Annotated in this window: 59 protein-coding genes, 3 tRNA genes and 1 pseudogene (2 of these 63 only partly in view); 26 read left to right on the forward strand and 37 right to left on the reverse strand. The window is 69.7% G+C overall.

The window, feature by feature from the left end; all coding sequences use genetic code 11:
- Positions 1-282, reverse strand: partial view of a methionine--tRNA ligase gene (gene metG / locus ACYQZ5_RS11955; RefSeq protein WP_379731451.1) — the start only. The gene continues 1,797 nt to the left of window position 1, outside the view; only the first 282 of its 2,079 coding nucleotides appear in the window; its start codon is at positions 280-282; the stop codon falls past the left edge of the window.
- A gap of 110 nt (positions 283-392) precedes the next feature.
- Positions 393-671, reverse strand: coding sequence for a hypothetical protein (locus ACYQZ5_RS11960; protein WP_379818914.1), 279 nt, complete (start codon positions 669-671; stop codon positions 393-395).
- 87 nt (positions 672-758) lie between these two features.
- On the opposite strand from ACYQZ5_RS11960, the gene ACYQZ5_RS11965 reads away from it, so the two are divergent.
- A complete protein-coding gene (locus tag ACYQZ5_RS11965; RefSeq protein WP_379731784.1) occupies positions 759-1,373 on the forward strand; it encodes a TetR/AcrR family transcriptional regulator in 615 nt (204 codons plus the stop codon).
- A gap of 27 nt (positions 1,374-1,400) precedes the next feature.
- On the opposite strand, the gene ACYQZ5_RS11970 is transcribed toward ACYQZ5_RS11965, so the two are convergent.
- The 4 genes from ACYQZ5_RS11970 to ACYQZ5_RS11985 all read right to left on the reverse strand — a co-directional run bounded on the left by ACYQZ5_RS11970 (position 1,401) and on the right by ACYQZ5_RS11985 (position 4,735).
- Positions 1,401-2,357, reverse strand: coding sequence for a VOC family protein (locus ACYQZ5_RS11970; RefSeq protein WP_379731785.1), 957 nt, complete (start codon positions 2,355-2,357; stop codon positions 1,401-1,403).
- A 93-nt stretch (positions 2,358-2,450) separates the two neighbouring features.
- Positions 2,451-3,437, reverse strand: a complete 987-nt coding sequence (locus ACYQZ5_RS11975) for a TatD family hydrolase (RefSeq protein WP_379731786.1) — start codon at positions 3,435-3,437, stop codon at positions 2,451-2,453.
- On the reverse strand, positions 3,437-4,321 hold the full coding sequence (locus tag ACYQZ5_RS11980) for a fumarylacetoacetate hydrolase family protein (protein WP_379731787.1): 885 nt from the start codon (positions 4,319-4,321) through the stop codon (positions 3,437-3,439). The genes ACYQZ5_RS11975 and ACYQZ5_RS11980 overlap by 1 nt, the downstream gene beginning before the upstream one ends.
- 6 nt (positions 4,322-4,327) lie before the next feature.
- Positions 4,328-4,735: a DoxX family protein gene (locus ACYQZ5_RS11985; RefSeq protein ID WP_379731788.1), complete on the reverse strand. Its 408-nt coding sequence runs from the start codon at positions 4,733-4,735 to the stop codon at positions 4,328-4,330.
- Between the two features lie 202 nt (positions 4,736-4,937).
- Between ACYQZ5_RS11985 and ACYQZ5_RS11990 the strand changes: the two genes are divergently transcribed.
- Both ACYQZ5_RS11990 and ACYQZ5_RS11995 read left to right on the forward strand, forming a co-directional pair.
- Complete coding sequence (locus ACYQZ5_RS11990; RefSeq protein WP_459846293.1) at positions 4,938-6,332, forward strand: amidase; 1,395 nt, start codon at positions 4,938-4,940, stop codon at positions 6,330-6,332.
- A 41-nt stretch (positions 6,333-6,373) separates the two neighbouring features.
- Entirely contained in the window at positions 6,374-7,225 is an 852-nt protein-coding gene (locus ACYQZ5_RS11995) for an alpha/beta fold hydrolase (RefSeq protein ID WP_459846295.1), read from the forward strand.
- Here the strand turns inward: ACYQZ5_RS11995 and ACYQZ5_RS12000 are convergent.
- Positions 7,198-7,683 (reverse strand): DUF456 domain-containing protein, encoded by a 486-nt coding sequence (locus ACYQZ5_RS12000; protein WP_379818936.1) that lies wholly within the window; start codon positions 7,681-7,683, stop codon positions 7,198-7,200. The genes ACYQZ5_RS11995 and ACYQZ5_RS12000 overlap by 28 nt on opposite strands.
- A gap of 81 nt (positions 7,684-7,764) precedes the next feature.
- Here ACYQZ5_RS12000 and ACYQZ5_RS12005 point away from each other — a divergent pair, with 81 nt between their 5' ends.
- Positions 7,765-8,136 (forward strand): 4Fe-4S dicluster domain-containing protein, encoded by a 372-nt coding sequence (locus ACYQZ5_RS12005; RefSeq protein ID WP_379732613.1) that lies wholly within the window; start codon positions 7,765-7,767, stop codon positions 8,134-8,136.
- Here ACYQZ5_RS12005 and tmcA read toward each other — a convergent pair.
- On the reverse strand, positions 8,133-10,436 hold the full coding sequence (tmcA, locus tag ACYQZ5_RS12010) for a tRNA(Met) cytidine acetyltransferase TmcA (protein WP_459846298.1): 2,304 nt from the start codon (positions 10,434-10,436) through the stop codon (positions 8,133-8,135). The genes ACYQZ5_RS12005 and tmcA overlap by 4 nt on opposite strands.
- Positions 10,437-10,637: 201 nt before the next feature.
- Between tmcA and rpl7ae the strand changes: the two genes are divergently transcribed.
- The 5 genes from rpl7ae (at position 10,638) to ACYQZ5_RS12035 (ending at position 12,440) form a co-directional block, all read left to right on the forward strand.
- Positions 10,638-11,000, forward strand: a complete 363-nt coding sequence (gene rpl7ae / locus ACYQZ5_RS12015) for a 50S ribosomal protein L7Ae (protein ID WP_053947091.1) — start codon at positions 10,638-10,640, stop codon at positions 10,998-11,000.
- Between the two features lie 3 nt (positions 11,001-11,003).
- Positions 11,004-11,231, forward strand: coding sequence for a 30S ribosomal protein S28e (locus ACYQZ5_RS12020; RefSeq protein WP_053947090.1), 228 nt, complete (start codon positions 11,004-11,006; stop codon positions 11,229-11,231).
- Positions 11,231-11,608 carry a 50S ribosomal protein L24e gene (locus tag ACYQZ5_RS12025; RefSeq protein WP_379732485.1) on the forward strand — a complete coding sequence of 126 codons (378 nt, stop codon included), beginning with the start codon at positions 11,231-11,233 and terminating at the stop codon, positions 11,606-11,608. The genes ACYQZ5_RS12020 and ACYQZ5_RS12025 overlap by 1 nt, the downstream gene beginning before the upstream one ends.
- Positions 11,605-12,069: a nucleoside-diphosphate kinase gene (gene ndk / locus ACYQZ5_RS12030; protein ID WP_379732486.1), complete on the forward strand. Its 465-nt coding sequence runs from the start codon at positions 11,605-11,607 to the stop codon at positions 12,067-12,069. Before ACYQZ5_RS12025 ends, ndk begins: the two co-directional genes overlap by 4 nt.
- A gap of 89 nt (positions 12,070-12,158) precedes the next feature.
- Complete coding sequence (locus tag ACYQZ5_RS12035) at positions 12,159-12,440, forward strand: DUF6199 family natural product biosynthesis protein (protein WP_379732487.1); 282 nt, start codon at positions 12,159-12,161, stop codon at positions 12,438-12,440.
- Here ACYQZ5_RS12035 and ACYQZ5_RS12040 read toward each other — a convergent pair whose 3' ends face one another.
- The 12 genes and pseudogenes from ACYQZ5_RS12040 to ACYQZ5_RS12095 form a co-directional block, all read right to left on the reverse strand.
- Positions 12,441-12,968: a hypothetical protein gene (locus ACYQZ5_RS12040; RefSeq protein ID WP_379818624.1), complete on the reverse strand. Its 528-nt coding sequence runs from the start codon at positions 12,966-12,968 to the stop codon at positions 12,441-12,443.
- Complete coding sequence (locus ACYQZ5_RS12045; RefSeq protein WP_379731898.1) at positions 12,958-14,670, reverse strand: sodium/proline symporter; 1,713 nt, start codon at positions 14,668-14,670, stop codon at positions 12,958-12,960. Before ACYQZ5_RS12045 ends, ACYQZ5_RS12040 begins: the two co-directional genes overlap by 11 nt.
- Before the next feature lie 10 nt (positions 14,671-14,680).
- A complete protein-coding gene (locus tag ACYQZ5_RS12050) occupies positions 14,681-14,821 on the reverse strand; it encodes a hypothetical protein (RefSeq protein WP_379818626.1) in 141 nt (46 codons plus the stop codon).
- A 77-nt stretch (positions 14,822-14,898) separates the two neighbouring features.
- The gene (locus ACYQZ5_RS12055; RefSeq protein WP_379731895.1) at positions 14,899-15,978 is read right to left on the reverse strand and encodes a methionine synthase; all 1,080 of its coding nucleotides are present in this window, start codon (positions 15,976-15,978) and stop codon (positions 14,899-14,901) included.
- Entirely contained in the window at positions 15,978-16,994 is a 1,017-nt protein-coding gene (locus ACYQZ5_RS12060) for a 5-methyltetrahydropteroyltriglutamate--homocysteine methyltransferase (protein WP_379731893.1), read from the reverse strand. Before ACYQZ5_RS12060 ends, ACYQZ5_RS12055 begins: the two co-directional genes overlap by 1 nt.
- Before the next feature lie 135 nt (positions 16,995-17,129).
- Positions 17,130-18,074, reverse strand: a pseudogene (locus ACYQZ5_RS12065) (ABC transporter ATP-binding protein); the annotation flags it as partial.
- A complete protein-coding gene (locus ACYQZ5_RS12070) occupies positions 18,071-19,177 on the reverse strand; it encodes an ABC transporter ATP-binding protein (RefSeq protein WP_459846303.1) in 1,107 nt (368 codons plus the stop codon). The pseudogene ACYQZ5_RS12065 and the gene ACYQZ5_RS12070, both read right to left, overlap by 4 nt.
- 6 nt (positions 19,178-19,183) lie before the next feature.
- Entirely contained in the window at positions 19,184-20,104 is a 921-nt protein-coding gene (locus ACYQZ5_RS12075) for an ABC transporter permease (RefSeq protein ID WP_459846307.1), read from the reverse strand.
- Positions 20,101-21,057, reverse strand: a complete 957-nt coding sequence (locus ACYQZ5_RS12080; protein WP_379732671.1) for an ABC transporter permease — start codon at positions 21,055-21,057, stop codon at positions 20,101-20,103. Before ACYQZ5_RS12080 ends, ACYQZ5_RS12075 begins: the two co-directional genes overlap by 4 nt.
- Before the next feature lie 12 nt (positions 21,058-21,069).
- On the reverse strand, positions 21,070-22,695 hold the full coding sequence (locus tag ACYQZ5_RS12085; protein WP_459846310.1) for an ABC transporter substrate-binding protein: 1,626 nt from the start codon (positions 22,693-22,695) through the stop codon (positions 21,070-21,072).
- Between the two features lie 57 nt (positions 22,696-22,752).
- The gene (locus ACYQZ5_RS12090; RefSeq protein ID WP_379818638.1) at positions 22,753-23,508 is read right to left on the reverse strand and encodes a universal stress protein; all 756 of its coding nucleotides are present in this window, start codon (positions 23,506-23,508) and stop codon (positions 22,753-22,755) included.
- The gene (locus tag ACYQZ5_RS12095) at positions 23,509-24,936 is read right to left on the reverse strand and encodes an APC family permease (RefSeq protein ID WP_459846313.1); all 1,428 of its coding nucleotides are present in this window, start codon (positions 24,934-24,936) and stop codon (positions 23,509-23,511) included.
- Between the two features lie 101 nt (positions 24,937-25,037).
- Here ACYQZ5_RS12095 and ACYQZ5_RS12100 point away from each other — a divergent pair, with 101 nt between their 5' ends.
- Positions 25,038-25,379 (forward strand): 2Fe-2S iron-sulfur cluster-binding protein, encoded by a 342-nt coding sequence (locus ACYQZ5_RS12100; protein WP_379732947.1) that lies wholly within the window; start codon positions 25,038-25,040, stop codon positions 25,377-25,379.
- A gap of 60 nt (positions 25,380-25,439) precedes the next feature.
- Here the strand turns inward: ACYQZ5_RS12100 and ACYQZ5_RS12105 are convergent.
- Positions 25,440-25,514, reverse strand: a tRNA-Val gene (locus ACYQZ5_RS12105).
- Positions 25,515-25,689: 175 nt separating this feature from the next.
- Here ACYQZ5_RS12105 and trpD point away from each other — a divergent pair.
- Genes trpD through trpG form a run of 4 tightly spaced genes read left to right on the forward strand, consistent with a single transcriptional unit; the run spans position 25,690 to position 29,628 of the window.
- Positions 25,690-26,700, forward strand: coding sequence for an anthranilate phosphoribosyltransferase (gene trpD / locus ACYQZ5_RS12110; protein ID WP_459846315.1), 1,011 nt, complete (start codon positions 25,690-25,692; stop codon positions 26,698-26,700).
- Positions 26,700-27,368, forward strand: coding sequence for a phosphoribosylanthranilate isomerase (locus ACYQZ5_RS12115; RefSeq protein WP_379818643.1), 669 nt, complete (start codon positions 26,700-26,702; stop codon positions 27,366-27,368). Before trpD ends, ACYQZ5_RS12115 begins: the two co-directional genes overlap by 1 nt.
- Positions 27,368-28,993 carry an anthranilate synthase component I gene (gene trpE, locus ACYQZ5_RS12120; protein WP_379818645.1) on the forward strand — a complete coding sequence of 542 codons (1,626 nt, stop codon included), beginning with the start codon at positions 27,368-27,370 and terminating at the stop codon, positions 28,991-28,993. The genes ACYQZ5_RS12115 and trpE overlap by 1 nt, the downstream gene beginning before the upstream one ends.
- Positions 28,990-29,628 carry an anthranilate synthase component II gene (gene trpG / locus ACYQZ5_RS12125; protein ID WP_379731599.1) on the forward strand — a complete coding sequence of 213 codons (639 nt, stop codon included), beginning with the start codon at positions 28,990-28,992 and terminating at the stop codon, positions 29,626-29,628. The genes trpE and trpG overlap by 4 nt, the downstream gene beginning before the upstream one ends.
- 7 nt (positions 29,629-29,635) lie before the next feature.
- Here trpG and ACYQZ5_RS12130 read toward each other — a convergent pair whose 3' ends face one another.
- The 6 genes from ACYQZ5_RS12130 to ACYQZ5_RS12155 all read right to left on the reverse strand — a co-directional run bounded on the left by ACYQZ5_RS12130 (position 29,636) and on the right by ACYQZ5_RS12155 (position 33,874).
- Positions 29,636-29,839 (reverse strand): DUF8029 family protein, encoded by a 204-nt coding sequence (locus ACYQZ5_RS12130; protein ID WP_379731598.1) that lies wholly within the window; start codon positions 29,837-29,839, stop codon positions 29,636-29,638.
- 151 nt (positions 29,840-29,990) lie between these two features.
- The gene (hisS, locus tag ACYQZ5_RS12135; RefSeq protein ID WP_379731597.1) at positions 29,991-31,301 is read right to left on the reverse strand and encodes a histidine--tRNA ligase; all 1,311 of its coding nucleotides are present in this window, start codon (positions 31,299-31,301) and stop codon (positions 29,991-29,993) included.
- A gap of 37 nt (positions 31,302-31,338) precedes the next feature.
- Positions 31,339-31,929 (reverse strand): DUF7411 family protein, encoded by a 591-nt coding sequence (locus ACYQZ5_RS12140; RefSeq protein ID WP_379731596.1) that lies wholly within the window; start codon positions 31,927-31,929, stop codon positions 31,339-31,341.
- Entirely contained in the window at positions 31,929-32,282 is a 354-nt protein-coding gene (locus ACYQZ5_RS12145; RefSeq protein ID WP_379731595.1) for a DNA-binding protein, read from the reverse strand. Before ACYQZ5_RS12145 ends, ACYQZ5_RS12140 begins: the two co-directional genes overlap by 1 nt.
- 43 nt (positions 32,283-32,325) lie before the next feature.
- Positions 32,326-32,781 carry a 30S ribosomal protein S19e gene (locus ACYQZ5_RS12150; RefSeq protein ID WP_379731594.1) on the reverse strand — a complete coding sequence of 152 codons (456 nt, stop codon included), beginning with the start codon at positions 32,779-32,781 and terminating at the stop codon, positions 32,326-32,328.
- A gap of 58 nt (positions 32,782-32,839) precedes the next feature.
- Positions 32,840-33,874 (reverse strand): lysylphosphatidylglycerol synthase transmembrane domain-containing protein, encoded by a 1,035-nt coding sequence (locus ACYQZ5_RS12155; RefSeq protein WP_379818647.1) that lies wholly within the window; start codon positions 33,872-33,874, stop codon positions 32,840-32,842.
- An 83-nt stretch (positions 33,875-33,957) separates the two neighbouring features.
- On the opposite strand from ACYQZ5_RS12155, the gene thiL reads away from it, so the two are divergent.
- A complete protein-coding gene (thiL, locus tag ACYQZ5_RS12160; RefSeq protein ID WP_459846320.1) occupies positions 33,958-34,839 on the forward strand; it encodes a thiamine-phosphate kinase in 882 nt (293 codons plus the stop codon).
- Positions 34,840-34,863: 24 nt separating this feature from the next.
- On the opposite strand, the gene ACYQZ5_RS12165 is transcribed toward thiL, so the two are convergent.
- From ACYQZ5_RS12165 to ACYQZ5_RS12175, 3 genes are all read right to left on the reverse strand, one after another.
- The gene (locus tag ACYQZ5_RS12165; RefSeq protein ID WP_379732124.1) at positions 34,864-36,009 is read right to left on the reverse strand and encodes a site-2 protease family protein; all 1,146 of its coding nucleotides are present in this window, start codon (positions 36,007-36,009) and stop codon (positions 34,864-34,866) included.
- Positions 36,010-36,137: 128 nt separating this feature from the next.
- Complete coding sequence (locus tag ACYQZ5_RS12170) at positions 36,138-36,401, reverse strand: DUF7123 family protein (protein WP_379732123.1); 264 nt, start codon at positions 36,399-36,401, stop codon at positions 36,138-36,140.
- Between the two features lie 256 nt (positions 36,402-36,657).
- Entirely contained in the window at positions 36,658-37,437 is a 780-nt protein-coding gene (locus tag ACYQZ5_RS12175) for a molybdopterin synthase (protein WP_379732122.1), read from the reverse strand.
- Between the two features lie 90 nt (positions 37,438-37,527).
- Between ACYQZ5_RS12175 and pyrH the strand changes: the two genes are divergently transcribed.
- The 3 genes from pyrH to ACYQZ5_RS12190 all read left to right on the forward strand — a co-directional run bounded on the left by pyrH (position 37,528) and on the right by ACYQZ5_RS12190 (position 41,896).
- A complete protein-coding gene (gene pyrH, locus ACYQZ5_RS12180; protein WP_459846323.1) occupies positions 37,528-38,250 on the forward strand; it encodes a UMP kinase in 723 nt (240 codons plus the stop codon).
- Positions 38,243-39,943 (forward strand): lysine--tRNA ligase, encoded by a 1,701-nt coding sequence (lysS, locus tag ACYQZ5_RS12185; protein WP_379818652.1) that lies wholly within the window; start codon positions 38,243-38,245, stop codon positions 39,941-39,943. Before pyrH ends, lysS begins: the two co-directional genes overlap by 8 nt.
- A gap of 84 nt (positions 39,944-40,027) precedes the next feature.
- Positions 40,028-41,896, forward strand: a complete 1,869-nt coding sequence (locus ACYQZ5_RS12190) for a site-2 protease family protein (RefSeq protein WP_459846325.1) — start codon at positions 40,028-40,030, stop codon at positions 41,894-41,896.
- 3 nt (positions 41,897-41,899) lie between these two features.
- Here ACYQZ5_RS12190 and ACYQZ5_RS12195 read toward each other — a convergent pair whose 3' ends face one another.
- Positions 41,900-42,424, reverse strand: coding sequence for a PadR family transcriptional regulator (locus ACYQZ5_RS12195; protein WP_379732127.1), 525 nt, complete (start codon positions 42,422-42,424; stop codon positions 41,900-41,902).
- Positions 42,425-42,581: 157 nt separating this feature from the next.
- On the opposite strand from ACYQZ5_RS12195, the gene ACYQZ5_RS12200 reads away from it, so the two are divergent.
- The 3 genes from ACYQZ5_RS12200 (at position 42,582) to ACYQZ5_RS12210 (ending at position 46,069) form a co-directional block, all read left to right on the forward strand.
- Positions 42,582-44,087: a heme-binding protein gene (locus ACYQZ5_RS12200; RefSeq protein WP_379732126.1), complete on the forward strand. Its 1,506-nt coding sequence runs from the start codon at positions 42,582-42,584 to the stop codon at positions 44,085-44,087.
- Between the two features lie 558 nt (positions 44,088-44,645).
- Positions 44,646-45,554 carry an acyltransferase gene (locus ACYQZ5_RS12205; RefSeq protein ID WP_379731962.1) on the forward strand — a complete coding sequence of 303 codons (909 nt, stop codon included), beginning with the start codon at positions 44,646-44,648 and terminating at the stop codon, positions 45,552-45,554.
- Complete coding sequence (locus ACYQZ5_RS12210) at positions 45,551-46,069, forward strand: NUDIX domain-containing protein (RefSeq protein WP_379731963.1); 519 nt, start codon at positions 45,551-45,553, stop codon at positions 46,067-46,069. Before ACYQZ5_RS12205 ends, ACYQZ5_RS12210 begins: the two co-directional genes overlap by 4 nt.
- 165 nt (positions 46,070-46,234) lie before the next feature.
- Here ACYQZ5_RS12210 and ACYQZ5_RS12215 read toward each other — a convergent pair.
- Positions 46,235-46,305 (reverse strand) — tRNA-Gly (locus ACYQZ5_RS12215).
- Between the two features lie 130 nt (positions 46,306-46,435).
- Between ACYQZ5_RS12215 and ACYQZ5_RS12220 the strand changes: the two genes are divergently transcribed.
- Positions 46,436-47,269: an NAD+ synthase gene (locus ACYQZ5_RS12220; RefSeq protein WP_379731964.1), complete on the forward strand. Its 834-nt coding sequence runs from the start codon at positions 46,436-46,438 to the stop codon at positions 47,267-47,269.
- Between the two features lie 79 nt (positions 47,270-47,348).
- Here ACYQZ5_RS12220 and ACYQZ5_RS12225 read toward each other — a convergent pair whose 3' ends face one another.
- Complete coding sequence (locus tag ACYQZ5_RS12225) at positions 47,349-48,071, reverse strand: thioredoxin-like domain-containing protein (protein WP_379731965.1); 723 nt, start codon at positions 48,069-48,071, stop codon at positions 47,349-47,351.
- A 145-nt stretch (positions 48,072-48,216) separates the two neighbouring features.
- On the opposite strand from ACYQZ5_RS12225, the gene ACYQZ5_RS12230 reads away from it, so the two are divergent.
- From ACYQZ5_RS12230 to ACYQZ5_RS12240, 3 genes are all read left to right on the forward strand, one after another.
- Positions 48,217-48,882, forward strand: coding sequence for a DUF7114 family protein (locus tag ACYQZ5_RS12230; RefSeq protein ID WP_459846329.1), 666 nt, complete (start codon positions 48,217-48,219; stop codon positions 48,880-48,882).
- Between the two features lie 53 nt (positions 48,883-48,935).
- Positions 48,936-49,007: transfer RNA gene (locus tag ACYQZ5_RS12235), tRNA-Thr, on the forward strand.
- Positions 49,008-49,198: 191 nt separating this feature from the next.
- Positions 49,199-49,798: a hypothetical protein gene (locus ACYQZ5_RS12240; protein WP_379732678.1), complete on the forward strand. Its 600-nt coding sequence runs from the start codon at positions 49,199-49,201 to the stop codon at positions 49,796-49,798.
- Here the strand turns inward: ACYQZ5_RS12240 and ACYQZ5_RS12245 are convergent.
- A complete protein-coding gene (locus ACYQZ5_RS12245) occupies positions 49,795-50,163 on the reverse strand; it encodes a cupin domain-containing protein (RefSeq protein WP_379732677.1) in 369 nt (122 codons plus the stop codon). The genes ACYQZ5_RS12240 and ACYQZ5_RS12245 overlap by 4 nt on opposite strands.
- Before the next feature lie 42 nt (positions 50,164-50,205).
- Positions 50,206-50,817: a metal-dependent hydrolase gene (locus ACYQZ5_RS12250; protein ID WP_459846332.1), complete on the reverse strand. Its 612-nt coding sequence runs from the start codon at positions 50,815-50,817 to the stop codon at positions 50,206-50,208.
- A gap of 216 nt (positions 50,818-51,033) precedes the next feature.
- On the opposite strand from ACYQZ5_RS12250, the gene ACYQZ5_RS12255 reads away from it, so the two are divergent.
- Positions 51,034-51,672, forward strand: a complete 639-nt coding sequence (locus ACYQZ5_RS12255; RefSeq protein ID WP_459846616.1) for a DUF7384 family protein — start codon at positions 51,034-51,036, stop codon at positions 51,670-51,672.
- A 6-nt stretch (positions 51,673-51,678) separates the two neighbouring features.
- On the opposite strand, the gene ACYQZ5_RS12260 is transcribed toward ACYQZ5_RS12255, so the two are convergent.
- Together ACYQZ5_RS12260 and ACYQZ5_RS12265 are read right to left on the reverse strand one after the other, a co-directional pair.
- Complete coding sequence (locus tag ACYQZ5_RS12260) at positions 51,679-52,149, reverse strand: GNAT family N-acetyltransferase (RefSeq protein ID WP_379733002.1); 471 nt, start codon at positions 52,147-52,149, stop codon at positions 51,679-51,681.
- Positions 52,150-52,258: 109 nt separating this feature from the next.
- Positions 52,259-52,459, reverse strand: the final stretch of a protein-coding gene (locus tag ACYQZ5_RS12265; RefSeq protein WP_379818483.1) for a non-canonical purine NTP pyrophosphatase. 426 nt of this gene lie beyond the right edge of the window; the window shows 201 of its 627 coding nt (coding positions 427-627); its start codon lies beyond the right edge, outside the window; it ends in the stop codon at positions 52,259-52,261.

Here is a 52,459-nt window from a genome sequence, read left to right on the forward strand (position 1 = left end):
GACGTTGAACCGCGGGAACGTCTCCTGGTACTTCTCGTGGACCGGCATCGCCAGCTCCTCGGGGGTGATACCCTCCTTGGCGGCGTTGACGGCGATGGGGGTGCCGTGCATGTCCGAGCCGCAGACGTACGCCGACTGCTGGCCGAGCTTCTCGATCGAGCGATGCAGCGCGTCCGCCGCGGTGTACCCCCGGAGGTGACCGATGTGGAGGTCGCCGTTGGCGTACGGCAATCCACACGTCACCACCGCGGGACGGTCGGTCGGGAACTCCTCGTGACTCATCTGGGTGGAAGTTGTCGATGCGGGCCTAAAGCCCGCCGGTTTCGGTGATCGACCGGTGGCCGAACGCGCCGCGGAAAGCTCTCGGGGGCGTGTCGACCGCCCGGCGCCGATCAGGCGTTCCGGAGGTACGAGTCCTCGGGCAGTTCCGCGTCGTGTTCCCTGACGATCTCGGCGGCGCGCTCGTCGACGACCGCGGGGGCGGGGCGCTCCGCCGTCTCGCGGACGTGGCCCGCAACGAAGCGGGTCAGGTCCGCCACGGCGTCGCCGCCGGCGGCCGCGTCGACGGTCGACAGCGCCACGCGGAGCGACTCGCGGAACGCCGCGTCCTCGCCGCCGATCTCCGTGGCGACCGCCTCGTCGACCTCCCGAACCGCGGTATCGACGTCCATGGGGAGCCGTTGTGTCTGACGGTAGATAAGACGAGTGGCGGCGTCGAACGAGAAAAGCGCTATATAGCCGACCGGGGTATAGCGGATATGAGCGAGCTGGAGCAGCGCGGGGTCCCCGAGGAGACCCGGACCGAGATCATGGAGGCGACGTTCCGGGCCGTCAGCGAGCACGGCTACGCCGGCCTCCGGATGCGCGACATCGGGGAGGAGATGGAGAAGACCCGGCAGATCATCCACTACCACTACGACGGGAAGTACGACCTGCTGGCGAACTTCCTCGAGTACATCATCGAGCAGTACGAGGGCAGCGTCGAGGTCGAACGGGACGTGCCGCCCTGTGAGGAGCTGGACATCCGCATCCGGCAGTGTCTGTTCGGGCCGGGGTTCGAGGAGTTCGACCACTGGGAGCGGATGAAGGTGTACCACGAGCTGTTCACCCACGCACAGAACGACGAGCGCCACCGGGAGATCTTCGACGAACACCACCGGCGCCTCCGGGACAGCATCACGCAGGTGGTCGCCGAGGGGATCGAGCGGGGCGACTTCCGCGACACCGACCCCGAGCGGACGGCCCAGCTCATCACCGACGTGATCCACGCCGCCCGGGAGCGGAAGCTCTCGCTGGGTCACGACGACGCGCCGGAGGAGGCGGTTCAGGCCATCGACGAGTTCGTCGTCGACTCGCTGATCGTCGACGAGTAGCGGCCGAAAAGCTGCGGTCGCGGCGGATTAGTTCTTCTCGAGGGGCGGCAGCATCTCCTTGATGCGCTCGACGTCGACGTCGAGCCAGTCGGGCACTTTCAGCTCCTCGCCGTACTCATCGACGTCCTGATCGATCCCGAAGCCGGGACCGTCGGTCGCGAACTCGAACACCGATCCGCCGGGCTCGGTGATGTAGCGGGAGTGGAAGTAGTCCCGATCCTTCGTGGACGTGGTGTAGTAGCCGTTCGCGCGGAGTTCGTCGCTGATCTGGTCCTGCTCCCAGCCGTTGGCGACGCGAAACGCGATGTGGAGGAACGTGCCGATCCCCAGCGCGCCGTTGGGCGCGTTCGGCCGGATGAGCACGTCGACTTTCCGGGCACACGGCGCGTCGCCGGGCGCCTCGTACCGGACGCGGTCACCGGCCTGCGGGTGGGTGGCCTCGCCGACGCGGTCCCAGCCCAGCGTCTCGAGCACGTCCATCGTGCCCGCGGGGTCCTTGGAGTGGACCGTCGCGTTGTACATCCCGCGGATGCCGTGCTCCTCGGGCACGTCGCTGCCGTCGGTGTACGCCTCGATATCGGACTCGCCGGTCACGAGTTCGAAGGGGACGCCGTCCGGCCCCTCGAACGCGATCGCCGTCTCGTCGAAGCGCTCCTCGACGGTGTACTCGACGTCGTGATCGTCGAAGCGGTCGGTCCAGAACTCGACCGACCCCTCGGGGATCGTCAGCCCGACCGAACTGGTCTGGCCCTTGCCGACGAGACCCTCCTCCATCGGCATGTTGGTCATCGGGAAGAACGTGATGATGGTGCCCGGTGTCCCCACCTCGTCGCCGTAGTAGAGGTGATAGATCTTCTCGGGTACGTCGAAGCGGACCGTCTCCTTGACGAACCGCATCCCGAGCACGTTGGTGAAGAAGTCGTAGTTGTCCTGCGGGTCGTCACAGAACGCCGTCACGTGGTGAAGCCCTGGAACGTCTGGCATGGTTCACCAACTGGTAAAACCGAGACCATAATAATCGTTTGCATACCATACGTTCACACGGGTCGACGATAGCAAGAGGTGCCCGTAGCCCCTTCAGGGGAGGACCGACCGCGGGTTCTCGTACACCACCTGCCGGATCGCGTCGACGCCGACACCGTGGCGGTACAGCTCGGCGATGGTCCGCTTGAACGCGAACACGTCGCTGCGCAGCACGCCGGCGCTGTCGGTTTCGACGAGGATGCGCTCCGGCCCGTACTCGGCGACGATCTCGGCCACGTCGGTCGGCGAGACGCCCAGTAGCCACGGGTAGCTGACGGTGAAGCTCAGGTAGCAGTCCGTGTTCTCGAGCACGTACGGCGCGATCTTCGGGTCCATGTGCGAGAGCACGACCTGCTCGTGGTCGAGCCCGGCCTCGTCGGCGAGTTCGGCGTCGATGTCGACGGCCTCCCGCTTGGGGTACTCCGAGGTGAGCACCGGCTCCTGCTGGCGCGCGAGGTCGAGTTCGTAGCCGGGGAGGTTCCCGCTCTCGCGCTCGGGGAAGTCGACGTCCTCCAAGTCGGCGGGCGTGTGGACGACCGCCGGGAGGTCGTGGTCGGCGGCGACTTCGAACTGCCGGCGGGTGACTTCCTTCTGCTCCTCCAGCGACCAGCCGGCGACGTGCTGGGCCTCGGTGATCCCGATCTCGCCGATCGCGGCCACCTCGTCCAGCGCCGCGTACTCGGGGAGCACCTCCAGCAGCTCCTCGTAGTTCTCGACCCGCGCGCCGGTGTGGATGCCGACGCCGACCTTCGCGTCGAGCAGGTGGGACTCTCGGATCTGCGGCAGGCGGTTGAGCGCGTCGTCCCAGAGGTAGCGCACGTCCTCCGGCTGGACGGGCTTGTAGGGGGTCCAGTAGTAGGCGGCGGCCATCGTCACCATCCCCGCACAGCCGCTCAGCGCGTAGCGCTCGCGGTCGTTCCAGGAGAGCGTGTGGGCGTGGTTGTGGACGTCGATCCACGGGATGCTGTGGAGCTCCGCGGGGATCGACTCGAGGCCGTCGCCGCCCTCCAGATCGGTCGGGCGCTGTGTCGGGTACGACATCAGTCGGTGTACCGACAGTGGTTCGTGAGCTCGCCGACGCCCTCGACGCCGACGGTCATCTCGTCGCCGTCCTCGAGCAGCACCTTCGGCTCGCGGAAGTAGCCGACGCCGTCGGGCGTGCCCGTGAAGATCACGTCGCCCGGCTCCAGCGTAAAGGAGCGGCTACAGAACGCGATCAGCTCCCGGATCGGGAAGATCAGGTGCTCCGTGTTGGAGTCCTGCAGGCGCTCGCCGTTGACCTCCGTCCAGATGTCGAGGTCGGTCACGTCGTCGATCTCGTCGGCGGTGACGAAGTGAGGCCCCATCGGCGCGAACGTGTCGAGGCTCTTCCCGCGAACCCACTGCTCGTCGGAGAGCTGGAGGTCGCGGGCGGAGACGTCGTTGCCGACGGTGTAGCCCGCGACGTACTCCAGCGCCTCGTCCTCGCTGACGTTCCGGGCCTCCTCGCCGATGACCGCCACGAGTTCGCCCTCGTAGTCGACGGCCTCGGTCAGCTCCGGGTCCCACTCGACCGCGTCGTCCGGGCCGACGATGCAGGTGCCGAACTTCGAGAACACCAGCGGCACGTCGGGGATGTCCTCGCCGCCCTCGTCGGCGTGTTTCGAGTAGTTCAGTCCGATCGCGACGATCTTCCCCGGGTCGGTGACCGGCGACCGCGTCTCGAGCGACTCGGGCGCGTAGATCGCCCGGTCGGCGTCGACGGCCGACTCGACCGCAAGCTCCGCTTTCTCCCGCCAGTTCTCGACCGTCAACAGCGCCGTGAGCGTCGACGGGAGTTCGATGCCGGTGGCCGCGCCCGCTTCCGGGAGCGAGACGACGCCCTCGTCGACGACCGCCCCGACCCACTGCTCGCCGTCCGCCGTCGTGAATTGTCCGAGTTCCATCGTGAGCTAGAACAGTCCGAGGTTGGCTCCGTACGCCCAGACCTCGCTACCGGTCGAGAGGAGGACGAGCGTCCCCCCCAGCAGCCCGACGTTCTTCAGGAAGTGGTTCAGTTCGTTCTCCTTCTCCTCCTCGCCGGCGTTCCAGAAGTCGTGGAACAGCGGCGTCGCGACGATCAGGAACGTCGCGAGCGCCCCCGCCGCAATCACGGGGTAGACCCCGAGCATGATCCCGAGCGCGCCGAGGACGAGGATCACGCCCGACGCGATGACCGCGGCGCCCGGCAACGGCGTCCCCTTGTACTCGGCGTACCCCTTCCGGCTCTCGAAGTCGGCGAAGTGGTTGTAGCCGTTGTACAGGAAGAGGACGCCCAGCACGAGGCGGCCGGCGAGCAGGAACTCCGCTTCGAGCGCCATCAGCGGAGCCCCGCGACCGCGTCCCTGTTCTCGATACATCGGTCCGGGTGGGTTGTCGTGTGCATCGCTTACACCTTTTACAGAGTGGTAAATAGTTGTTTCCGTATCTCAGGTGATAGGACCGCTCGCGGCCCGTGACGGCGGACGCGGGCGTCGTGTGACGGCCAAACAGCCCTTATGCGTCGGAGGGGAACGATCGACCATGGAGAACGCGGACCCGTCACGGGTCGAGGCCTGGGTCGACGACTACCTCGACCGGGTTGGGTCGCTCCCGGCCGACAGCGTCGCCGGCGCGTTCGATCCGCCGTACCCACAGGAGCGGGCGGACCCCCACGACGCCTTCGCGGAGACGTTCATCGCCGACGCGCCGCTGTCGGGGTCGCTGGTCGACCTCGACCTCGCGGTGAAGGAGAACATCGCCGTCGGCGGCGTGACGACGACCTGCGGCACCGACTGCTTCGAGTGGACGCCCGATATCGACGCGATCGCGGTCGAACGGCTCCGGGCGGCGGGCGGCTCGATCGTCGGCACCACGGACATGGACCCGTTCGCGTTCGGCACGACCGGTGAGCTAAGCGCGCGCGGCCGGACGCTGAACCCCGCCGTCGAGGGGCACGTCCCCGGCGGCTCCTCGTCGGGCAGCGCCGCGGCGGTCGCCAGCGGCGAGGTGGACGCCGCCTTGGGCACCGACACCGCCGGCAGCGTCCGCATCCCCGCCTCGTTCTGTGGCGTCGTCGGCTACAAGCCCACCTACGGGATGGTTCCGACCGAGGGCGTCGTGCCGCTCTCGCCGTCGAACGACCACGTCGGCGTGCTCGCCGGCGACGTCACCACCGCCGCACGCGTGCTGGAGGCCGTCGCCGGCCGCGAAGCGACGCGCCCCGACTCGCTGACAGCGCCCGACCGGCTCGCCTTCGTCGACGATCTCGATCGGACCCCGCCGGAACTCCGGCTGGGCGTCCCCGCGGAGTTCATGGCGGCCGCCACCGACGAGGTCGAGGCCGAGGTCGAGTCGGCCGTGACGACGTGTGCGATCGAACTCGACGCCGAGGTCAGATCGGTGACGTTCCCCGAGGCCGGGGCGGCCGTCGACGCCAACGACGCCGCGACGGTGATGGAGTTCGGGGCGCTGCTGGAGCGGGGCGGGCTGCTCGGGGCGGGCCAGCGGGCGGACCTGCGGGCGGCGCTCCGGCGGGCGAACGAACGCCGCGACTCGCTGCCCGGCCGGGTGCGCGACCTGATCGAGACCGGCCGGGCGCTGCTCGAGCGCGCCTCCGACGCGTACGGCCGGACGTGGGACGCCCGGCGGCTGGCGATCCGGCGCCAGCAGGCGCTGTTCGCCGAGGTGGACGTGCTCGCGACGCCGACGACGGCGATCCCGGCACCCGAGTTCGGCGCCGTGCCGGGCAGGGGCGGCGTGTCGGTGCTCGATACCGTCGAGAACACCGCGCCGTTCAACGCCACCGGCGCGCCCGCGGTGTCGGTCCCCTGCGGCGAGGTCGAGGGCCGGCCCGTGGGGCTGCAGTTGGTCGGCCCGCCGGGAGCGGACGGGTTCCTGCTCCGGGCCGCGGCGTCGATCGAGTGCGTGCTCCACTGAGAAGTCGGCGGATTTTTTCGCCGCTGGGCCGACGCCGGGGCATGGATCTACCGTCGGACTGGGAGACCGGCACCGTCGCGGCCAACGGCGTCGACCTCCGCTACTACCGGACTGGCGAGGGACCGCCGATCGTCTACGCCCACGGCTTCTACGGTAACGGCCGGAGCCGTCGCCGCCTGATCGACGACCTCGCAACCACCCACACGGTCGTCAGCTACGACGCCAGAGGACACGGGCGGTCGGCGGCGCCCGAGACCGGCTACACCGTCGACGACCGTGCGGCCGACCTCCTCGGGCTGCTCGACGCGCTCTCGCTGTCGGAGCCGGTGGTGATGGGCCACTCGATGGGCGGGGCGACGGTGGCCGCCGCCGCGGCCGAGGCGCCGGATCGGATCGCCGGCGCCGTCCTCGTCGATCCGGCGGGGTTCACCGGCGAGCCGGCGCCGATGGGACCCGACGAGCGCGCGGCGTTCGTCCGCGAGCAGGTCGCCGAGTGGGAGGAACGCGGGGTCGACGCGATCGCCGAGGAGAACGCCGAAGAACTGCCCGAGGAGTACCTCGACGCCGCGCCCGGCCAGCCCCGCCGGGAGGCCGAGGCGGCCGTCGAGTGCAGCCCCGTAATCGCCGAGATCGCCCGCGAAGGCTACCCCGAGGAGGCGTACGTCACCGAACTGTTCCCCGAGATCGACGCGCCGACGCTGGTGCTGCGGGCCGACGCTGAACCGGAACGCCGCCGGACGGATCTGGACGCCGCCGAGGCGCTCCCGAACGGGCGGCTCGTCCACGTCCCCGACGCCAGTCACGCGGTGTTCCAGAGCCAGTACGACGCCGCGATGCGGGAGCTTCGGGCGTTCCTGCGCGGCTGTCAGAGCCAGAGCACGAACACGACGTAGCCCGCGAGCATCGACGCGGCGAGCAGGAACACCGCGACGCCGGAGGCCAGCATCCCGACCGTCGCCCAGAGCGCGTTCTCCCACGCCTGCTCGAACTCGCGGTCGGCGCGGCGGATCTCCAGCGCGAACACCGTGCCGAACAGCCCCAGCAGCACGCCGAGCGGGCCGAAGACGAAAAAGAGCACCAGCCCCGCGGCCGCGGCGAGCAGCGTCGTCGTCGTGCGCGCACCCTTGGCCCTGCCCGTGATCGCGCCGCCGAACAGGTCGACCACGATCGTGAGGATCCCGACGACGGTGAAGCTCAGGAGCAGCCAGATCCCCATCCGGCTGGGACCGAAGACGTACTCGACGTACACGCCAGCGAGCGCGAGCAGTCCCGAGGGGACGCCCGGCACGACGCTCGCGACGACGGCGCCGACGAGCAGCGCCAGCGCGACCGCGGTCACGGCGTCGATCATGTTCGGGCGAACGCGGCCGGCGCACAAGAATCCCGGCGGGCGCACCAGCGGATACTTACGTCGAGAGGGGGAACTCCGGCTATGCCCATCGACCCCAACTTCGACAGCAACCGCGAGCGCGTCGAGGGCGAGGAGGCGGCGGCCGCAAGCGGCGAGGACCAAGATGAGGCCGCCGTCGCGGTCTGGGGACCCGTCGACCCGCCGGAGCAACTCGGCATCCACGGCACCCACGTCGCCGTCGACTACGACCTCTGTATCGCCGACGGCACCTGTCTGGAGGACTGCCCGGTCGACGTGTTCACCTGGGTCGACACGCCCGACCACCCCGAGAGCGAGCGCAAGGTCGAGCCGACGTTCGAGGACCAGTGCATCGACTGCATGCTCTGTGTCGACGTCTGCCCGGTCGACGCGATCGACGTGGACGCCAGCCGCGCTGGCGGCGGCGGGCTTTAGTCCCAGTACGCGCGGTGCTCCTTCGCCGTCTCGGTCCCGTACGTCTCCACCAGCGGCTCGCAGGCGTCGCCGAACGCGCGCATCGTCATCCGGGTCGACACCCTGTCGAGATCCACGGCCACGTCGTCCCACTCGCGGTTCTGCAGCACTTTCTCGACGAGTAGTCGCTCTTCATCCGAATCCAACCCCGCCGCGCCGAGGATTAGCTCCCGCAGCGCCAGTTCCGTGAACGCCGCCGGCGCGGCGTGGTAGCTCCCCATCCCGTTGGCGGCGTCGACGACGACACGCCAGTCGCGCTCTGAGAGGGCCGGTTCTTCCGGCAGCGCGCTGTCGTCGACCGCCCGCAGCGCCCCGCGGATCACGTCCGGGTCGACATCCGAGAGCGGTCCAGCGAGCACGCCCGGCGCGCGCTCGCGGAACCACTCGGCGTGCCGGGCAGCGAGGTCGGCCCCGGAATCGGTGAGCGGTCGCACCATCAACGCGGAGTGCTCGCCGCTGGCGTCGTTCTTCGTCGTCGAGAGGTGGACCGTCCGGTAGCCGTTCTCCCGCCAGAAGTCGAGGAGTTCGGGCGTGGCGCCGTAGCCGACGCCCAAGTAATCGACGCGCTCCCCCCGCAGGTCAGCATCGCGGCCCCCGTCCTCGCGGAACTCCGCCTCGATCGCCGAGAGCAGCCGCGAGCCGAGGCCGCCGGACCGAACCGCGTGGTGGGTCGCGATCCGCATCACGCGGTAACCGACCGCAACGCCGCCCTCGCGGTCGCGGAGCTGGCTGGTGAACACGTCCGGCAGCATGTTTCCGCGGATTCGGTCGCCGCGGTAGACGCGCTCCCGCGTCTCCTCGCGCAGACCGCCCTCGCGGGCGAGGAGGGCGACGCTGACGACCCGGCCCTCGTGCAGCAGCGCGCGACAGGTGAGGTTCGGCGCGTCGAGCAGGCGTGCGAGGTCGTCGGGTTCGGTCCGGTAGTGAGCGAGCACGAGCAGGCCGAACGCCTCCCGGAGCAAGTGCTCGTCCGCGAGCAGCCGTTCGGGGGAGAGCGTCTCGTACTCGACTGATTCGGGCGTCGCGTCGGCGACCAACTGGTCGACCGGGGGCCGGGCGTCGAGCAGCAGCGCGCGGAACGCCCACGACTCCACGGGATCGCCGGCGGCGTAGCGGATCGGCTCGTCGAGGCGGGCGTCGGTCACGTCGCGGTCCGAGTCCGCGAGGCTCCCGCGGAAGCGCACGTCGAAGCTCCGACCCGCCCCCTCGTAGCCGTGGACGGTGGTGCAGAAGGCGGCCGGCGGACCGTCGAGGAAGCGTTCGAGCAGCGAGACTGGGAGCGCGGCCGCCTCGTCGACGATCACGGCGTCCGGGTCGTCCGGGAGGTCGGCAGCCACGGGGGGGCGGGCGAAGCGGACGCGGCCGCCGGAGTCGGCGTCGATGCAGTCCGCCGCGGAATCAGCGAGTGCGTCGGCAGCAGCGAGCCGTTCCCGAGCGCGGGCGAATATCTCGTCGGCGCCGCGGCGCTCGGGCGCGGTCACGAGCACGTCCGCCCCCTCGCGGGCGAGCGCGCCCGCAGCGAGCCCGGCGGCGCTCGACTTGCCGCGGCCGCGGTCGGCCTCGACGACGACCGCGGGGTCGGAGTCAGTCGCTCGCAGCGCTTCGAGTTCGTGGACCGCCTCGGCCTGATCGACCGTTCGGCAGGCGCGGTAGACGTCGTCGTCGAACGCCGCCTCCGCGGGCGGTTCGGGCGTCTCACGGGGGCGGGCAGGGTACGGGTCCGTCAGCCCGTCGTCGCGGATTTCGACGGCGTCGCCCTCCGGGCCGTCGTAGCTCTCGTCCACCTCACAGACTGCGGCGCCGGGGTGCGCTCGGAGCGTCGCCACGAGCCGGCGGCGGAACTGCCCGGCCACGTCGTCGATCTCGAACGGCGGGACGGCGAGCGTCTCGTCGAACGCGTCGTGGCGCTCGGCCCAGTCGTCGAGGTCGGGCGCGAGCAGGACGTACAGCCCGCCGCCGTCGACCGCGCCGACGGTGCGACCGATCGCGTTGGGCGAACACTCGTCGTGGCCGTCGAGGACGATCGCCCGCTGCGTGCGGCCGAGGAGTTCGCGGGACTGGCGCGGGCCGACGTGCTCGAACGGCCACTCCTCGGCGGCCGAGACGGCGGCGCAGTCCGGGATCGGCAGATCGGCGGCTTCGATCGCGTCGACGGCGGCGCGGCGGGTCGCGTCGGGGGGACCGGAGAGCACCAGCAGCCGGCGTTCGTTGGCGCGGTCGGCCTCCGACCGGAGGTCGGCGGCGAGCGAAGCGAGGGTCACGGTCGGCGTTCGCCCGCCGGCGGTTTGCCCGTTTCGGCCCGTGTTGGGCGCTGTCACGGTGCCGGCAGTTTGAACACGCTTTTACGTGGGCCTGTCGAATCGTGGATCGAAGCCTGTCAGGGGTTGATGATACTCCCCACCGTCAGGGACGCAGTTCCGGTGGGGCAGTCGAGCCCGCAGGCAGGACGAGGTACTACAACAATGCCAGTTTACGTCGACTACGAGACCCCCGCCGACCTCGCCGACCGCGCGCTCGACGCGCTCGAGGTCGCCCGGGACACCGGCACCGTGAAGAAGGGAACCAACGAGACGACCAAGGCCGTCGAGCGCGGGAACGCGGATCTCGTGTTCGTCGCCGAGGACGTCGAGCCCGAGGAGATCGTCATGCACCTGCCCGAACTCGCCGAGGAGAAGGGCATCGCGGTCGTCTTCGTCGAGACTCAGGACGACCTGGGTCACGCCGCCGGCCTCGAGGTCGGCAGCGCCGCCGCCGGCATCGTCGACGCCGGCGACGCCGAGGACGACGTCGAGGACATCTCCGAGAAGGTCGAGGAACTCCGGTAACCCATGAGCGCAGAAGAGGAGAACGGCACGGAATCGACGCCGGCCGAGGTGATCGAGATCGTCGGCAAGACCGGGATGCACGGCGAGGCGATGCAGGTCAAGTGCCGCATCCAGGACGGCTCGAACCAAGGTCGCATCATCACGCGGAACGTGCTGGGTCCCGTGCGGGAGGGCGACATCCTCCAGCTGCGGGAGACCCAGCGTGACGCCGACTCCATCGGAGGTGCCTGATGCCCCAGAACCGAACCTGTGACTACTGTGGCGACGACGTCGAGCCCGGCACGGGCACGATGTTCGTCCACACGAACGGCAGCGTCGTCCACTACTGCTCGGCGAAGTGCGAGAAGAACGCCGACCTCGGGCGCGAGCCCCGAGATCTGGAGTGGACCGAGGAGGGCGGCGACCACGGCACCGAGGAGACGGTCGAGGAGACCGAACCCGAGGAAGCCGTCGAAGAGGAAGAGGCTGAAGCGGAAGAAGAAGCGGAGTCCGAGGAGGAGGCTGCGGAGGCCGAATCCGAGGAGTCCGAGGAAGCCGACGCGGACGCCGAGGAGGAGGCTGAGGAGGCCGAGTCCGAGGCTGACGACGACGAGGAGGACGAGGAATGAGCGAGCGCGAGCGAACGTTCGTCATGGTCAAGCCCGACGGCGTCAAGCGCGGGCTGATCGGCGAGATCGTCTCCCGGTTCGAGCAGCGCGGCCTGAAGCTGGTCGCCGGGAAGTTCATCGAGATCCCGCGTGACCTCGCCGAGGAACACTACGGCGAGCACCGCGAGAAGGACTTCTTCGAGGGCCTCGTCGAGTTCATCACCTCCGGACCCGTCTTCGCGATGGTCTGGGAGGGGCAGGACGCCACCCGGCAGGTCCGATCGATGGTCGGCGAGACCGACCCCGCCGAGTCGCCCGCGGGCACGATCCGCGGCGACCTCGGACTGGACCTCGGGCGCAACGTCGTCCACGCCTCGGACCACGAGGACCCCGGCTCGAACGAGCGCGAGATCGATCTGTTCTTCGACGAGGAGGAGCTGATCGACTACGAGCGCCCCGACGAAGCCTGGCTCTACGAGTAACGCTTCGTCTTCTCCCGCTTTCTTCCCGGCCGCGAGCGGCGGCGCCGGAACCACAAACGCCTCGTGTCCGGGGACCGAACGGTCCGTGTATGCTCCTGAGAGCCATCACGTTCGTCTCCGGCGTCGCCGGGGCCGCCCTCCCCGAGAAGTCGATCGAGATCGGCGCGCGCTCGATGCTGGTCGGCTACGAGAACCCCGAGGACCTCGAACCCGAGGACTGGTACGTTGACGCCGTCCGATACGCGTCGGTGCTGCTGGCCGTCGCCGCACTGATCGCGCCGTTCCTGCCCACGCCGAGCGAGGGCAGCGACGACGAGGACGCCGCCGCCGAAGCCGGCCCCGTCGTCGACGTGATCGAGTCGAGCGACTGATCAGCCGTCGAACGGCCGCTCGTCGCCCCGCACGCTGTCGATTATCACGTCACCAGCGGGGCGCTCGGCCAGCCAGAACAGCTTGTAGGCGTCGACGACGCGCGCGAACTCGATATCCGGCGCGTCGGCGAGGATCGACCCCCGCAGCGTCCACTGGAACGCCGCCTCCCGCGCTTTCTCGTCGGCCTGCTCGGGCGAAAGCTCGCCGGGCAGCACCAGCACGTCCTCGATCCGCCGTTCCTCGGCCTCGGGCACCGTGTCCGCCCGGACGGCGAGCCGCCGGGAGCGGTCGACGCTGATCACCCGGCGGTCCCGCCGCGGCGAGAGCAGTGGCCGGTCGACCTCGATCTCGGCCTCGTACACGCGGAACGGGTACGCGACTGCGCCGACCCGACCCGTGGACTCGACCGACTCCCGGGGTATCCCGGGTTCGATGACCGGGAGTTCGACCGACTCGTGGCGGTCGCCGACCAGCGGGTGGTCCGCGGGCGGGAGCGACTCGTCGTCCGGCACCGCGTCAGTCGTCATCCTCCCAGTAGCCCGAGGCGACGACGTGGGCGCGGACGTTGTCGCCCTCGGTCAGCACCTTCGGCGAGGTGTCCGTCGCCTCGCCGGCGGTGTCGAGCGTGGTCCCGCCGTCGGCCACGTACTCCGAGGAGCCCGCGGTGTCCTCGCCGGCGACGATCGCCGAGAGCGGCTTGTCGAACGCGGCGAAGTGCTCGTCGACGTTTTCGGGCGGCTCGGTCGCGAGCGACACGACGATCAGCGTGGTCGTCGAGAGGATGAACGCCGGGAACAGCCCGTACACCGTCACCAGCCCGTACCAGAACGCGGCGGACTCCGGCGGCATCATCCCGACCCAGCCGAGCACCGTCGAGAGCTGAGTCCAGAGCACCATCGTCGCCGTGCCGACGATCATGCTGGCGACCGACCCCGTCGCAGTGACGCGTTTCCACCACAGCGTCGCGATCACCGTGGGGCCGATGGCGGCCCCCAGCCCGCCCCACGCGTAGTCGAGGACGAGCGTGTAGATCGGCGTGTTCTGTGCGACGAACGCGAACGCCACGCTGGCGGCGCCGAGTCCGAAGGTGACGTAGCGGGAGTAGCGGACCAACTCCTGCTGGCTGGCGTCGCGGTCGAGGAAGCCGTGGTAGACGTCCTCGACGACCGCGCTGGTCGCGACGAGCAGTTGGGAGTCGGCGCTGGACATCATCGCCGCCAGCGCGGCCGCGAGCACGATCCCCGCGATCACGCCGGGCAGCAGGTCGAGCGTGAGCCGCGGCATCGCGTTGTCGGGATCCGCGAGCGCGCCGTCGCCGAACATCGCGATCGCGTACAGCCCGACGAGCGCCGCGCCGACGTACGCGACGAACATGAACAGTTGGGCGACCATCGCGGCCAGCCGGATGTTCCGCACCCGGTCGATCCCCATGAACCGCACCATGATGTGGGGGTTGCCGGGGACGCCCAGCCCGATCGCGGCGTAGCTGATGACGCCGAAGACGGCGGCCCAGCCGGCCATTCCGGCGGTGATGCTGGTCGCTGCCGGGCCAGCAGCGGCCGCGACGGCCTCGAACGGCAGCCCCATCTCGGTGAAGGCGAGCACCGGGAGGACGATGAACGCCGCGAGGATGATCGCGCCCTGGAAGTAGTCCGACCACGCGACCGCGAAGTAGCCGCCGAGGAACGTGTAGCCGATGACGATCACGCCGCCGGCGACGATGCCGATCCACGGCTCGATCCCGGTGAGCACCTGCAGCAGCGTGCCGGCGGCAACGATCTGGGCGCCGACGTAGCCGCCCTCGAACAGCATCAAAACGAGCGCGGAGACGGCTTTCACCGCCCCGGTGTCGTCGCCCAGCCGCGTCTCGAAGAACGTCGGCAGCGTCACCGAGCGGACGAGTTCGGTGTACTTCCGGAGCCGTTTGGCGATGCCGGCCCACGCGAACAGGTCGGCGGGGATCATCCCCAGCCCGTTGAGAAAGGCCATGATCCCCGTGCCGTAGGCGTCGGCGGGGACGCCCAGCGTGAGCCAGCCGCTCATCTCGGAGGCGCGCTCGGAGAACCCCGTCACGACCGGGCCGATCTCCCGGCCGCCGATGACGTAGTCGCCGACGGAGTCCATGAAGCGGGAGGCCCACAGCCCGATACCGACGAGGATCAGGAGGTAGAACGCGAACGTGCCGAGCACCCAGACCCCCGCGCCGCCGGCGATCCCGCCGCTCTGGATCGGGACGCCGCTAAGCATGGTCCTCCTGGTAGCGCTCGCGGATCGCGCGCTCGCGGCGCCCCTCCCAGACGTAGTACACGATCAACATCAGGAAGAAGACCGCGTACGGTCCGACGACGCCCAGCCAGTCGAGTGTGCTCATCGCTGCCATGCCCGTCCTTCGCCGATCAACGATATATGTGTTTGGCTCCGATCGCGTGACGGCAGCGCGTTGACGTGTCGGTCGGGTCAGTCGTCGGCGGGGGCGGCGTCGCGGGCCGGCACGTCGATCTCGCCGGCGTCGAGGGCGGCCTCGACGTTCCGGGCCGCGGTCACGAGGTTCGCGGTCTTCTCGTAGGCCGCCTCGCGGGGGAGCAGCTTCAGCCCGCAGTCCGGCGATATCGTGAGCTTCTCCGGCGGGACGACTTTCAGGCCCTGCCGGATGTTTTCCTCGATCTGCTCGACGCTCTCGACCTCGGCGGTGTGAGCGTCGACGACGCCCAGCGCGAGGTCGGGCGCGAACTCGCCGTCCGCGAACGTCTCGATCTGCTCGTAGTCGCCGTTACAGAGTTCGAGGTCGACCTCGTCGATCGGGAACTCGTTGAGTTCGGGGTAGATGCGGGAGTAGTCGCCGTAGCAGACGTGCAGCCCCACGCGCACCTCGTCGGGCACGCCGTCGACGATGCGTTCGAGGCAGCCGCCGACGATGGCGTGGTCGTCGGGCGTCGTCGCCAGCGCGGGTTCGTCGATCTGGATGTAGCGGGCGCCCGCGTCCACGAGTTTCTCGATCTCCTCGTTCACCAGCTCGGCGAGGTCGTAGGCCAGCGCCTCGCTGTCGCCGTAGTGCTCGTCGAACGCCCAGTTCGCGAGCGTATACGGCCCGGTGATCGGCACCTTGACCGGGCGCTCGGCGACCTCGTCGGTGAACTCGAACTCGTCGACCAGCCACGGCTCGTCGTAGCTGACCTCCTCGACGACGCTCGGCTTGTCGAAGTAGTTGTGGCCCCACACCTTCACAGGCCCGTTGAACTCGTAGCCGTCGATGCGCTCGGCGAAGAACTCCACCATCTCGTTGCGGCGCATCTCGCCGTCGACGACGGTGTCCAGCCCCGCGCGCTCGTGCTCGTCGGTGATCAGGCGGGCCGCGTCGTCGTGGGCTTCTTCGAGGTCGTCCTCGTCGAACGACGAGTCCGGATCGTCCGCGAGGTCGTCGGCGCGGTTGAGCCACGTCGGCTTGGGGTAGGAGCCGACCACGCTCGTCAGCAGGAAGTGGTCGTGCGCGTGGTCGTCGGGACGGAACTGCTCGCGGTTGGCGGCGTCGCGGGCCATCAGGCGCTCACCTCCGTCTCCGGGGCGATCTCGGCCGCCTCCGCGAGCACCGAGAGCTTCTCGCGGTACGTCGAGACGGGGAGGTAGGCGAGTTCGGTGTTCGGCGTGGCGTAGACGGTGTCGAACGTCTGGCTCGGGATCTGGTCGAGCACCCAGTCGATCCGCTCGGCGACCGTATCGGCGGACTCGACGGCGGTGTTCTGCCCGTCGACGAGGCCCAGCGAGATCGACCCCTTCGTGCCGAACTCGGTGACGTTGTACAGGTGGGCGTCGCGGTCGCCGGCGACGAAGTCGAAGCCGAACGCGTCCACGTCGGCGTCCATCAGGTGGGCGTACGTCTTCTCCTCGTGGGCGTCCCAGTAGCTCTGGAGCACCACGTCGGCGTCGGTCGCCGCCGCCACGGCGTCGACCGCGTCGCTGACGCGCTCGTTCTCCTCGCCCTCGGGCGGATCGGTCACCAGCGAGGGGTCGAGCAGGAACAGCGTCTCGTGGGCCGGGAGCGCCTCGACCTCGCCGGCGAGGAACTCCGCGATCGCGTGGAGGAACTCGGCCTCGTCGCCGTAGTGTTCGTCCGTCGCGAGTTCGGCGAGCGTGTAGGGGCCGGGGAGGACCGCTTGGAGGGACTCGTCCTCGTTCAGCAGTCCCGTCGCGGTGTCGAGTTCGGCGGGCACGTCGCCGCTGGCCCCGAGATCGTCGACGACGCGGGGGTCGCGGTAGAAGTTGTTGTTGTCGTAGTAGCGCACGATCCCGCCGGTCTCCACGGCGTCGTGGACCGCCAGCGGGTGGGCGAGGAAGTCGTCCCAGCGGCCCTGCCCCTCGACGATGCGGTCGAGGCCGGCCGCGCGCTGATCCTCGATCAGTTCCTCGCGGACGCGCTCGTACGCCTCGCGGACCCCAGGCCCCTCGTCGCCGTCGACGAGGTCACCTTTCTGGTGGCCTTTCAGGTCCGAGAGCTCGTCTTTCGCCCAGTCGGGCAGCGGGTACAGCCCCAGCGTGGTCGCGACTCGCTCAGTCATGGATAGCCGTTCCGGATGCAGGAGCTTAATAATTGCTACTCTGAAAAATGCCTTTCAGTTATCCCCGTCGGGACGGAAGTGACACGCGACGGTCCGGCCGTCGCCGTTCTCGGGCCGAGGCTCCCCGCCCGACTCGCGCTCGGTGAGCGCCGGATCCTCGGCGACACACCGCGCCGCGGCGTCGTCGTCGAGGCGTTCGCGCAGGTGACACCGCGGGTGGAACCGACAGCCATCGGGCGGGTCGGCGGGGTCCGGCGGCGAGCCGGGGAGGCGGATGCGCTCGTCCGGTTCCGGCTCGGCCCGGACTCGGGGGACGCTCGACAGCAGCGCCTCCGTATAGGGGTGGGCCGGGTCGTCGAGGACGGTCCCGAGGTCGCCGAGTTCGACGAACTCCCCGAGGTACATCACCGCGACGCGGTCGGCCACCTGCCGGACGACGCTCACGTCGTGGCTGATCAGCAGATACGTCAGCCCGCGCTCGTCCTGCAGGTCCCGGAGGAGTTCCAGAATTCCGGCCCGAACGCTCACGTCCAGCGCGGAGACCGGCTCGTCGAGGACGAGCAGGTCGGGGTCGAGCGCGAGCGCGCGGGCGATGCCCACGCGCTGGCGCTGCCCGCCCGAGAGCTCGTGGGGGAACGCGTCGTAGTGGCGGTCGCCGTCGAGCCCGACCGTCTCGAGCAGGTCGCGGACGTACGCCGCACGGTCGTTCTCGCGCTCGTCGTGGATCACCAGCGGCTCGGCGACGATGCGGCCGACGGTCATGCGCTCGTTCAGCGTCGAGAACGGGTCCTGAAACACCATCTGTACCCGGCGGCGGAACGCCTTGTCCGGGCCGCCGGCGAGGGAGTCGCCGTCGAAGATCACCTCCCCCGCCGTCGGCTCGTCGAGGCCGATCACCGTCTCCGCGAGCGTCGACTTCCCGCAGCCGGACTCGCCGACGACCGCCAGCGTCTCGCCCCGCTGGAGGTCGAAGCTCACGCCGTCGACGGCCCGGACCGCCCCCGTCTGCCGCTTGAGGATCCCCGACCGGACGGGGTAGTGGCGCTTCAGGTCCCGGACCGAGAGCAGCGGGTCGCTCACTCCTCCACCTCCTCGGTCCACTCGATCGACGCCACGGCCGACCGGTCGTAGTCGTCGCCGCCGGGGTGGGAATCGGTGTAGGCGTAACAGGTCGCCTCGTGGCGGTCGTCGCCCCCGCCGGTCGCGTCCCCGTCGTCGAACCGGACCGTCGGCGGCGCTTGGCCGTCGCAGAGTCCGGCTTCCGCGGCGGGACAGCGCGGGTGGAACCGACAGCCTGCGGGCGGGTCGGCGAGGTCAGGCGGCGAGCCGCCGATCGGGTCCAGATCGCGGCGCTCGTCAACGTCGGGGACGCTGCGGAGGAACGCCTGCGTGTAGGGGTGCCGCGGCGAGCCGAGCAGCTGTTTCCGGCTGCCGCGCTCGACGATCCGGCCGGCGTACATCACCATGATCCGCCGACAGAGCTGGGAGACCACGCCGAGGTCGTGGCTGATAAGGAGGAGGGACATCTCCCGTTCGGCGACGAGTTCGCGGAACAGGTCGACGATGCCCGCCTCCACGCTCACGTCCAGCCCGGTCGTCGGCTCGTCGGCGATCAGCAGGTCGGGCTCGCCGGCCAGCGCCATCGCGATCACCGCGCGCTGGGCCATCCCGCCGGAGTACTCGTGTGGGTAGTCGTCGACCCGCCCCGCGGGGTCGCCGATGCCGACCTCTTCGAGCAGGTCGATCGCCTCGGCGCGGGCCTCGCGCTTGGTGAGGTCGCGGCTCGCCCGGACCGCCTCGATGATCTGGGCGCCGACGGTCTCGGTCGGGTCGAACGCCGCCTCGGCGTTCTGGAACACCATCCCGATCCCCGACCCCCGAATCGAGCGGAGCGTTTGCTGCGACGCGCCGACCAGTTCCTCGCCGCGCCACTCGACCGAGCCTTCGACGCGGCCCTCGTCGATCAGGCCGACGAGCGAGCGCACGGAGACGGATTTTCCGGCGCCGGACTCGCCGACGATCCCCAGCGTCTCGCCCGCCCGGAGTTCGTAGCCGATCCCGTCGACGGCGACCAGCGGCTCCCGACGGCCGAACGTGGTTCGGAGGTTCTCGACCCGGAGGAGCGGCTGTTCGTCGCTTGCGTCGTCGGCGCGTTCGTCGGTCGAAGTGTGGGAGTCAGCCATCGTGAGTCACCTGTTGGGGTCGGTTCGGGGATCGAGCACGTCGCGCAGGCCGTCGCCGAGCAGATTGAACCCGAGGACGGCGATCACGATCGCGACGCCCGGGAACACGCTGTACCACCACTCGCCGCTGTCGACGTACCCCTTGCCGACCCGGAGGATCGACCCCCACGAGGGGCGGGGCGAGGGGACGCCGACGCCGAGGAAGGAGAGCGACGATTCGAGGACGATCGCCAGCGCGGCCGTCACCGTCGCCTGCACGAGGATCGCCGAGAGGCAGAACGGCAGGACGTGGACGAGCAGGATCCGGAAGTGAGAGGCACCCAGCGAGCGCGCGACCCGGACGTGCTCCTCCTCGACGACGGAGACGGCGCTGCCCCGGGTGACGCGGGCGAACTGCGGGATGTAGACGATCCCCAGCGCGGCGACGATGTTGGTCAGCGACTGCCCGAACACCGCGACCAGCGTCAGTCCGAGCAGGATCGCCGGGAACGCGAAGATGGAGTCCATCAGCCGCATCAGCGCGTCGTCGACCCGGCCGCCGACGTAGCCCGCGACCAGTCCGATCGGGACGCCGACCGCGCCCGCGACGAGGGGGGTTGCGACGGCGACCTGTAGCGCGATCCGCGCGCCGAACAGCACTCGCGAGAACAGATCCCGGCCGTAGCGGTCGGTGCCGAACGGGTGGGCGAGGCTGGGGCCTTGCAGGCGCGCGGGCACGTCGACGGCCGCGGGGTCGTACGGCGCGAGCACGGGCGCGAGCAGCGCGATCAGCAGGAATCCCGTCGTGACGACCAGCCCGCCCATCGCGAGGTTGTTCTGGCGGAAGCGCGCGGCGAACGCCCGCCCGCGGCGGCGGAGCGGGGAGTCGGCGCGGTCGGTGGTGGCGTCGGCCGGGGAAGCGTCCGAGCCGGGTTCGGCGTCGCTCATTCTTCACCCCGCAGCTTCGGGTTCAGGTAGAAGTACGCGCCGTCGACGACGATGTTCACCGCGACGAAGAACGTCGTGTAGACGAGCACTACGCCCTGGAGGGTGATGTAGTCCCGGCTCCCGATCGCGTCGATCAGCAGCCGGCCCATCCCGGGGATGGAGAACACCTGCTCGATCACGACCGAGCCGCCGAGCAGGTAGCCGAACTGCATCCCGATCACCGTCACGACCGGGATGAACGCGTTCTTCGTCGCGTGGGCCAGCACGCGCAGTTCGCTCGTCCCCTTCATCCGGACGGCATTCAGGTACTCCCGGCGGAGCTCTTCCAGCAGTTCCGAGCGCAGCATCCGGGTGACGACGGCGGCCATCGCGGTGCCGAGGGTGATCCCCGGCAGCAGCAGGTACCTGACCCCCTCGATGGGGTCCTCCAGCGGCGAGACGTAGCCCGCGACGGGGAGCCAGTCGAGGTTGACCCCGAACAGGAGCAGGAGCAGTATTCCCAGCCAGAAGTTCGGGATCGAGACGCCCAGCAGGCCGAAGCCGAGGCCGACGCCGTCGAGCCACTCGCCGCGGTTGGTCGCGCTCAGCAGCCCCGCGGGGATCGCGATCGTCAGCGACACCAGAAACCCCGCGAGCGTGAGAAACAGCGTCGTCGGCAGCCGGGACGCGATCGACGCGCTGACCGGGCGGTCGTCGACGTAGGAGCGGCCGAGGTCACCCCGCAGCGCGTCGGTGACGTAGTCGACGTACTGCACGGGCAACGGCTTGTTCAGGCCGAGTTCGGCCCTGACGGCGGCAAGCTGCTCCGGCGGCGCGTCGGCGCCCAGCATCACGATCGCGGGGTCGCCGGGGACGAGCCTGATCAGGCCGAAGATCGTCACCGACACCAGCGTGAGCACCGGCAGCGCCCAGAGCAGCCGCCGGACCAGAAACGCCTGCAGCCGTGAGACCATCGCCCTCGGCGCTCACTCCCCCTTCCACATCGTCCAGTAGCGGGTGTACGGGAGCAGCCACGGCTGGACGCCGTAGACGTTCGAGCGCAGCCCCGAGATGCCGTCGGCGCGGGCAACCGAGATCCATGGACAGTTCTTGTTGACGAGCTTCTCGAACTCCGTGTACGTCTCGACGCGAGTCTCCTCGTCAGTCTCGCTGCGTCCCCGTTCGAGTAGTTCGTACATCCGCTCGGCGTCGGGCTGGTCCTCGCCGTAGTGGTTGTACTGGGCGCCGTCGGGGTGGATGAACCCGTAGTAGTGCCGGTCGGGGTCGATCTTGAACGGGACCGAGAACGCCATCGCGCCGAAGTTGCCGCCGACGAAGTCGGAGAGCTGGGTCGCCCACTCCAGCGTCTCGGTCTCGGCGTCGATGCCGGCTTCCGAGAGTTGGGCGACCAGCAGGTCCGCGGTGGTCTCCATCAGCCCGTAGCGGGAGTTGGTCTTAATCGTCAGCGTCTCGCCCTCGAGGGGGTTGCCGGCCTCGTCGAGGATCTCGCGGGCGCGCTCGGGGTCGTGGGTGCGCCGGCTGTCGCCGAGGTCGTAGTGCCAGATGCTGTCCTCGGCGTAGGGCTGCCACGCCGCCTGCCCGTAGCCCGAGACGGCCGCCTCGACGATCGACTCCCGGTCGATCGCGTGGGCGACCGCGCGCCGGACCGCAGGCTCGTCCCACGGCGGCTCGCTGCAGTTGATGTGGATCTGCCCCCACTCGGTGCCGCGCTGGCGGGAGAGCTTCGTCTCGTCGTCGTCCCGCAGCGTCGCGGCGTCGCTGCCGGAGACGCCGCGGACCATGTCCACGTCGCCGGCCCGCAGCGCGGCGACCCGGGAGTCGGCGTCCGGGATCGGCGTGATCTCGACAGTATCGAGCAGCGGGACGTCCTCGCTGCGGTAGTCGTCGAACGCCGCGAGCGTCAGGTGGTCGCCCGGCTCGTGCTCCTCGAGCCGGAACGGGCCGGTCCCCACAGGCTCCTGGAAATCGCCGAGTTCGCCGCCCTGCTCCTCGACGGCCTCCTCGGGGACGACGACCCACGGGACGCGCCCGAGGAAGCTGAAGAACGGTGCGAACGTCTCCGCGAGGGTGAAGGTGACCTCGTACTCGCCGGTCGCCTCGACGGACTCGACCGCCGAGAGGTCCGCGCCCATCGCCGCCTCCTGGTTCATCCGCTCGAAGGAGTACACCACGTCCTCGGCGGTCATGCCGCGGTCGACCGGCGGGTGGAACCGGGCGTCCTCCGTCAGCGTGAACGTGTACGTGCGGCCGTCGTCGCCGATCTCCCAGTCGGTTGCAAGCCGGCCCGCGGGCGCGCCGTCCTCGAAGGTGAGCAGCGTCTCACAAACGTTGAACACGACGACCCACGACACCACGCTCTCGGTCTGGTGGGGGTCGAGCCCGGTGAGTTCGGACTCGAAGCCGACCCGGAGGGTGCCCCCCGACTGGGGGCCGCCCTCTGGCGTCGACGCCGACTCGGTCGCGGACGGCACGTCGGTGTCCTCGGTTGGGGTGCCGTCGCCGCCGGTACAGCCGGCCATCGCTGTCGCCGCCGCGCCGCCGACCGCCGAGAGGAACGTTCGTCGGCCGGTCGCGGTGTCCTCGCCCTGCATTACTGGATACGGAGCGGCGGGGCGGGTAAAGCTTCCACGGTACACACACGGCGGCGATCAGTCCCGCACGACGAGCACCGGCGCGACCGCGCCCTCGGCGATCCGTTCGGCGTCGCCGCCGAACAGCGAGGTCAGCACTCCGGGGCCGCCCTCGCCCATCACGATCACGTCGAACTCCGCCGAGCGGTCGACGACCGCACGGACGGGGGTGTCGCTCTCGGTGAACTCGGTCCGGACGCGGTCGGTCGCGAGGCCGCGGTCGGCCAGCGTCTCGCGAGCGCGCGTGACGGCCGCGTCGGCGTCGAACTCGCCGCCGGTGTCGATCCCCCACAGCGTGACCGACCCCTCGCGGCCGGCGAGCAGCGTGGCGACGAGGTCCGCGAGCCGGTCCACGTCGACGGCGCCGCGGACGGGGACGATCACGTCCTCGACGGCACCGACGGGGTTGGGGAGCAGGACCGCCGTGGCGTCGGTCTCGCTGGCGACGCGGTCGACGGTCGCGTCGCGGTCGTGGGTGAACGCGACCCGGGTCTCGACCTCTCGGCCCGCCTCGCGGAACGCCGCGGCGATCTCGTCGATGGCCGCGTGTGCGCGGTCCTCGAACTGCATGCTCGCCTGCTCGGTGGGCGTCTGCTCGGGCAGGACGTGGTAGCCCAGCAGCACCACCTCGGTGGGCGCGAGGAACTCGACCAGCGGGACCGAGAGGGACTCGCCTTCGAGCACTTCGACGGGGACGAGCACCTTCGGCGGCTCGCGGATCGTGAACGACGCCTCGGCCATGATCTCCTCGGGTGTGGGTTCGTTCTCGGTCATCTACAGCACCCCCTTGAGTCGCACGTCGTCGGCGTAGTACTTGTACCAGCCGGCGGCCGCGATCATGATCGCGGCGCCGATGATCTGTGACTCCCGCTCCATGAACGCGATCAGCCCGAAGCTCGCGAGCGCGCCGATCCCCGCGACCAGCGGGTAGGCTGGGACCCGGAACTCGGGGTCGTACCACTCCGGCTCGTCGCGGCGCATCGCGATCAGCGCCACGCAGATCAGCCCGTACATCACCAAGTGGAGGAAGGAGGCCACCTCCGCGAGCAGTTCGACCTCGCCGAGGGCGACCAGCACCAGCACGGGGCCGCCGGCCATCGACAGCGCGACGTGGGGCGTGCCGTACTGGAGGTTGACGCGGCTGGCAAACTGCGGCAGCAGCGCGTCCTTGCTGACCGCGAACACCGCTCGGGAGGTCGAGAGGATCGACGCGTTCGCGCTCGAGACGGTCGCGAGCAGCCCGCCGATCAGGATTGTCAGCGCGCCCACGTCGCCGCCGAACGCGCGGGCCACCTCGACGATGGCGGTCTCGCCGAACCCCGAGAGCCGGCCGCTGCCGAACGCGCTGGTCGCGACGAAGATGGTCGAGACGTACAGCACGGCGACGATCAGCACCGAGCCGACCATCGCCAGCGGGAGGTTCCGACCGGGGTCCTTGATGTCGCCGGCGACGGTCGCGACCTGCGCGAAGCCGAGGTAGGAGGTGAACACCAGCGCGGCGGTGGAGAAGACGGGCATCAGCCCGAACGGCATGAACGTCTCGGGCGTGCTCGTGGTGCCGAACACGCCCAGCGCGTCGAGGCCGCCGTAGCTCAGGAAGACGACGAGAATGGTCAGCAGCAGGCCGACCACGTAGTTCTGGAGCTTCGCGGCGTTCTCGGTACCGAAGAGGTTCAGCGCGGTGAGCAGCAGGCCGAACCCCAACGCGAGCGCGTCGACGACGGGTAGCCCGCCGATCCGGACGCCGGCTTCCGCGAGCAGCGCGGCGGCGTAGCTCCCGAAGCTGACGAGGTAGAACGCGGTGGCGAACACCAGCCCCAGCCAGATGCTGATGCCGACGACGGCGCCCGGGAGCGACCCCAGCCCCCGCGAGATGAAGTAGTAGCCGCCGCCGGATTTCGGCATCGCGGTCGCGAGTTCGGAGGCGGGCAGCGCCACCAGCAGGGCGATGACCGCGCCGATGGCGAAGGAGGCGGCCGCCGCCGGCCCCGCCTCGCCCGCGGCCAGCCCCGGGAACACGAAGATTCCCGCGCCGATCATCGTCCCCACGCCGATGGAGACGCCGCCGACCAGCCCGATCGACCGCTCCAGCTCCGACCCCTCCTCGGTGACGGCCGTGTCGCTGTCGGCGTCGGTCGGCAGCGCGACCGTCTCGGGGGACTCTCCCGCCCTGTTCGCCCCCTCCGGACGCTCCGTACCCATGGGTGTTCGGTCGGGGCAGGCGTCAAAGAAGATGGTGGCCGGTCCGACAGGGGCGCTCCGCAGCCCCCGGACTCACGGTGCTGGCGCGCGAACGCGCGGCCATGGCCGAGACGGTTCCCGTGACGGTCGTCGACGGCGACGACCGCTCGACGATCGAGGTCGAGCGCGGGCGGACGCTGCGGGACGCGCTGCTCGACGCCGGGTTCGAGGTGTACGGGCGTGTCTCGAAACACGCCAACTGCGGCGGCCGGGGACTCTGTGGGACCTGTGGCGTGGCGATCGAGGACGGACCGGCGCCGACGCACTGGCACGACTCGGCGGCGGCGCGTTTCGGGTACCCGCGGCTCTCGTGTCGGATTACGGTTGAGGAGGCGATGACGGTTCGGTTGGTGGAGAAGGTGGTTTGGGGGCAGTTACTGCCTGACTCCTCTGGGAGGGGATGAGTCGTAGAGTGTACGCAGTAGACTCGTCGCTACGCTCCTCGTCGTTGCGCCGTCAGAAAGTGGGTTGGGGCGGATTTGAACCGCCGGCCTCCTCCATGTCAAGGAGGTGTCATAACCGGACTAGACTACCAACCCGACCGGGCTTACTTCGTACCCTATCTACCGCGCGGGTTTAGTTGAAGGTTTCGAAAGTCGACTCCGGCAGGTGATTCCTCACCGCCCGCCGTGACACTCCGGCACACGACAGCGTTAAGTCGATGAACAGAGTTGTACACTATACACCCAATCCGTACATTCGGATCCCCCACCCATGCAGGAACTCATCGAACGCGTGACCGACGGCGAGGACCTGAGCGTTGAGGAGGCCCGCGAGGCCGCGACGCGGGTCTTCGAGGAGGCGACGGAGGCACAGATCGGCGCGCTGCTGGCCGCGCTCCGGGCCAAAGGCGAGACCGAGGCCGAGATCGCCGGCTTCGCACAGGGGATGCGCGACGCCGCGCGCACGATCGACCCCGACGGCGCACCGCTGGTCGACACCTGCGGCACCGGCGGCGACGACTACAGCACGATCAACGTCTCGACCACCAGCGCGATCGTCGCCGCGGGCGCGGGCGTCGCGGTCGCGAAGCACGGCAACTACTCCGTCTCCTCCTCCTCCGGGAGCGCCGACGTGCTGGAGGTCGCCGGCGCCGACGTGGAGGCCGAACCGCCCGCCGTCGAGGACGCCATCGAGCGCGACGGGATCGGCTTCATGCTCGCGCCGGTGTTCCACCCCGCGATGAAGGCCGTCATCGGCCCACGGAAGGAGCTCGGCATGCGGACGATCTTCAACGTGCTCGGGCCGCTGACCAACCCCGCCGGCGCCGACGCGCAGGTACTCGGTGTCTACAGCGAGGAACTGGTCCCCCAGATCGCGGAGGCACTGACTCACATGCCCGTCGAGCACGCGCTCGTGGTCCACGGCGACGGGATGGACGAGATCGCGCTGCACGGCCCCACCACAGTCGCCGAAGTCGAGGGGGAGGAAGTCACCGAGTACACCATCGAGCCTGCGGATCTCGGCCTCGGCAGCGCGCCCGTCGACGCCATCGCCGGCGGCACGCCACAGGAGAACGCCGAGGACCTGCGGGGGATCGTGACCGGCGACGTGACCGGGCCGAAGCGTGACGTGATCCTCGCCAACGCCGGTGCGGCGATCTACGTCGCCGGCCTCGCCGACGACCTGGCGGAGGGAGTCGAGAAAGCCGCCGACGCGATCGACGAGGGCGCCGCCGCCGAGAAGTTCGACGCGCTCTGTGGCGAGCCGGTCGAGGCCGAGTGATGGTCCGCGCGAAGCTCTGTGGGCTCGGTACCGAGGCGGACGTCCACGCAGCGGTCGACGCCGGCGCCGACGCGGTGGGGTTCGTCACCGACGTGGACGTGGACACGCCCCGAGAAGTCGCCCCCGAGCGCGCGGCAACGCTGGCCGACGCGGTGCCGCCGTTCGTCACGACCGTCGCCGTCACGATCCCCGACAGCGTCGCGGCCGCCGTCGAGGTCGCCGACCGCGTCCACCCCGACGCGATCCAGATCCACGGCGAGTTCGGCCCCGAGGACGTGCGGGTGATCCGCGAGCGCGCGGGCGTCGACGTGATCGTCGCGCTCGGCGCCGACGAAACTGCCCGCGCCAGCGAACTCGAGGGCGTCGCGGACGCACTGCTCGTGGACTCGCTAACCGACGAGGACGCCGGTGGGACGGGGGAGACCCACGACTGGGAACGCACTCGCGAGCTTCGCGAGAGTCTCTCCACCCCACTCGTACTCGCCGGTGGACTCACCCCGGAGAACGTCCGCGAGGCAGTCGAGACGGTCGATCCCTTCGCCGTCGACGTGGCAAGCGGCGTCGAACGCGACGACGAGCCGGGACGAAAGAACCACGACGCGCTGGCGGCGTTCGTCCGCGAGGCTCGGGCCGCAGTCGAAACCGCGCCCGCCGCGGAGGGTATCTGATGCCGACGTTCGACCGGTCGCGCGAGGCGTTCGAGGCACTGTTCACTGGCGTCGACGGTCCCGCGGTCGCCCGGCTCACGGCCACGCTCGACACCGACACGGAGCCGCTGTCGGCCTACGCCGCCCTCTCCGACCGCAGCGACCACACGTTCCTGCTCGAGAGCGCGGAGAAAGTCGCCTCCAGCGACCCCGCCGGCGCGTTCGCCCCCGCAGAGGGCCACAGCGACGCCGGCGACGACGACGCCGACCGACACGCGCGGTTCTCGTTCGTCGGCTACGACCCCGAGGCGCTGGTCTCCGTCTACCCCGACCGCACCGAGGTCGAGGGGTTCGGTCCGGCGGCACGCTTCCTCGACGGCCTGGACGCCGACGCCGGGGAGGAGGTCGGTGCCTGCGGCGAGGAGCTGAACGACCCCGACACGCTCGACCGCCTGCGACTCGCGCTCCCGGGCGTCGAACGCGTCGGATTCGAGGCCAGCGACCGCCAGCGCCTCGACGGTGGCCTCGTCGGCTTCCTCGCGTACGACGCAGTGTACGACCTCCACCTCGACGAGGTGGGCGTCGAGCGGCCCGATCCGGTCGTCCCCGACGCGCAGTTCGTGCTCACCACCCGGACGCTCGCGTTCGACGACCGCGAGGGCACCGTCGAACTGGTGTTCACGCCGATCGTCGGTACCGACGACGACCCCGGCGCCGTCTACGACCGACTCGTCGCGGAGGCCGAAACCGTCGCCGGCGATCTCTCCGCCGCCACGGAGCCAGAAACCGGTGGGTTCGACCGCGAAGCCGACACGTCCGGCCCCCGAGACGAGTACGAAGCGGCCGTCGCCGAGATGCAGGAGCACGTCCTCGACGGCGACGTGTATCAGGGCGTCGTCTCCCGGAGTCACGAGATTACGGGCGATCTGGACACGCTCGGACTCTACGAGTCGCTGCGGGAAGTGAACCCCTCGCCGTACATGTACCTGCTCTCCTTCGGCGACCGATCGGTCGTCGGGGCGAGCCCGGAGACGCTCGTCTCGGTGACCGGTGAACGGGTCGTCTCGAACCCCATCGCGGGCACCTGCGCACGCGGCGCCAGCCCCGTCGAAGACCGACGGCTCGCGGGCGAACTGCTCGCCGACGGGAAGGAGCGCGCCGAACATACGATGCTGGTCGACCTCGCGAGAAACGACGTGCGGCAGGTGTCCCGACAGGGGTCGGTGCGCGTCGAGGAGTTCATGAACGTGCTCAAGTACAGCCACGTCCAGCACATCGAGTCGACTGTCACCGGACGGCTCCACCCGGATTTCGACGGGTTCGACGCAACCCGGGCGGCGTTCCCGGCCGGGACGCTCACTGGCGCGCCGAAAGTCCGCGCGATGGAGTTGCTCGACGAACTCGAGGCCGATCCCCGGGGGATCTACGGCGGCGGCGTGGGCTACTTCTCTTGGACCGGCGACGCCGACACGGCGATCGTGATCCGGACCGCGACGGTCGAACACGGGGACCCCGACGAGGTTCACGTCCGCGCCGGCGCGGGCGTCGTCGCCGACAGCGAGCCCGAAAGCGAGTACGAGGAGACCGAACAGAAGGTCCGCGGCGTGTTGGACGCGCTGGAGCGGATCGAAGGGGGTGAGCCATGAGCACCCCGACGACCGACGACGGCGACGCGCCGACGGTGCTGTTCGTCGACAACTTCGACTCGTTCACGTACAACCTCGTGGAGTACGTCGGCGAGGGCGCGCCCGACGCCGACGTGGAAGTCCTGCGGAACACCGCCTCGCTCGACCGAGTCCGGGAGATCGACCCCGACGCCGTCGTCATCAGTCCCGGCCCGGGCCACCCGCGAAACGAGCGCGACGTGGGGCTCACGATGGACGTGCTCCGGGAGGTCAGCCCCGACGTGCCCACCCTCGGGGTCTGCCTCGGCCTCGAAGCCGCCGTGTTCGAGTACGGCGGCGAGGTGGGGCACGCACCGCGACCGATCCACGGGAAGGCGTTCCCGGTCGAACACGACGGCGAGGGTGTCTACGCCGGCCTCGAACAGGGGTTCCAAGCGGGTCGCTACCACTCGCTGGTCGCGACGGACGTGCCCGACGAGTTCGAAGTGACGGCGACGACGCTCGACGATCCGGAGAACGGCGACAGCGAGGAACTGGTGATGGGTGTCCGCCACCGCGAGCACCCGATCGAGTGCGTGCAGTTCCACCCCGAGTCGGTGCTCACGGCCGTCGGCCACGACGTGATCGGCAACTTCCTCGACGGCGCGCTTCCCTGATCCGTTCTTAGAGGAACGTCGTCACCAGCCAGAGCGCGCCGATCAGCACCGACGCTATCAGTACAAGTTTCCACGCGATGCTGAGCACGACTCTACCGACGAGGATCACGATACCGATAGCGATGACGGCGAGCAGCGCCTGACCGATCGGCCCCTCCGGCATCGGTAGCTGCAGGAGCGCCAGCGACGCCGCCGGGAATGTGGTGGACATACTCCGAGGTGGGCCGCGCGACAGCATAACTCTGGGGGCCGACTTCAAGTATGAGAGCGGGACCAGCCCCCGTGTGCGTTGAGAACTGCCGTGTCGGGGACGAGGCGGGAGCGCGACACACCCGACACGGAACGAGGGTCGCCTGTTCGCCCTACGCGAAGTCCTCGTAGCGTGGCTGCTCGCGATCGCCGGGGAACTCGCCGACGGGTGCGGTGGTCTGGTCGCCGCTCTCCATCTCCTTGACAGTCACCTCGTCGTTCGCGAGGTCCTGCTCGCCGACGATCACGACCGTCTCCGCGTTGATCGAGTCGGCGTACCCCATCTGGGCGCCGAAGCTCCGATCGGACACGTCGGTCTCGACGACGTTTCCGGCCGCCCGGAGCTCACGGGCGATCCGGGCGGCCACCTCGCGGGTGTCGCCGACCGTGAGCACGTAGTAGTCCGTCGAGACCGCCTCCTCGGGGAAGACGCCGGCCTCCTGCAGGAGCAGCGGCAGCGTCGAGTTCATCACGCCCGGCGCGACGCCCACGGCGGGGGTGGGCTGGCCGCCGAAGGACTCGATCAGGTCGTCGTAGCGACCGCCGCCGAAGATCGCCCGGGAGACGCGGTCCTCGGTGTCGAAGCACTCGAACACGACGCCAGTGTAGTAGTCGAGGCCACGGGCGGTCCGGAGCGACACCCGGCAGTGCTCCCGGACGCCGAAGTCCTCGGCCGCCGACAGCACCGCCTGCAGGTTCTCGACGGCGTCGGTCAGCGTCGGCCGGTCGACCTCGGCCAGCAGCGCGTCCAGATCCTCGTTTCCGGCCGCGAGCAGGTCGTCGAACGCCTCCGCGTCCTCGATCGAAAGTCCGGCGTCGGCCAGCAGGCCGAGGTACTCCGCGCGGTCGACCTTCTCGCTCTTGTCGACCGCCCGGATCGCCTCCTGCACGTCGACGTCCTCGTCGAACGACCGGAGGAGCTCGCCGAGGATGTCCCGGTGGGAGACGCGGAACTCGAACTCCGAGGCTGGCAGCCCCAGCTCCGAGAGCGTGTCCGCGGCGAACGCGAGGATCTCGGCGTCGGCCTCCGGCTCGGCGGAGCCGAAGATGTCCACGTTGGTCTGGTAGAACTCCCGGAACCGCCCCTGCTGGACCTGCTCGTAGCGCCAGAACGGCCGCGTGGAGAACCACTTGATCGGCTTCGAGAGCGCCTGCTGCTTCGCGACAACCATCCGCGCGACCGTCGGGGTGAGCTCGGGGGTGAGCGCCACCTCGCGGCCGCCCTTGTCGGTGAAGTTGTACAGCTCGTCGACGATCCCCTCGCCGGACTTGTCGACGTACATCCCCACGTCCTCGAGCGCCGGCGTGGCGATCTCCCGGAATCCGTAGCGCCGGGCCACCTCCTCGGTCGTGTCGACGACTTCCCGACGGGCGGCCATCTCGTCGGGGTAGAAGTCCTTGAACCCCTTCAGGCGGTCGTACATGCCCGAGAGTTCCGGCCGCCGGCGCTTGAATCCTGTGTTAGGCCAGCCCGCGGACGATCGTCTGGTCGTGGTCGGGGAACACCGCCTCGACGGTGTCCTCGCCCTCCCGCTCGCGGATCAGTGCGCGGAGCTCACCCTCGTAGTCGGCGCGGGCGATCTCCTCGCTCGGGCCGGTCTCCACGTCCAGCTCCTGATCCACCAGTCGGTCGACTGCGCCGCGGCCGAACCCAGCCAGCGGCGAGAGGTAGTCGATCCCGTGGCGGTCCTCCAGACTCTGTGCGGTGGCGCGGGAGACGGTCGGCACCCGGTCGTCACGCCGGGTGCCGTCGGCGACGGCGACCACGTCCCGCTCGGCGACCACCTCCAGCGCGTGCTCGTGGACGCGCTGGATGCCGTTCCGCGGGTAGCCGTCCTCGATCATCCGATCGACCGCCTCCTCCGCGACGTCACGGTCGAGCTCGACCGTGTCGAACGGGAACCCCAGCGCGTCGGCGGCAGCACGGGCGTTCTCGAACTCCTCGGTGACGCCGAAGTGGGCGGTCACGAGCGTCACGTCGTAGAAGCGGTCGAGGATCAGCGCCGCCAGCGAGGAGTCCTTGCCGCCGCTGTAGAGGAGCGCCAGCTCCATCAGCGCCGGCGGATGTCGAAGCTCTTCTCCTCGGGCTTCAGCTCGCGGAGGATCTGCTTCATCCGGTCCTCGTCGATCTTCCCCTGCAGCCGGCCGCTCTGGGCCAGCGCGGTCACCTGTCGCTTGACCTGTTCGGCGAACTCGGGCTTGCTCATCTCGACGGCGTTGAGCCGCTGGCGCGCGTCGTCGGTGAGGTGCTGTTTCAGCAGCGCGTCCTGCTGAGCCTTGGCGCGCTCCTGCTGCTCCTTGGCGGCCTGTCGCTGTGCGTCCTCGCCGCCGGCTTTGTCCTGCAGCTCTTCGAGTCGCTCCTGGCGAAGCTCTTCGAGTCGGTCTTCGTCGGGGTTGCCACTCATGGGTAGCTGTTACTGCTCTCCGCGCAAAACGGTTGCGGCGTCGTTAAGCGTACTTCTGGAGCTCCGGCCGGTCGAGGTCCTCGAGCGTCTCGCTCGCGACGGTGTCGAGCAGGCTCCGCCCCTCGTCGGTCACGCGTCGGCCCTCACCCTTCGCCGTCTCCACGAGGCCCTCGTCCTCGAGCTGCTGGAGCGCGGTCCGGATGATCTTGCGGGAGCCGCCGGTGTGGTGGCTACCGGAGACGCGGTAGCGCGTCGTACCGCTCTTCGAGCCGCCGTACTCCGTCGCGAGTCGCTCGACACCGACCGGGCCGCGGACCGCGACCTTCCGCAGGAGGCTGGCCGCGCGAACGTGCCAGAAGTCCTCCTGCTGGGGCGGGAGTTCGCGGTCGACACTCGTCTTGGTGAACTCCGCCCAGTCGGGTTCCTCGATACGGCCGTCGAGCTCCTCGGCGAGGGCCTCGATGAGGTCCTCCGCCGGAACGTCGTAGAGGGTTGCCATAGGGAGGAATTCTTCCCTGTTCCGGATAAACCCATCGTATCGGTGTCCCGCGAGGGTGTCAGGCGCTGGCGCGGGCGCCCGCGCCGACCGTCCCCATCACCAGACCACCGAGCACGACCGGCACCCAGAACACCGCGCCGCGGTAGATCACGACCGCCGCGAGCGCGACCGACTCGGTGACGCCGGCAAGCGGCGCCGCCACGAGCAGCGCCACGAGGACGATTTCGATCCCGCCGGCGCCGCCGGGCAGCGGCGTCATCCCCGCGATGGCGCCGATCGGGACCACGAACATCACCGCCGCCAGACTCACCGGCTCCCCGATCGCCCGGAAGGCGAGCCACAGTCCCGACATCTGGAGCGCCCAGCCGAGCGCGGAGAACAGCAGCGCGAGCACGAGCCCCCGGGGGTTCGTCGCGACGCGCTCGATCGCCTCGAAGAAGTGGCTCACGCGCGTCTCGATCGCCGTCCGACCGGGGTCGGAAACCCGAGGGACGTACCTCCCGGCGAGCCGGCCGGCACGCGCGCCGATGTTCACGACCGTCGTCTCGACGCGCTCGTGGTTCCGCCAGCCGAACACGAGGGCAGCGACGACGACGACTGCCAGCCCGACCACGACCATCGACGCCGACTCCAGCCGCGCGTTGAACGTCGTCTGGGTCGCGAAGTAGCCCATCCCCAGCAGCGCGAGGATGATCGAGGGGACGAAGTTGAGCGTGTCCACGCTCGCGATGGCCGCGAGGCCGGTGCCGTAGTCGGTGTCCGTCACCTTCGAGATGAGCAGCGCGGTCACGGGTTCGCCGCCGGCCTGGCCGAACGGCGTGACGTTGTTGTTGAACATCGCCCCCGAGAACACGAGAAACGTCTTGATCGGCGAGACCTGCTGGCCGAGCACGCCCAACACCGTTCGGAGCGCCAGCCCCCACGCGAACAGCCACGCGACCGTGACGGCGACGACCAGCCCGACCGTCGCCGTGTCGGCGTCCCGGAGGTACCGCAGCAGGTCGCCGACGCCGACGAAGTAGAGCAACAGCCCGAGCACGCCGATCGCGGCCGCGAAGCCGAGCAGCGTGGCTTTGAGCTGGTCGGTGTCCATGGCGGGTGGAACTCCCGGGACGCGTTTCAAGGCTCCGATGGCGGTCGATGGGGTTTATCCGGAGCCCACGCCCACGCCGAGACATGGACGAGCGAAGCGCGCTGGCGGCGCTGGCGACGACGCTGCCCGCCGCGGGCGACGACGCCGCGGTCGTCGACGGCCTCGCGATCACGACCGACATGCTCCACGAGCGCTCGGATTTCCCGGCGGGGACGACCCGCGAGACGGCCGGCTGGCGCGCGGTCGGCGCCTCGCTCTCGGATCTGGCGGCGATGGGCGCCGACGCGACCTGTGCGGTCGCGGTGTACGCCGCCCCCGAGTTTGAGGAGGCGGCGCTCTCGGCGTTCGTCCGGGGCGCGAGCGAGGTCTGCGAACTGGTCGACGCCGAGTACGTCGGCGGGGATCTCGACGAACACACGGAGTTCACGACAGCGACGACCGCGGTGGGCCACGTCGACAACCCGGTCTATCGGGACGGCGCGACGCCCGGCGACGCGGTCTGCGTGACGGGCGAACTCGGCCGGACAGCGGCCGCACTCCGGCGGTTCGCCGCGGGCGACACCGAGTCGGGGAACGAGCTGTTCCGGTTCACCCCCCGAATCGCCGCCGGGCGCGCGCTCCGGGGCCACGCCAGCGCGATGATGGATTCAAGCGACGGGCTGGCGCGCTCGCTCCACCAGCTCGCGGAGGCAAGCGACTGCGGCTTCGCGATCGAGTGGGACCGATTACCGGTCCACCCCGCCGTCGAGGAAATCGCCGAGAACGAGTCCGACCGGCGGGAGTGTGCGGCCCACGTCGGCGAAGACTTCGAACTCGTGTTCACGACGCCCGATCCGGACGCGGCGATCGAAGCGGTCGAAAGGACCGGAACGGACGCGACAGTGGTGGGCGAAGTCGTCGACTACGGGGTGACCGCCGACGGCGAGCCGCTCCCCGACCGCGGCTACACCCACGGCGACGGCTAAATCCCGGACGGGCCGAAACGGGACTCAGACGGTCGCGATCTCGATCGGGACGGGGAGGAAACAGAGCGCGCCGAGCGCGAACGTCAGCGCTGCGACGGCGACGCGTTTCCACCCCAGCGGCGTCTCGTCGATCGGGTCCGCCGAGCCGCCGAAGGAGACGAACAGCGTGATGAACCCCCAGAGAAGCCACAGTCCAACGGAGTTCTGCATCCCGAGGTCGCGGACGTACCAGAGGTAGCCCGCGAGGCCGAACAGCGCGCCGGGGACGAGCGCGGCGACCGTTTCCTGTCGCCGCCCGAGCACCGCCCGGAGGATGTGGCCCCCGTCGAGTTGGCCGACGGGCAGCAGGTTCAGGACGGTGAAGAACATCCCGATCCAGCCGCCCATCACGACCGGGTGGACCGCCTGCGAGGGGTCGCTGTATCCGGTTTGCTGCCCCAGCGCGGTCGCGATCAAATCCAGCAGCGGGGGGTTGTGGAAGACGATCGCCTCGCCGCTCCCCTGCAGCACGCGCTGGGGCACCGTCATCGGGTCGAGCGAGACGCCGATCGCGGTGACGACGATCGTCGCGACCAGCCCGGCCAACGGTCCCGCAGCGCCGATGTCCAGCAGCGCCTCGCGGTCCGGGACCCGGCTCCGCATCCGGATCACCGCGCCCATGGTGCCGAACGGGACGTAGAACGGGATCACGTACGGGAGGCTCACGTCGACGCCGTGTCGCCGGCCGGCGACGTAGTGGCCCATCTCGTGGGTCAACAGCACGCCCAGCACCGCGGCGGTGAACGGCCACGCCTCAAGGATCCTGAGCGGGTTCGCGACGATCGCCGAGAGCGGGATGTAGTACCAGACGGTCGCGCCCACGAGCATGGTCGTGAACACCGTCGCCGCCAGCAGCGCGACGTTGAGCCGGGGGTCCGTCTCCGAGGTTGCCGACGAACCGATCGGACGGGCGACCAGCACGTCGTTCCCCGCGTCGTCGGTCGAGAAGCGGAGTTCGTAGCCCGCCGCCTCGAACGCCGGCACCAGTTCGTCGGCGAGCCGGGAGCGGGGGACCAGCGGCTCGCCGTAGTAGCGGATTCGGTCGCCGTCACGCCGGACCGCCGTCAGGTGGAACCACGCGTCGAGCGCCTCCGGGTGGGGGACCTCGTCGGACCCGGATCTGTCTGCCATCAATCGCGGTTACCGATGCTCGCGCATAAGACTTGGTACGACAGAAGGGGACCGAACGGAGGGGAAACCGTCAGCGGGGACCGCCGGCGGCGGGCGCTGCCCGGCGGTAGTCGGATCGGCGCGGTCCGTCAGGCCGTCTCGACGCGCCACGTGGTCGCGCTGGTGTACGACCACTTCTCGACCTCAAGGTCGGAGGCAGCGTCGCTGAGCTTCACCATCAGCGCGCCGATCTCCTTGGGGGAGAGGTCGACTTCGTCGGCGATGAACTTCGACTTGAAGTACATCTCGCCGTCCTCGGCCTTCTCACGCAGGTAGCGCGTGAGGCGCTCCTCTTTCGAGAGTTCGTCGGTGTCGGACACGCCGTCGGTGGAGGGGTTCCGGGTTGCGCTCATTGGTGTTCGCCTCACTCCGTCCCACGGCCTAAGGGGGCATATAAACTCCAGACAGTCCCCCGGAGTTCGAACCGTTTCAAGCCGGTCGAAGCGCGAAACAGAGCTAAAATGGATTGTTTACGAACACCTCATAGCGCTTTAGACGTTTTACAAGCGGTTTTGAACCGCTAACTCTGGTTCCGTTCCAGATGCGTTACGAGTCCCGGATCGGGGGTGAGACCGGCCCGGATCGCACGCTCGCCGCGCCCGGCGCGGGTCACGCGCGGTCGTGGACCCAGAACTCCTCGTCCTCCGTAGTCTCCTTCTTGAACAGGGGAACCTCGTCTTTCAGGCGGTCGATCCCATCCTCGACGGTCCGGAACGCCTCCCGGCGGTGGCCCGCGAGCACGACGACGAACACGATGTCCTCGCCGTCGACGACGACGCCGGTTCGGTGGTGGAACAGCACCTCGAACACGCCGTCGCGCTCCTCCAGTTCCGCGGCGATGTCGGCCATCCGCTGCTCGGCGACGCCCTCGTACTTCTCGAACTTGAGGTGGGTCGTGCGGCTGTCGTCCTCGGAGTCCTTCGCCCGCACGCGGCCGGTGAACGTCGCGATGGCGCCGGAGCGTTCCGCGAGCGGCGACTGCTTGGCCGCCTCGACCAGCGACTCCAGCGTGACGTGCGGATCCAGTTCGTCCAGTTCCGCCGCGAGCGCGTCGGGGTCGATCTCGCTCGCGTCCTCGACGCGGCGGAGCACGTCACCGGGTACCTCCTCGTCGCCGATCACGACGGTCGGGAGCCGGAGCTTCGAGAACCCCGAGATCACCGCGTACTCGTAGTCGGGCGCGAGGTCGTCGAGCAAGTCCGCAAAGGAGCGGTCGTCGCCCGCGGCGGTCCAGCCGCCGTCGTCGGCGAGTTCGAATCGCCCGTCGACGGCAGTCTCGTCGTCGATACCGTCGGTCCGACCGACCGTCGCGACGCGGCCGTCCAGCCGTGCCGCGACGGCGTCGCGCACGTCGGCGGCGCCGGGGCCGACGATGGAGAGAGCCTGCATGGCTCTATGGGGGTCGGCGACCGGTTTAGGCCTTTTCTCGCCGGGCGCCGACCACCGCCCTTAAGACCGCCACCGCCGGACCTTCACCTAATGCGAGTCGTCGTCTCTATCGGGGGTAGCGTACTGGCTCCGGGTCTCGACCCCGAGCGCGTCGAAGGGTTCGCCGACGCCCTCGGCACGCTCTCGGCGGAGGGCTGTGAGCTGGGCGCGGTCGTCGGCGGCGGCACCGTCGCCCGGCAGTACATCGGCGCCGCCCGGGAGCTGGCGGCCAACGAGTTCCAGCTCGACGAGCTCGGGATCGGCGTCACGCGGCTCAACGCCCGGCTGCTGATCGCGGCGATGGGCCACGGCGTCCAGCGGACGCCCGCCACGAGCTACGACGAGGCCGGCGAGGCGATCCGCGGGGGCGACACCGTCGTCATGGGCGGTATCACGCCCGGGCAGACCACCGACGCCGTCGCGGCCGCGCTCGCGGAGTACATCGACGCCGAACTGCTGGTGTTCGCGACCAGCGCCGACGGCGTCTACAGCGCCGACCCCGAAACCGACGACGACGCCGAGCAGTACGGCCAGCTCACCCCCAGCGAACTGGTCGAGGTGATCGCGCCGATGGACCGCGGCGCGGGCGCCTCCGCCCCGGTCGACCTGCTCGCGGCCAAACTCATCGAACGCTCGTCGCTTCGCACGATCGTCCTCGACGGTACCGACCCCCAAGCCGTCGTCGACGCCGTACTGCGCGGCGAACACAGTGGCACCGACATCGTCCCCACGGGCGAGAGCGACGAGCCGACGTACTGGACCCAGCATGAGTAGCGAACGGACTCCCGACCCGGACGCCGACGCCGCCGGCCCCTCCTCCGGCCCGACCGCGGGCAGCGACGCCGGCGACGGCGGCGGCGAGACACGATTCCACGCGTTCTGGGCCGACGCCGTTGCCGACGACGTGGAGGCCCGCGACCCCGACGACCCGATCGTCATCAAGGGCGGCGTCTCCCCCTCGGGCATCCCCCACCTCGGCCACTTCAACGAGATCGTCCGCGGCTACTTCGTCGCCGAGGTGCTCCGCGAGCGCGGCCACGAGGTCCGGCAGGTGTTCACCTCCGACGACCGCGACCCGCTCCGGAAGCTCCCGCGACGGCTCGCCGACGCCGACTGGAACGTGGTGGAGTTGGGCGACGTAGACGCCGGCGCGCTCGGGAAGAACCTCGGCAAGCCCTACACCGCGATCCCCGACCCGTTCGGGGAGTGCCACGACTCCTACGGCGAGCACTTCGCGGACCTGCTCGCCGGCGCCGCCGAGATGGTGGACGTGCCCGTCGAGGTGCTCTCGAACACCGAACTGTACGAGACCGGGGAGTTCGAGCCGGAGATCCGGACGATCCTCGAGAACGTCGACACCGCCCGCGAGGTACTGGCCGACTATCAGGACTCCGTGGACGCCGACTACTCTCCGTTCCGCGTGGTTTGTGAGGAGTGCGGCATCGTCACCACCGACGTGACCGTCGCGGATCTGGACGAGGGGACGGTGGAGTACGAGTGTACGGGCATCACCGCGGGCGACCGCGAGATCGAGGGCTGCGGTCACGCCGGCGAGGCGACCCTGCGGGACGGCAAGCTCTCGTGGCGCTTCGAGTGGCCCGCGCAGTGGAGCCTTCTCGGGGTTGATTTCGAGCCGTTCGGCAAGGACCACGCCGAGGGCTCGTGGCCCTCCGGCGAGGAGATCGCCCGGGAGGTGCTCGGCATCCAGCCCCCCGTGCCGATGACCTACGAGTGGTTCACGCTCAACGGCGAGCCGCTCTCCTCATCCTCGGGCAACGTCGTCACCGTCCCCGAGGTGCTCGACCTGCTCGAACCAGAAGTCCTGCGGTACTTCTTCGCGCTCGACCCGAACAAGGCCCGAGACTTCGACATCTCCCGGCTCGATCAGCTGGTCGACGACTTCGACCGCTTCGAGCGCGCCTACTTCGGCGATGTCGACGACGAGGAACTGGAGCGGTTCGCGAACCGGGCGTACCCGTTCGTGGTTGAGGAGGTCCGCGAGGAGCGCATCCGCCTCCCCTACACGTTCGCCGCCGTACTGGGGATGGTCGAGGACCGCGACCTTCGCATCCAGATGGCCCGCAACGAGGGGCACATCCCCGAGGACGCCCCGGAGTGGGCGATCGACGACGCGCTCGCCCGCGTCGAGAAGGCCCGCGCGTGGGGCGAGCGCTGTGACAACGCCTACAACTACCGGCTCCAGACCGACCTGCCCGACACCGACCTCACCGCCGACGAGCGGGCAGCGCTGGACGACCTCGCCGAGTTCGTCGCCGAGGGCCACGACGGTGACGCGATCCAGGGCGAGATCTACGAGCTCGCGGAGGAGCACGGCCTGGAGACGGGCGACCTGTTCGCCGCGGGCTACCGGCTGTTCTTCGACAAGGAGCAGGGGCCACGGCTGGGCGAGTTCCTCGGCGAACTCGACCAGTCGTTCGTCGTCGAGCGGCTCCGCCGGGAGGGGTAGCCCCCCGATCCCGTCGCGGCGTCCAGCGGCGGCGTAACGTCGGACCCGAACGCCTTTGCCCGGCCGGGCCGGACCCACACGCAGATGATCGACGGGCTGTTACAGGCTGTTCCCACCCTCGGCCCGCTGACGTGGATACTCGTCGGCGTGGCCGCCTACTCGCTGGCGGCCTACTGGCTCGACGAACGGGGGCTGGTCCCCGACTCGATCAGCGTCTCCGGGCCGATCACGACGATCCACACCAAGCGCGGTCGGGCGTTCCTCAACTGGCTCGCCGGCCCCAAACGCTTCTGGCGGGCGTGGACCAACGTCGGCCTCGGCGCGACGCTGGTGGTGATGGTCGGGATGTTCGTCCTGCTGCTCCGGCAGGGGCGGCTGATCCTCGAAAACCCGCCCGCGCCGTCGCCGGTGAACGAGCCCGCGAACGTGCTGGTGATTCCCGGCGTCAACGAGTTTCTCCCGCTGTCGGTCGCGCCGGAGATCGTCGCCGGCCTGCTGGTCGGGCTGGTCGTCCACGAGGGCGGCCACGGGCTGCTCTGTCGCGTCGGCGACATCGACATCGAGTCGATGGGGCTGGTGACGCTCGCGGTGATCCCGATCGGCGCGTTCGTCGAACCCGACGAGGAGAGCCAGCGGGCGGCCGACCGCGGCGCCCGCGCCCGGATGTTCGCCGCCGGCGTCACCAACAACTACCTCGTCACTATCGTCGCGTTCGCGCTGCTGCTCGGCCCGGTCGTCGGCTCGATCGCCGTCGCCCCCGGCGCCGCGATCGGCGGCACCCAACCCGGCTCAGCGGCCGCCGAGGCCGGGATCGACGGCGGCGACCGGATCGTGATGGTCGGCGACCGCGAGATCACGAACGGCAGCGAACTCGACGCCTATCTCGCGAACAGCAACGAGACAGAGGTGACGGTCACGCTCGGCGACGGCACCGAGACGACCGTGGAACGCTCGCTGCTCGTTACCAGAGTCGCCGGCGGCTCGCCGTTCGACCGCGAGGGGGCGGCCGGGCTGGACGTGAACGACACGATCACCGCCGTCAACGGCACCGAGGTCCGCACCGAACGCGGGTTCCGCGAGGCGGTCGGGAACCGGACGAGCGTCACGATCACGACCGCCGACGGCGACACGACGACCGGACCGATGGGCGTGCTCGTCCGGGCGACCGCCCCGGACCTCCCGGGGATCGGCGGCCAGCCCGGGGACCACCCGCTCAACGACTCCGCGGGGTTCCCCGCTCGAACGCCGTTCACGCTGCTCAGTATCGACGGGCAGATCACCCACACCGCCGCGGACGTGACGGCTGCGCTCGAGGAGCGTAACCCCGGCGAGACAGTCGAGGTCGTCGCGGTCGTCGACGGCGAGCGGCGGAGCGCGACGGTGACGCTGGTCGAGGACTACCGCGAGAACGAGTCGGGCGGCTATCTGGGCATCGCGCCGCTGTCGGACGGCGAGTACAGCGGCGTCGGCACGAGCAGCCTCGGCGTCGACTACTACCCGGCGGCGGGGTTCCTCTCGCTGCTGAACGGCGACGGCGGTGTCGGCGTCGTCGCCGCCGGCGGCTCGGTGCTCGGTCTGGTGCTCGTCGTCCTCCTGCTACCGTTCATCGGCGCGGTCGGCGGTGGGCAGTACAACTTCGCCGGCTTCGTCGCGGCCAACCGGAACTTCTACGAGATCACCGGGCCGCTCGAACCGCTCGGCGGCGGGGTGTTCCTGCTGGCGAACCTCCTCTTTTGGACCGGCTGGATCAACCTCAACCTCGCCTTCTTCAACTGCATCCCGGGCTACCCGCTCGACGGCGGGCGGATCCTCCGGGCCTGCGTCGAGGCGGTGGTCGCACGGCTGCCCGTCGAGGACAAGCACACGCTGACGCGGGCGATCACGACGAGCGTCGGGCTCGCGATGCTCGCGTCGCTGCTGCTCGTGGTGTTCGGGCCGCAGCTCCTCAACTGAGCGTCAGTTGGGGTCTTCCTCGACGTCCATCCGGTCGTAGAACTCCTCGGGGGTGTCGTCGATGCGCTCGAAGTCGTCGAAGTAGTACTCGTGGTGCCGGACGACCTGTTCGCAGATCCACCGCGAGAACGTCTCGTCGAAGCGCCAGTGTTCGGCGGGCTGTTCCACGTCGAACCGCTCGTCGGTGGCGAAGCTCACGTAGACGTGGTAGAAGCCGAGGATCACGTCGGCGAACTCCCGGGCCTTCGCGCCGGTCTCGACGCGCTTCTCGGCGAGTTCCTGCTCGCCCGCCTCGGTGAGCTCGAAGTACTTCCGATCGGGCTCGTCCTCGCGTTCGATCCGCTCGGCCCAGCCGTTGTCCTCGAACTTGTAGAGGATGGGGTAGACGGAGCCGTAGGACGGCTCCCAGTGACCGCCGCTGATGTCGCCGATCTCCTTGAGGATCTCGTACCCGTACCGGGGCTTCTCCTCGAGGAGTTCGAGCACGATGTACGAGATGAGGCCTTTCGGGGGGCCGCTCTTCCGCATCGTTCCCCGTACGGAGGGGGTTCTCTGAAAGGGTTTCGGTCCGGGAAGCGGCGCTTCAGCGACTGATTCGGGCGGTAACGGGAAAATCCGCCCGTTCAATCGTTCGTGAGCGGAGTGACACGCAACGCCCAAGCCCCCACAGTCCCGACCCTGAAGCATGACGGAGCCACCGCAGACCGAGGAGGGTTGGTTCGTCCTCCACGACTTCCGTGACGTCGACTGGGACGCTTGGCGCGACGCCCCCGACCGCGAGCGCGAGCGCGCGGTCGCGGAAGGCGTGGAGTACCTCGAGGACCACGAGGCCGTCGTCGACGCCGACGAGGGTACCTCGGCGGTGTTCAGCGTCGTCGGCGACAAGGCCGACCTGCTGGTGATGCATCTCCGCCCGACGCTGGATCACCTCTCGACGGCCGAGCGGCGGTTCGAGCACACCGCACTGGGGGAGTTCACCGAGCAGGCCACCTCCTACGTCTCCGTGACGGAGGTGTCGGGGTACGTCTCCGACGCCTACTTCGCCGAGGACGAGGAGGAGGTCGACGAGGGGCTGAAGCAGTACATCGAGGGGAAGATCAAGCCCGAACTGCCCGACGACGAGTACGTCTGCTTCTACCCGATGGACAAGCGCCGCGGCGAGGAGGTCAACTGGTACGACCTGCCGTTCGACGAGCGCGCGGACCTGATGGCCGGCCACGGCGAGACCGCCCGGAAGTGGGGCGGGAAGGTCGACCAGATCATCTCCTCCTCGCTCGGGCTGGACGACTGGGAGTGGGGCGTGACGCTGTTCGCCGGCGACGCCGTCGACATCAAGGACATCGTCTACGAGCTCCGGTTCGACGACGCCACCTCGAAGTACGGCGAGTTCGGCTCCTTCTTCGTCGGCCGGCGGTTCCCGCCCGCTGATCTGGGCGCGTACCTGCGCGGCGAGACGGTGCCGACGGGCGACGACGGCGGTCATCCTGATGGTCACCACCACGGCGAGAGCGAGGGCCACCACGGCGATGGTCACCATCACGGTGAGGGAGACCACGGCGACGGCGACGGTCACCACGACCACGGCGACGACGAGGACGAAGCCGACGCGGGCGACATCCGCGGCCAACTCGAGGACCTCGACATCTACGCGGGCCAGCCCCACGGCGAGGACGTGTACGCGACGGTGCTGTACAGCGAGGCCGACGCCGAGGAAGTCAGCGAGGAGGTCGACGGCCTCCGCGGCAACTTCGAGCACTACGACACTCACGTGAAGACGGCGGTGTACGAGGGGACGTACACCGACCGCGTCGCGGTCGTGAGCATCTGGGACACCGCAAGCGCCGCCGAGACCGCGGCGGGGTTCCTCTCGGACCTGCCGGGCGTGGTCGAGCGCGCCGGCGAGGAGTCCGGCTTCGGCACGATGGGGATGTTCTACACCGTCAAGCCCGACTACCAGGAGGAGTTCGTCGAGAAGTTCGACACCGTCGGCGAGATGCTCGAAGAGATGGACGGCCACTTCGAGACCGACCTGATGGTCAACCGCGAGGACGAGAACGACATGTTCATCGCGAGCCAGTGGCGCTCGCAGGACGACGCGATGGAGTTCTTCCGCTCGGACGCGTTCCGCGACACGGTGCAGTGGGGTCGTGACGTGCTGGCGGACCGGCCGCGGCACGTGTTCTTGGCCTGATTCGGTCGTCGGAGGGCTATTCGTTTTCGGTCGTTTTTCGGTGTGATACGGGCTCTCGCCGGCAGCGACGGCAACAGCAGGTCGGTGCTAGACCACTTGCGACCGCACCGCCCCGCACAGCCCACGGACCTCCCCAGCCGACTCACTCGCTCACGTCCGTTCGCTCGTTCGTCCCTCGCGCTCGGCTCGCGCACGGAGGCGCTCGCGCTTCGCGCCAACAGCGACTGCAGTGCGGTGGCAGTGGACGCCGCGGGCCGGCACCGGTCGCCGGCCCGCGGGGGAGGGGTGGGGACTCGGCGCTGCGCCGTCGACGAGAGCCGCAGGCTCTCGTCTGCCAATCAGAAATCTTCGATTTCTGATGATGGGCTTCATGCCCGGCGCACTGCGGTCACAAGTGGTCTACGAACGAGGCGCTGTCGCGGTCGCTGTCCGAGTAGCCAACGATCGAGCCACTGTTTGCAGTATCGGCCACGACTCCCACAGGTCATACCCATAACCGGACGTGCATCACGTGCGGACACCCGAACCCATTTGGCCGCGCCACTCCACCCTCCGGACATGACCAAACGGCACGCCTCGCTCCCGCCGGACGCCGAGGCCGGGGTGGACGCCTTCATCGAGGAGGTCGACGAACGGCTCTCCTCCGACGAGGACACCTGCGACGTGGTGCAGGACACGCTGGTCGACCTGTTCGGCGACCGCGACGCCTACGAGCGCTGGCAGGACGGCGGCGACGTGACGCCAGCGGAGCGCGTGCGCCTGCAGGGGTACGACCCGTGCAACGCGACGCTGGAGTCGGAGTACTACGCCGAGAAGGACGAGGACCGGTTCCAGCGCTCGAAACACCTCCAGTGGCTCTGGCGGCAGTTCGACGCGACGCCGATGGCCGACAACATCGAGTTCGCGCTGCGGTTCCGGCAGATGCTCGCGGAACACCTGTTCGAGGAGGTCGGCGAGGACTGCCGCTTCTTCAAGGGGATCACGTTCACCTACGGCCACAACATCACCGTCGGCGACAACGTGGTCGTCCACGACGACGTCCATCTCGACGACCGCGGCGCGCTGGAGATCGGCGACCGCGTCTCGATCTCGGACTCCGCGCACGTGCTCTCCCACGACCACGACATCGTCGACCAGACCGAGGTGAAGAACTACCGGACGATCATCGAGGACGACGCCCGGCTCACCTACGACACGCTCGTCCGCGCCGGCTCGAAGCTCGGCGAGAACTCCGTCGTCGGCGCGAAGGCCGTCGTCGACGGCGACGTGCCCGCCCACCACGTCGCTGTCGGCCAGCCCGCGAAATCCGTTCGCGTGAAGCCGGGCTGGGAGTCCGAAGCCGCGCCCGTCGAGGACCGGCTCGACCGGAACAAGGAGGAGCGACGGATCGAGTACGACCTCCCCGAGGATCTCGAGGTGTTCGACGAGTTCGAGCGCGATCTGAACCCGCCGGATACCGAGGAATGAGCGAAGACGGCCGAGAACCGTTCGTCGGCAAGATCACCCAGAAAGCGATCCTGTTCGGTCCGGACGGCGACGTACTGGTGACTGGAAGTGACGAGACCCCCGAGCCACCGGGCGGAACTTTCGAGTTCGGCGAGACTCTGGTCGACGGTCTCCGGCGAGAACTCCAAGAGGAACTGGGTATCGACGCCAGAGTCGGACCTCCAGTTGAAACCCTGTACGGCGGCTGGGCGGACGACTCCGGCACGCCGATGGTGGCGCTCGTCTACCGCTGTGAAACCGACGAGCGCGAGGTGACGCTGAACGAAGAGCACGAATTCGCGAGATGGGTCGCACCCGAGGAAGCCGCCCAACGGTTCGGAGCAGTCATCGGCCGACTCGAACAAGCAGTGAGACGCGCAGAGAAAATCGAGAATTCGGGGCCGTTTACGGCCGTCGCTGATCCCTACGCTGACAGCGACACGACAAGCGAGGAAGTAGTCGCCGCGTTGGAAGCCGCCCGAACCGACGACGGTTAGAGCCGGCTGTACGCCCAGCCGTTCGTCCGAAGCCGCGTCAAAACGACGCAAGTGAAGGCCGAACAGTTCGTCCCGTGACACAGAAGCGCCGTCCGGGAGTCTCGCGAGCGAACGCAGTGAGCGAGTGAGACTACGGACGGCGCACGAACGACCGAAGGGAGAGAGTGCGCCGTCCGGGAATTGAACCCGGGCCGGTAGCTTGGGAAGCTACTGTCCTACCACTGGACCAACGGCGCTCTGTTTCGAGGAACGCCAGCCTCCGGTAAGTCGGTTTCGGATTCCGCCACCCCCTACCGAAACCGGACGCGCGTCCACCTCCCGGGATCGGGGAGTGCCTATTTGTCACCCGCGGCAGAACGATCGCCCATGCCCGAAGACGTCCTCACGGAGAACGCACCGCTGGACATCCGTTTCTCGGAGGCAGAGCTCGAAACCGCCCGCGAGGAGATCGTCTCGTTCATCCGGGACACCGTCGACGCCGCCGGCGCCGAGGGCGCCGTGCTCGGCCTCTCGGGCGGAATCGACTCGACGCTGACCGCCTACCTCGCCGTCGAGGCGCTTGGCGAGGACGGCCTCCACGGGCTCACCATGCCCGCACGGGTCAGCGACGAGGAGCTGATGAGCGACGCCGAGGCGGTCGCGGAGTCGCTCGGCATCCCCTACGACGTGATCGAGATCGAGCCGATCGCCGAGACGTTCGACGAAGCCTACCCCGAGGGGATCGAGGACAAGACCGCCGCGGGGAACGTCCGCGTTCGGACGCGTGCAGTGCTGAATTACTACGTCGCCAACACGGAGAACCGCATCGTCCTCGGGACGGGCAACCGCAGCGAGGCGATGACCGGCTACTTCACGAAGTACGGTGATCAGGCCGTCGACTGCAACCCCATCGGCGACCTGTACAAGCAGCAGGTCCGCCAGCTGGCCGCGCACGTCGGCGTCCCCCACGAACTGGTGATGCAGACGCCCACCGCCGAGATGTGGGAGGGCCAGACCGACGAGGAGGAGATGGGGCTGAACTACGACCACCTGGACGCCGTGCTCGCGCTGCACGTCGACGGCCCGCTGTCGAAGGCCGCGACGGTGCGCTACGTCGACGGCGTCACCGAGGAGCACGTCGAACGCGTCGAGGAGTTGGTCGAGGGGAGCGCACACAAGCGCTCGATGCCGCCGTCGCCCGAACTCTCCGTGCGGGAGTGAAACCAGTCACAGCGCGCGACCTGTCGCGGCCTCCGTGCCGCGACGACAGAGCGAATGCCGTGACTGTGTAGCGCCCAGTCTACCGCACCGGATTTTCCGGCCCGCGACCGAGGTACTCCGCGGCGAACGCCTGCACCGCCTCGGCGTCGTAGTCGTCGATCACGAGGCGGTGGGTCCACGCCGTCAGCACGTAGTCGCCGCGAGGGTTCTCGTTGGGGTTCGGCGCGACGATGACGCTCTGCCACTGCCCGTCCTTGTTCGCGGCCCACGCCCGGAGGCTGGCCTCCGCCTCGTCGGAGAGGTTCGCCTCGTCGTAGTAGATCACGACCGCGCCGTGTTCCAGCGAGTGGACCAACTCCTCCATCCGGGGCGTCTCGGTGTAGAAGCCCGCCGACACCCAGTCGCTGGAGTGCGGTCCCGAAAGCGGCGGGACGGTGTCGTAGTCGATGTTGCCCGAGCGGTGGTCACGCCCCTGACTCTCGAACGTCTCGGCCTGCGAGATCCACTCGTCGGCGCCGCGGTTCGGCAGCGGCTCGTCCTCCATCCCCGCCGGCTCGGCGTCGAGATCCGTGCCGCCGCCCCCGCCGCTGAGGAAGAAGAACCAGATCGCGACGACGAACACCACCAGCACCGCGGCGCCCGACAGGAGGCCCACGATCGGGAGTCCCTCGTCGTCGCCCCCGGCAGCCTCGACCCGGCGTTGGTCTATCGGTCCGAGCTCCTCGGCGTGCTCGTCGCCGAGATGTTCGAGGTAGGCCGCCTCGTCGTCGAAGGCCGCCCCGCAGTACTCACACTCGACCATACACCCTACACCGCCCCCGGCGCCCATAACCCTTCGCTATCGGGTGGTCGCGGCGGATCGACGAACCGGCGCTGCTGGCCGTCGCTCGTCGCGCTTTCGGGGGCTTTCCAAAGGCATTTGCCTCCGCCGCGACTTACCCTAGACGATGGACGACGCCGCCGTGGCCCGCCGTTCGGCCCGGGACGCGCTGGGGGAGATCGAGCCCGTGCCCCTCCGGGAGACGCTCGACCAGCGACTGGAAGCGGCGTCGATGGTCCCAGGGGCGCTGACGCTGTCGACCGCCCGGGCGTTCGACGAGAGCGTCGACGTGACCGAGCTGGGCGAACTCGCCGCCGGCGTGCAGTTGATCTACGAGGGACTCTCGCTCACCCGACAGCTGGCCCACGAGGAGCCGTGGGCGATCGACCCGGAGAACGACATCGAGGCGGACCTCTCGGTCGTCGCCGCCGACGTGCTCGTCTCCCGGGGGTTCTCGCTGCTCGCCCGGACGCCCGCGGCCGACCGCGCGGTCGAGACGGTCCGGGCGTTCGGCCGCGACCAGACCGACCGCGAGCGGACCGACAACCCCGCGGCGATCGACCGGAACCTCGAGGCCGACGTGTTCGAACTCGCGGTCGTCGCCGGCGTCGCCGCCGTCGACGGCACCGCCTCCGAGGAGCTGCTGGGGTTCGCGGCGGAGCTGGCCCGCTCCTACGAGGGGGCGCTCCCGGCGGCGCCGGAGCTGCTCGCCGAGCCGACGCGGGATCGACTCGCCGGCTTCTCCGACGGCTACGTCGGCTCGGCGACCCGGAGCGCGGGAACGGATCCCTGAGCCGGGGCGAATCGAAATCCCTATACACGGAACCGCAGTACGAGGAGGTGCGCGCCTGGGTAGCTTAGCGGTAAAGCGCGTCCTTGGTAAGGACGAGAGCCCGGGTTCAAATCCCGGCCTAGGCTTTCTGTGAGGAACAACGTGACGAGCGAAAGCCGTAGCCGGGATTTGCGCCAGTCAGTCGCAGCGCGAGCGGAGCGAGCGACCGTCTGACGCTGTTCAAATCCCGGCCGAGGCTTCTTCCGAAACTCCACCCAACGAGCGACGGCCACGCCGTGACGAAACGCCTTTTTCGCACCGTCCCACCCCCACGCGTATGGCCCTCGCCGACACCGTCTCCACCGTCTTCGCCCCCGAACTGTTCGTCCTCCTCGCGACCCTACTCCTCGTCGGCTACGAGCGACGCAACGCTCTCGACGCGAAACCGCTCGCCGCACGCTTGGGCATCGTCGCCGGCGCGTGGGTCCTCGCGTTCGCCGTCTATCAGGGCGGCCCGGCAGCCCTCGGCACCGGTGTCCCGGGCGGCGACGACTTCTTCGCCGCGCTCGGCCTGATCGTCGCGTTCGCCGGAATCGCCCTCGCGTGGCGGCAGTTCGACTGGGGTGCGCTCGTCCCGCCGTACGCCGTGCTCCTGATCGCCACCTCAGTTCTCCACCTCGTGGTCGTCCCGCTGTGGGACGCGTCGAGTCACGTCATCTACGCCGCCGTGCCCGCGGGTGCGCTGGTCGCCGCCGACCGCCGATTTGCGCCGCTACTTCTCGTGGCACCGCTGCTCGTCTGGAGTCGCGTCGCGACCGGTGCCCACACCGTCGGGGAAGCGGTGGGTGGGCTACTCGTCGCTGGGGTCGTGCTCACCGGCGCGTTCGCGCTGGACCGACTGCCCGGCGAGGACGGTCCCGAGATCGACCCGCTCTAATCCTCCAGCGTCTGGACCTCTCGCTTCCGGTCCTCGGCGTCGGCGTCGCCCGTGTTCTCGGTGCCGGCAGGCTCGAACAGGACGACCTTCGCCAGCCCGTCGGCGACCGGGCGGTGTTCGACGCCCGCCGGGACGACCCCGAGCTCGCCGTCCGAGAGCTGCTGGTCGGGCTCGCCTTCGAGTTCGAGGGTCAGATCGCCCTCGATCACCCAGAACAGTTCGTCGGCGTCGGGGTGGCTGTGCCAGACGAACGCCCCCTCGAGCTTGGCGGCTTTCAGCTCCTGCCCGTTGAGCGACGCGAGCAGCCGCGGCGCCCATCGCTCCTCGAACGCGTCGAACGCCTCGTCGATGTCGACTGTCTCCATGGCCGATCGCGGGGACGCCGGAGCGAAAAGCGCGTCGCCCGGTCAGCGCAGGTCCTCGATCAGCGAGTCCGGGATCCGGTCGACCGTCTCCTCGGGCAGCGCGTCGACCGCCCGCTCCCCCCAGTCGACGATTCGGCGCCGGAGGAACGCGTAGACCAGCCCGACGGCGACCGTTCCGACGACGATCGCGTCGAACACGCCGTCGTACGCCGCCAGCGCGAGCAGCCCGAGTCCGAGCGTCGCCACGGCGTCCTCGGGGGCGCCGTCGTACCGGACCCAGCGACGCGGCCGCCACCACTCGCGGTGGTAGTGGCTGTACACCGCGCGGTCGCCGCGCTGCTCCCACGGCCGGAGTTCGAGATCGCCGCCGAGTACGTCCGTCAGGGAGTGAGCCGCCGCGGCGGCGAGAAACAGCGCGGCGCCGACGCTCCACGGGGACGGCACGAGGACGGCAGCGACGCCGACCGCCGCGGCGGCCAGCGTGTAGTACACGGGGAAGTGGAGCGTGCGGCGGTGCTGCCCGGGCATGTCGAGGTCCGGGAACACGCCGCCAGAAAAGCCCGCGACGGCGGCGGCGACGGCGAACTCCGGCGCGGCCAGCGCCACCGGCACCGAGAGGAGCAGCCCCGCCAGCGCGTGGGTCGTGGCCATCATTCGCCGGAGATAGGCGCCAGTCGCGGATAACGCTCACGCCGAGTGGGGAAAGACGACGACGCCCGGCCCCGTCACCGGGGGCGGGGAAATCGACGGGCGGGCGTCGTCGGTGGGAGTCGTGTCGGGCACACTGCGAGGATGGGAACTGTAGGTGTGCGCCCGTCCCCATACAGCGATCGAGTGAACTTAAACCCGCGTCAGACGCGCGAACGCTCGATCGGCCCGGAGGTCGCGTCGGCCGCTCACGCCGCCCGAGCCGCAACACCGATACGGCCGTCGGCCGACCACGGCGTATGCCCGAACGATGGGAGTCGCTGTTCGCCCGCGCCAGCGAGTACGAGGCGGACCAGCCGGCCGTCAGGGACGCGCTCGCGGAGGTCAGGGATGAGTGAGCCCTCGCCGGCCCGCATCGTCGCCGACAGCGACGTGCTCGCGGCAGATCTGCTGGTCGGCGGCGACGCACGAGAGTGTCTCGACCACGTCCGGAGCCACTCGTGGCTCACGCTGGTCGCCAGCGACCCGCTGCTCGACGACGCCGAGGCGGTGATCGAGCGCCTCGCCGACGCCGACCTCGCGGCGGACTGGCGCGGTCGGATCGCGGAGCTTCGCGAACCGGTCGAGCAGCCCGCGGGGGATCACCCCGCGCTGGCGTCGGCGTACCACGGCGGCGCGATGCACGTCCTCTCCTTCGACGACCGACTCACCGGGGCGAAGGGGAACACGATGGTCCGTGACCGCGTCGAAACGGCGGTCCGGACGCCGGACGCGTTCGCGACGCTGTTCGATCCCGAGAAGCTCTACCCCGAAGTGGTCGGCGGCGAGTATCCGGGCCCGGACCGGGACCCGCGGACCTGATCCGGATTACTCCAGCGGCTTACGCATGGTGTACCGCTTCACGTCGTACGAACGCTCCTCGTAGAGCGCCTGTGCCGACTCGTTCCACGCGTCGACGGTGAGCGTCACGTGGGCACAGTCCCGCTTCTCGCCCCACGACTCGGCGGCCGCCATCAGCTCGTCGGCGACCCCCTCACGGCGGAACGTCGGCCGGACGTAGATCTCGTTGACGTGGGCGGTGTCGTCGTGGGCGAACACGGGCGGGGCCTCCTGCACCTCAGCGGAGACGAAACCGGCCAGCTCGCCGTCGACGACCGCCACGCGGTCGATGCGATCCTCGTCGGTCAGGCGCTCGCGGCGGAACTCGATCACGCCCTCGCGGTACTCGTCGGCGAGGGCGTGGTAGGGGTCGTGTTCGGCCATCTCCCGACAGAACGGTACCCAGAGCTCGTCGACGAACGCGGGGACTTCCGAGTCGTGGAGCGGGCGGATCTCCATGCGGGCACGGCGTCGGCGTCAGTCAAAAATCGGTCGACACGGCGTGTCTGCCCGTATAGCGTCGCGATTCCCGGTTACCGCTCGGCGTGCCACAGCCTCACGCTGGACACTACCGCTCGGCGTGCCACTCCGCGAACTTCGCGAGCGCCCGCCCGCGGTGAGAGATGGCGTTCTTCTCGGCCTCGTCCATCTCCGCGAACGTGGTCCCCTCGTGCTCGAAGATCGGATCGAAGCCGAACCCGCCCTCGCCGCGCGGTTCGACCAGCGTCCCCCGAACGCGGCCCTCGAACAGCTTCACGGGCAGCGCCTC

Source organism: Halolamina salina, from assembly GCF_054653455.1.

Coding starts and splice junctions, on each gene's coding strand:
- ACYQZ5_RS12225 (WP_379731965.1), bottom strand. CDS start 48,071: ATGGTCGAGTGTGAGTACTGCGGGGCGGCCTTCGACGACGAGGCGGCC.
- ACYQZ5_RS11995 (WP_459846295.1), top strand. CDS start 6,374: ATGGATCTACCGTCGGACTGGGAGACCGGCACCGTCGCGGCCAACGGC.
- ACYQZ5_RS12230 (WP_459846329.1), top strand. CDS start 48,217: ATGGACGACGCCGCCGTGGCCCGCCGTTCGGCCCGGGACGCGCTGGGG.
- ACYQZ5_RS11990 (WP_459846293.1), top strand. CDS start 4,938: ATGGAGAACGCGGACCCGTCACGGGTCGAGGCCTGGGTCGACGACTAC.
- ACYQZ5_RS12220 (WP_379731964.1), top strand. CDS start 46,436: ATGCCCGAAGACGTCCTCACGGAGAACGCACCGCTGGACATCCGTTTC.
- ACYQZ5_RS12060 (WP_379731893.1), bottom strand. CDS start 16,994: ATGACTGAGCGAGTCGCGACCACGCTGGGGCTGTACCCGCTGCCCGAC.
- ACYQZ5_RS12020 (WP_053947090.1), top strand. CDS start 11,004: ATGAGCGCAGAAGAGGAGAACGGCACGGAATCGACGCCGGCCGAGGTG.
- ndk (WP_379732486.1), top strand. CDS start 11,605: ATGAGCGAGCGCGAGCGAACGTTCGTCATGGTCAAGCCCGACGGCGTC.
- ACYQZ5_RS11960 (WP_379818914.1), bottom strand. CDS start 671: ATGGACGTCGATACCGCGGTTCGGGAGGTCGACGAGGCGGTCGCCACG.
- ACYQZ5_RS12095 (WP_459846313.1), bottom strand. CDS start 24,936: ATGGGTACGGAGCGTCCGGAGGGGGCGAACAGGGCGGGAGAGTCCCCC.
- ACYQZ5_RS12165 (WP_379732124.1), bottom strand. CDS start 36,009: ATGGCAGACAGATCCGGGTCCGACGAGGTCCCCCACCCGGAGGCGCTC.
- ACYQZ5_RS12175 (WP_379732122.1), bottom strand. CDS start 37,437: ATGCAGGCTCTCTCCATCGTCGGCCCCGGCGCCGCCGACGTGCGCGAC.
- ACYQZ5_RS12050 (WP_379818626.1), bottom strand. CDS start 14,821: ATGGCAGCGATGAGCACACTCGACTGGCTGGGCGTCGTCGGACCGTAC.
- ACYQZ5_RS11985 (WP_379731788.1), bottom strand. CDS start 4,735: ATGGCGCTCGAAGCGGAGTTCCTGCTCGCCGGCCGCCTCGTGCTGGGC.
- ACYQZ5_RS12200 (WP_379732126.1), top strand. CDS start 42,582: ATGACGGAGCCACCGCAGACCGAGGAGGGTTGGTTCGTCCTCCACGAC.
- ACYQZ5_RS11965 (WP_379731784.1), top strand. CDS start 759: ATGAGCGAGCTGGAGCAGCGCGGGGTCCCCGAGGAGACCCGGACCGAG.
- ACYQZ5_RS12085 (WP_459846310.1), bottom strand. CDS start 22,695: ATGCAGGGCGAGGACACCGCGACCGGCCGACGAACGTTCCTCTCGGCG.
- ACYQZ5_RS12190 (WP_459846325.1), top strand. CDS start 40,028: ATGATCGACGGGCTGTTACAGGCTGTTCCCACCCTCGGCCCGCTGACG.
- pyrH (WP_459846323.1), top strand. CDS start 37,528: ATGCGAGTCGTCGTCTCTATCGGGGGTAGCGTACTGGCTCCGGGTCTC.
- trpD (WP_459846315.1), top strand. CDS start 25,690: ATGCAGGAACTCATCGAACGCGTGACCGACGGCGAGGACCTGAGCGTT.
- ACYQZ5_RS12005 (WP_379732613.1), top strand. CDS start 7,765: ATGCCCATCGACCCCAACTTCGACAGCAACCGCGAGCGCGTCGAGGGC.
- ACYQZ5_RS11975 (WP_379731786.1), bottom strand. CDS start 3,437: ATGTCGTACCCGACACAGCGCCCGACCGATCTGGAGGGCGGCGACGGC.
- ACYQZ5_RS12035 (WP_379732487.1), top strand. CDS start 12,159: ATGCTCCTGAGAGCCATCACGTTCGTCTCCGGCGTCGCCGGGGCCGCC.
- ACYQZ5_RS12140 (WP_379731596.1), bottom strand. CDS start 31,929: ATGGAGCTGGCGCTCCTCTACAGCGGCGGCAAGGACTCCTCGCTGGCG.
- ACYQZ5_RS12205 (WP_379731962.1), top strand. CDS start 44,646: ATGACCAAACGGCACGCCTCGCTCCCGCCGGACGCCGAGGCCGGGGTG.
- ACYQZ5_RS12130 (WP_379731598.1), bottom strand. CDS start 29,839: ATGTCCACCACATTCCCGGCGGCGTCGCTGGCGCTCCTGCAGCTACCG.
- thiL (WP_459846320.1), top strand. CDS start 33,958: ATGGACGAGCGAAGCGCGCTGGCGGCGCTGGCGACGACGCTGCCCGCC.
- ACYQZ5_RS12040 (WP_379818624.1), bottom strand. CDS start 12,968: ATGACGACTGACGCGGTGCCGGACGACGAGTCGCTCCCGCCCGCGGAC.
- ACYQZ5_RS12070 (WP_459846303.1), bottom strand. CDS start 19,177: ATGGCTGACTCCCACACTTCGACCGACGAACGCGCCGACGACGCAAGC.
- ACYQZ5_RS12260 (WP_379733002.1), bottom strand. CDS start 52,149: ATGGAGATCCGCCCGCTCCACGACTCGGAAGTCCCCGCGTTCGTCGAC.
- ACYQZ5_RS11970 (WP_379731785.1), bottom strand. CDS start 2,357: ATGCCAGACGTTCCAGGGCTTCACCACGTGACGGCGTTCTGTGACGAC.
- ACYQZ5_RS12055 (WP_379731895.1), bottom strand. CDS start 15,978: ATGGCCCGCGACGCCGCCAACCGCGAGCAGTTCCGTCCCGACGACCAC.
- ACYQZ5_RS12240 (WP_379732678.1), top strand. CDS start 49,199: ATGGCCCTCGCCGACACCGTCTCCACCGTCTTCGCCCCCGAACTGTTC.
- rpl7ae (WP_053947091.1), top strand. CDS start 10,638: ATGCCAGTTTACGTCGACTACGAGACCCCCGCCGACCTCGCCGACCGC.
- ACYQZ5_RS11980 (WP_379731787.1), bottom strand. CDS start 4,321: ATGGAACTCGGACAATTCACGACGGCGGACGGCGAGCAGTGGGTCGGG.
- ACYQZ5_RS12100 (WP_379732947.1), top strand. CDS start 25,038: ATGGCCGAGACGGTTCCCGTGACGGTCGTCGACGGCGACGACCGCTCG.
- ACYQZ5_RS12080 (WP_379732671.1), bottom strand. CDS start 21,057: ATGGTCTCACGGCTGCAGGCGTTTCTGGTCCGGCGGCTGCTCTGGGCG.
- ACYQZ5_RS12245 (WP_379732677.1), bottom strand. CDS start 50,163: ATGGAGACAGTCGACATCGACGAGGCGTTCGACGCGTTCGAGGAGCGA.
- ACYQZ5_RS12155 (WP_379818647.1), bottom strand. CDS start 33,874: ATGGACACCGACCAGCTCAAAGCCACGCTGCTCGGCTTCGCGGCCGCG.
- trpG (WP_379731599.1), top strand. CDS start 28,990: ATGAGCACCCCGACGACCGACGACGGCGACGCGCCGACGGTGCTGTTC.
- ACYQZ5_RS12090 (WP_379818638.1), bottom strand. CDS start 23,508: ATGACCGAGAACGAACCCACACCCGAGGAGATCATGGCCGAGGCGTCG.
- ACYQZ5_RS12210 (WP_379731963.1), top strand. CDS start 45,551: ATGAGCGAAGACGGCCGAGAACCGTTCGTCGGCAAGATCACCCAGAAA.
- ACYQZ5_RS12115 (WP_379818643.1), top strand. CDS start 26,700: ATGGTCCGCGCGAAGCTCTGTGGGCTCGGTACCGAGGCGGACGTCCAC.
- ACYQZ5_RS12150 (WP_379731594.1), bottom strand. CDS start 32,781: ATGGCAACCCTCTACGACGTTCCGGCGGAGGACCTCATCGAGGCCCTC.
- ACYQZ5_RS12195 (WP_379732127.1), bottom strand. CDS start 42,424: ATGCGGAAGAGCGGCCCCCCGAAAGGCCTCATCTCGTACATCGTGCTC.
- ACYQZ5_RS12000 (WP_379818936.1), bottom strand. CDS start 7,683: ATGATCGACGCCGTGACCGCGGTCGCGCTGGCGCTGCTCGTCGGCGCC.
- hisS (WP_379731597.1), bottom strand. CDS start 31,301: ATGTACGACCGCCTGAAGGGGTTCAAGGACTTCTACCCCGACGAGATG.
- trpE (WP_379818645.1), top strand. CDS start 27,368: ATGCCGACGTTCGACCGGTCGCGCGAGGCGTTCGAGGCACTGTTCACT.
- lysS (WP_379818652.1), top strand. CDS start 38,243: ATGAGTAGCGAACGGACTCCCGACCCGGACGCCGACGCCGCCGGCCCC.
- ACYQZ5_RS12170 (WP_379732123.1), bottom strand. CDS start 36,401: ATGAGCGCAACCCGGAACCCCTCCACCGACGGCGTGTCCGACACCGAC.
- ACYQZ5_RS12025 (WP_379732485.1), top strand. CDS start 11,231: ATGCCCCAGAACCGAACCTGTGACTACTGTGGCGACGACGTCGAGCCC.
- ACYQZ5_RS12250 (WP_459846332.1), bottom strand. CDS start 50,817: ATGATGGCCACGACCCACGCGCTGGCGGGGCTGCTCCTCTCGGTGCCG.
- ACYQZ5_RS12075 (WP_459846307.1), bottom strand. CDS start 20,104: ATGAGCGACGCCGAACCCGGCTCGGACGCTTCCCCGGCCGACGCCACC.
- ACYQZ5_RS12145 (WP_379731595.1), bottom strand. CDS start 32,282: ATGAGTGGCAACCCCGACGAAGACCGACTCGAAGAGCTTCGCCAGGAG.